Raw genomic sequence first — 57,671 nt, 5'->3', positions numbered from 1 at the left:
CGCCTTCCTGCTGGTCGCGGCGATCAGCGCGGTCACCACCGCGACCCTGACCTACCGCGAGGCGCGGTCCGCGATCCTTCAGCAGGCGCAGGACACGGCGGTCGCCCAGTTCCGGGACCGGATCACCGCACAGGCGGTGTCCCTGCCGGTCGACGCGACCCGGCTCCGGACGATGTGCCAGACCCTCGCCCGCGAGGGCAAGCCGCACACCTGGATCGTCTTCGCCGAATACGCGGACCTGAAGGTCTCCTCCTCGGACCGGCCCGTCTCCAACGTGATCACACCCGAACTGCGCGATGCGGCCCGGAACACCGCGCACGCCTCGTTCCAGCGGGTCGTCAAGGACGGCAAACCCTGGCTGACGATCGGGATGCCCGTGATGTTCGACCGGGGCGAGGGGCGTCAGCCCACCGGGCTGGTCCTCTACGCCGTGATGCCGCTCCTCCCGGAGGAGGCCAACGTCAGTGCCATGGTCACCGCTGCCCGCGACGGCGCCGTGCCCGCCCTCCTCATCGCGCTGGTGCCCGCACTGCTCGCCGCCCGCAGTGTGTTGCGCCCGGTGCGTGATCTGCGGCGGGCCGCCGCCGGTATCGGTCGAGGCGAGCTCGACACGCGCATCGAGGTGAAGGGATCGGACGAACTCGCCGATCTGGCCTGGACGTTCAATGAGTCGTCCACCAAGCTCCAGCAGTCCGTGGAGGAGCTCCGGCAGGCGGAGGAACGGGCCAGACGCTTCGCCTCCGACGTCTCGCACGAGATGCGCACCCCGCTCGCCGGGATGCTCGCCGTCACCGAGGTCCTGGACGAGGACGCCGCGCACCTGAACGCCGACACCGCGGCAGCCGTGCGGCTGATCAGCGCGGAGACCGGGAAGCTGGCCACCCTGGTCGAGGACCTGATGGAGATCTCCCGCTTCGACGCGAAGGCAGCGGACCTCCATCCCGACGAGGTCGATGTCGCCGAGACGATCCGCAAGACCTTGCAGAGCAGACGGTGGGAGGACCGGGTTTTCACCGAACTCCCTGAAGGTGTGAGGGCGGTGCTCGACCCCCGCCGATTCGATGTGATCGTCGCCAACCTGGTCGGCAACGCGCTGCGGCACGGCGCCGAGCCCGTCTCCCTACGGCTGTGGACCGAGCGGCGGGACGGGAGGGACCGTCTGGTGACGGAGGTCGCGGACAGCGGTCCCGGGATCGACGCAGCCGTGCTGCCGCACATCTTCGACCGGTTCTACAAGGCCGACGCGGCACGAACCCGGTCGGCGGGCAGCGGACTCGGCCTGGCGATCACGCAGGAGAACGTACGGCTGCACGGTGGTACGGTCCGCGCCGCCAACGTCCCTTCCGGCGGTGCGGTGTTCACCGTCGAACTGCCACGGGAGGGGGTGTGAGGCGGCTGCGCGCCCTGGTCGCGCTGATGGCGTTCGCGCTACCGGTGACCGGGTGCGGCATCCGGGCCTCGGACGTGGTCGAGGTCGGCGATCCGGCGACCGTGGACGTGGCGGCGGGGAGCCGGGACGGCACACTGCTGTACTTCGTCTCCTCGTCCTCCCCGGGCACGCTGCTGCCCGTCGTACGACAGATCGACATGTCGACGGCGTCCTCGGGTACGGGGGATCTGAAGGGCTCGTCGGGCAAGGCGCTCGTCCTGCTCTTCGAGGGGCCCTCCAGAACGGAGCGAGATGCCGGAATGTCCACGGAACTCCCGCGGAGCCATGTCGGGTTGAGCATGGCTGTGTCTCGGAACGGGGTGCTGGTCCGGCTGGGCGGCCCTGTCACCGGACTTTCCGGACTCGCCCAGCAGCAGCTGATCTGCACGGCGGTCCACTCCGGCGTGCCCGATCCGGGTGCGGCGGTGACGCTGTCCGGCACCGATGGCTCCGTCGGGCCCGCCCACTGCACCGTCTGACCGCTCCCGGACGGACTCCGGACGAGGTCGTCCGGCCGGCTGCGACCCGGCCGGGGCCGGAGTGCCGTCCGGGCGCTCGAAGCCGATCACGCTGATCCGGGTGTTGTTCCGGCGCGGTGGGCCGGTGACCTTCGACGGCGGGTTCCACCAGGTGTCGGCGCCTATCCGCCCCCGGTGCGGGCGGCGCCGGTCGGGCCTACGCCGCAGCGGATCAGCTCGCCGCGCGGTGCGAGGTCCGCGGCGCGGGTACGGGCGTCTGCGCCGCCCGTGTCACGTCCGCGACCAGTTCCACCACATCGGGCCCGTACGCCTGTGAGTTGACCACCTTCAGCAGCAGGCAGAACGTGTTGGTGCCGTGCTTGCGCGACAGCTTCTCGTAATTGCGGGCCAGGTAGCGTGACGCGGCCTGATTGGTGATCGCCTGCTGTCCGCAGAACAGGAATACCGGGCGGGCGTCCTGACCGGCCGTCAGTCGGGCGAGCACGACGTACTCGGCGACGCCCTTCTCCACCCGGTAGCGCTCCGAGCCGATCTGGAAGGCGCCGCGGTCCGGACCCGGTTCCGGATCCGTGTTCACCTTCACGCCCGGCAGCAGCGAATGGAGATGGGCGGCCATCCGGCGGTTGGAGACCGGACCGCCGACGCAGAACTCGGTGCGCTCGCCGAAGCCCTGCTGGGTGACGTCGTGCGAGAGGATCTGCGCGTGCGCCGAGCAATCCTTGATCAGTGCGGAGAGTTCGAGCAGGGCGAAGACGTCGTGGCGGTGGACGGCGCCGTCACCGCCCGCGTCGCGGTTGACGACCAGCAGGCACTCGGAGTTCCCGGGCAGTCCGAAGAAGGCCTGCTTGCGGCGGAGCTTGCGGCGCCAGAGGTAGGTTCGGGCGCACCAGCCGAGGGCGGCGCTGATGCCGGCGGCTATCACGCCGAGCACGATGTTGCGTACGTCGTCAGTCATGGGCGGGCATGTTATCGGTGATTCGGATCCATGTTCACTGCGGTCCTGACGAGACGTAGGAGGCGGAGTTACCCTGCGCGGACGATCCTTCACTGGAGGTGCGCATGCGACGTTCAGTCGCGCGGAATGTGTCGTTCTTGGGTGTTCTCGCCGCTGTCGTCTCGGTCGGGGCGGCCGCACCGCCCTCGTCCGCAGCGTCGATATCGCCACCCCCCAAGTCGCCCGTCGCCGTGGGTTACGGCGGCGCCGTGTCCAGCGTCGACGCGGACGCCACGGCCGCCGGGATCGAGGTGCTCCGTAACGGCGGCAACGCCGTGGACGCCGCGGTGGCGACCGCGGCCGCGCTCGGCGTGACGGAGCCCTACTCCGCGGGCCTGGGCGGAGGCGGCTACTTCGTCTACTACAACGCCAAGAAGCACACCGTGGAGACCATCGACGGCCGCGAGACCGCGCCGCGCAGCGCGGACTCCTCCCTCTTCCTGGAGGACGGCAAGCCTCTCGCCTTCGCGGACGCCGTCACCAGTGGTCTGGGCGTCGGCACGCCCGGCACCCCCGCCACCTGGGCCACCGCGCTCGACGCCTGGGGCAGCAAGCCATTGAGCGGGCTGCTGAAGCCGGCCGAGCGGCTCGCCAGGGACGGCTTCGTCGTCGACTCCACATTCCGTTCGCAGACCGAGGGGAACCAGGCCCGGTTCGCCGACTTCCCGGACACCGCGAAGCTCTTCCTGCCGGGCGGGCAACTGCCCGTGGTCGGCTCCGTCTTCAAGAACCCCGACCTTGCGCGTACGTACGAGAAGGTGGGCCGCGACGGCATCGACGAGCTGTACCGCGGCGATCTGGCCGACGACGTCGTCCGGACCGTCCGCAACCCGCCCGTCGACCCGAAGGCGAGCCGGGTCGTGCGCCCCGGTGATCTCACGGCGAAGGACCTGCGCTCCTACCGTGCACTGCGGCAGGCCCCGACGAAGGTCGGCTACCGGGGGCTCGACGTGTACGGCATGGCGCCGTCCTCGTCCGGGGGCACGAGCGTGGGAGAGGCGCTCAACATCCTCGAGAACACCGACCTTTCGCGGGCGAGCGAGGCCCAGTATCTGCACCGCTACATCGAGGCGAGCCGGATCGCGTTCGCGGACCGCGGGCGGTGGGTCGGCGACCCGGCGTTCGAGGACGTGCCGACGCGCGGACTGCTGAGTCAGCGGTTCGCCGATTCGAGGGAGTGCCTGATCAAGGACGACGCGGTGCTGACCAGCCCCCTCGCCCCCGGCGACCCGCGCCATCCGGCCAAGTGTGCGAACCGTGGAACGGCCGCCCCGACGACCTACGAGGGGGAGAACACCACGCATCTGACGGCCGCCGACAAGTGGGGGAACGTCGTCGCGTACACCCTGACCATCGAGCAGACCGGCGGCAGTGCCATCACGGTTCCGGGGCGTGGCTATCTGCTCAACAACGAGCTGACGGACTTCTCGTTCGCGCCCGCCAACCCGGCGGTGCACGACCCGAACCTGCCGGGCCCGGGCAAGCGGCCGCGGTCGTCGATCTCGCCGACGATCGTGCTGAAGCATGGGCAGCCGGTACTGGCCCTGGGCTCGCCGGGCGGCGCGACGATCATCACCACGGTGCTGCAGTCGCTCATCGGCACGGTCGACCGCGGTCTTCCGCTCGTCGATGCGATCGCGGCGCCACGCGCCAGTCAGCGCAACTCGCCGACGACCGAGCTCGAACCCGCGCTGTGGAACAGTCCGCTGCGGCCGGAACTGGAGTCGCTCGGCCATGCCTTCAAGCTGAACCCGGAGATCGGGGCGGCCACCGGTGTGCAGCGGCTGCCGGACGGGCGGTGGCTCGCGGCGGCGGAGAAGGTGCGGCGGGGCGGCGGATCCGCGATGGTCGTGACACCGAGCGACTGAAAGTGATCATGCATCAATAAGGGCAGACATGGGGCTGGTTCGTGGCCGGCATGCGGCCATGGGCCGGCCCCGTGGCCGTGACGGAGACCTGGGGCCGGGTGGTTCAGAGGGCGGTGAGGACGCGGGGCCCCGCGTCCGTGATCGCTATCGTGTGCTCGGCGTGCGCCGCCCGGCTGCCGTCGGAGGTGCGCAGCGTCCAGCCGTCCCGGTCCGGATGGAGCGCGTCATGCCCGCCACCGATCAGCATCGGCTCGATCGCCAGCACCATTCCGTGTCGCAACGGCATGCCGCGGCCCGGTCGCCCCTCGTTGGGGACGGCCGGGTCCTCGTGCATGGAGCGGCCCACGCCGTGGCCGCCGAACCCTTCGGGAATGCCGTATCCGGCGGTCCGGCAGACCGCTCCGATCGCGTGCGCGATGTCCCCGATCCGGTTGCCGACGACTGCCGCCGCGATCCCCGCGTCCAGTGCGGCGAACGCCGTGTCGATCAGTCGGGTGTCCGCCGGCCGGGCGCGGCCGACCGTGAAGCTGACGGCCGAGTCGCCGACCCAGCCGTCGAGCGTCGCGCCCGCGTCGATGCTCACCAGATCGCCGTCGCGCAGCCGCTGGTCGGTCGGGATGCCGTGCACGATCGCGTCATTGACGGACGTGCAGATCACCGCGGGGAAGGGGGTGGGTGCGAAGTGTGGCCGGTAGTTCAGGAACGGCGACCCGGCGCCCGCGTCGCGCAGTACCTCGCGCGCCACCTCGTCGAGTTCGCGCAGCGACACATCGACCGTCGCCGCTTTCCGTACGGCTGTCAGGATCTGGGCCACGACCCGCCCGGCCTCGCGCATCGCCTCTATGGATGTATCCGTCTTGAGCTGCACCATGCCAATTACTATACCGATCGGAGCGGTATGAGAATAACGGCGGTATGAGAATAACGCGCGCATTAGAATGGCTGGCATGGTACGAACGCCTCTCACCCCGGAAGAGCGCCTTCGCGGCGAACGGCTCGGCAGCCTGCTCCGCGAGGCGCGCGGCGCGCGCAGCATGGTCGAGATCGCCGCGAGCGCAGGAATCTCCGCCGAGACGCTGCGCAAGATCGAGACCGGTCGCGCCCCGACCCCCGCGTTCTTCACCGTCGCGGCGCTGGCCGGCGCACTCGGCCTCTCCATGGACGATCTGCTGATCCGCTGCGCCGAGGAACCTGACACGGCCGTCCCGCTGGCCGGGTAGCGCCGGGTAGCGCGTGGCGGCCCCGGGCGGCGCGGATCCGTGTGGGCCCCGCTCAGTCGGCGACCGCCGGCCGAATGCGGTGGCGGCCCGGTGCGGCGATCCCGCCGAGCGGCGCGATCGCCGGGTCCGGCGCCGGCCCGCTCCCCCTGCTCGGCCCGGCCTGCGCAGGGACCCGGGAGCATCTTCCGGAGCCGGTGAGCGTGCACGAGGCCTACGCGCCCCGTCGACGGGGCGCGTAGGGTCACGCCCGTGACTCCTCAGACACTCCAGGACTTCGATCGCAGCGAGTACGTGAGCCTGACCACGTACCGGAAGGACGGCACGCCCGTCGCCACGCCCGTGTGGGCGGCGGCCGACGGCGAGGAGCTGTTCATCTGGACCCGGAGCGACTCGTGGAAGGTGAAGAGGATCCGGAACAACGGCCGGGTCACGGTGACCGTCTGCGACGTGCGCGGCCGGATCGCCGACGGTGCGCCGAGCGCCGAGGGCACGGCGCGGCTGCTCGACGAGGCGGGGACGCGTGCCGTACGCGGTGTGCTGGCCCGCAAGTACACCTGGAAGTTCTGGCTGGTCGACTGGCCCGCCATGGTCGTACGCCTCGGGAAGCGGCCGCACACCGGGATCGCCGTCACCTTCTGAACGGCGGCTGCGGGGGCGTGCGCGCTTCCGGCCGTGCGCCGACCGCACCCCAGTGGAAAAGCGGACGTAGCCGCCCCGTAACATGCCTGCGGTCGAATGCCTGCGGACTGGAACGCTCCAGTCGACGGTGGGTGAGGGCGACGATGACGGAACATCAACGGGCTGAGGAAGTAACCGAGTTCGCGACGTATCTGCGGAGTCTCACGGCTCTGCTCGACCCCGGGCGCGGTTGGTACGGGGTGTTCTGCCGGCGCGACCCCGAGGGCATGCGGGCCTGCCTCGACGGGGCGGAGATCCCGCCGTGGGACGTGGTGGAGTCGTTGCTCCAAGACCTGGCCGCAGAACGCGGCAAGGGCTTCGCGGAACGTGAGTCGGTACGCGCCGCCGCCCTGTACTCCGCATCGGCCGCCGCCCACGACCGGCGGCCGGGCGGACGACAGGCACTCGTGGAGCGGCTGGAGCTGATGCTCAAGGAGCAGGCCTACGCGGCCCGGCGGTTGCGCGCGGCCGGGCCGCACGGCACACCGGCGCCGGACGAGCAGGTGCTGGCATGGGCCCAGGACGACCACGCGCGCGCCTCTGCCCGCTGCACGGAGCTGCGAAAGCGGCTGGCGGCCGTGACGGTGCCGCAGGGCTGGTTCCGGGCGGAGGGATCGCGAGGAGCGGCGGAGCGGCCCGAGTCGCCCCGTGTGCCCGGACCCCGCAGCGCCCCCGATCCCGCCCCCGCCTCCCGGGACCAGCAGCTTCCGTCGCCTGCCCCCGCTCCGCCGCCCGCCCGCAAACGCAAGAAGCCGCGCGGCGCCCGCTTCGCCGGACTGGACGTGGACGACGACACCGGCCTCGACGTCCCCATGACCGCACCTGTCCTGCCCGTCCCGCCGGTCACCGCCGCCGGGCCGCGCGGCGCGCGCTTCGGCGGCGCACCGGCCGGGGAATACGTCGATGCCCGCGCCCGTAAGCCGCCCCGGGCCGCACCCGACCCGGCCGCGCGCCGCGCCGCCGCCGAGGCCGTCGAGACGCTTGTCCGGCTGCGTACCGAGGGCCGCGGCGGCGAGGCCCATGTCGTCCTCTGCGAGGCGGCGGGCTGGCCCGCGGACCGGCTGCCGTTGCTCGCCGATGAGCTGCACCGGTCGGGTCTTGCGGCCGACTGGGCAACTCTGCTCTGGGAGGTCGCCTTGCTTCCTCCCGTCGAACTCGCCGCCGCGGCGGGCGCGCTGGCCGCGGCGGGGCGCACCGACGACTGCGGGCAGCTGCTGCGTCAAGGGGTGGCTCGGCCCGCGGCGGAGATCGCCGACGCGGTGCTGGCCCTGGACCGGGCGGGTCTCGAACCGGAGGCGCAGGCGCTGATGGGCGCCTTTGTCCGTGTGCACACCCCGGAGGACGCGGCCCGGATCGCGGAGGGCGATCCCCGTCAGCTCGTACCGCAACTGCTCGCCGCCGCACGCGCGGTGTCCCGGGACCGGGAGTGGGACCTGGTGCACGCACTGCGGGTCGCGGGCATCGCGGGCACTCCCGGCTGACCCGCGGAAACCTCGGACGATCACCGGTCCGGCCGTGGCCCGCGGCGCGTCGAGGCGGCGCCGGCGGGGACCGGGGCGGCGGCGACGGCGGGCAGGGAGCCGGCCTTGAACGCCGCCGCGGCGAGCGCCGGGGGCACGGTGCAGGAGCCGATCACCCGTGCCTGCTTCCGTGCCGGACGGGTCCGTCGGCGTGGCATCTGCTCTCCCCTGGGGAAGGAGGAGAGAGTGTGAACCGCACGGGTGCGAAACATGATCGACTCGGCCGGTTCACGGCGATGGTCTTGCCCCACCGTGTGGCGGGGCTTACGTTCTCCTCCTGTGCACCGAATCTACGTGCGTAGAAAACGCGTAGAGGCTCTCTGACGCCGCGTCGAAGGAGCAGCTCATGTCCCACGTCGTACGCGCCGCACTCGTCCAGGCGACCTGGACCGGCGACACCGAATCCATGATCGCCAAGCATGAGGAACATGCTCGCGAGGCCGCCCGGCAGGGGGCGAAGATCATCGGCTTCCAGGAGGTGTTCAACGCCCCCTACTTCTGCCAGGTGCAGGAGCCCGAGCACTACCGCTGGGCCGAGGCCGTCCCGGACGGGCCGACCGTCCGGCGGATGCAGGAGCTCGCTCGCGAGACCGGCATGGTGATCGTCGTGCCGGTCTTCGAGATCGAGCAGTCCGGCTTCTACTTCAACACCGCCGCGGTGATCGACGCCGACGGCTCGTACCTCGGCAAGTACCGCAAGCACCACATCCCGCAGGTCAAGGGGTTCTGGGAGAAGTACTACTTCAAGCCCGGGAACGTCGGCTGGCCGGTCTTCGACACCGCCGTCGGCAAGGTCGGCGTCTATATCTGCTACGACCGTCACTTCCCCGAGGGCTGGCGTCAACTCGGACTCAACGGAGCCCAGTTGGTGTACAACCCGTCCGCGACCTCGCGCGGCCTCTCCAGCTACCTCTGGCAGCTGGAACAACCCGCGTCCGCCGTGGCCAACGAGTACTTCGTCGCCGCGATCAACCGCGTCGGCCAGGAGGAGTACGGCGACAACGACTTCTACGGCACCAGTTACTTCGTCGACCCGCGCGGCCAGTTCGTCGGGGAGGTGGCCAGCGACAAGGAGGAGGAACTCCTCGTCCGGGACCTCGACTTCGGCCTCATCGAGGAAGTGCGCCAGCAGTGGGCGTTCTACCGGGACCGTCGCCCCGACGCGTACGAGGGACTGGTGGAGCCGTGAGCAGTCTCCACCACCGTCACCTCGCCGTCAGCCCCGAATGGCTCGCGCTCTACTACCGGCATCCGCTGGAGATCACCCACGGTGAGGGCCGCCATGTCTGGGACGCGGACGGCAAGCGCTACCTCGACTTCTTCGGCGGCATCCTCACCACGATGACCGCTCACGCGCTGCCCGAAGTGACTAAGGCGGTCACCGAGCAGGCCGGGCGGATCATCCACACCTCGACGCTGTACCTCAACCGGCCGATGGTCGAACTCGCCGAGCGCATCGCCACGCTCTCCGGCATCCCCGACGCCCGGGTCTTCTTCACCACCTCGGGCACCGAGGCCAATGACACGGCGCTGCTGCTCGCCACCACGTACCGCAGGTCCAACCAGATCCTGGCGATGCGCAACAGCTACCACGGCAGGTCGTTCTCGGCCGTCGGCATCACCGGCAACAGGGCCTGGTCGCCGACGAGTCTGTCCCCGCTGCAGACGCTGTACGTGCACGGCGGGGTCCGGACCCGGGGCCCGTACGCGGAACTCAGCGACGCACAGTTCATCAAGGCGTGCGTGGCCGACCTGGAGGACCTGCTCGGGCACACCCGTGACGCCGCCGCGCTGATCGCCGAACCCATCCAGGGCGTCGGCGGGTTCACCTCCCCGCCCGACGGCCTGTTCGCGGCGTTCCGCGAAGTGCTGAGCCGGCACGGCATCCTGTGGATCTCCGACGAGGTGCAGACCGGCTGGGGCCGTACCGGCGACCACTTCTGGGGCTGGCAGGCGCACGACCGGAACGGCCCGCCGGACATCCTCACCTTCGCCAAGGGCATTGGCAACGGCATGTCGATCGGCGGCGTCGTGGCCCGCGCCGAGGTCATGAACTGCCTGGACGCCAACTCCATTTCGACGTTCGGCGGCTCGCCGGTCACCATGGCGGCAGGCCTCGCCAACCTCTCGTACCTCCTGGAGCACGACCTCCAGCGCAACGCGCGACGCGTCGGCGGACTGCTCATCGAGCGGCTGCGGGCGATCGTCGCGGGCTCGGAGTGCGTGCGGGAGGTGCGCGGCCGGGGCCTGATGATCGGCATCGAGCTGGTGAAGCCCGGCACCGACGAGGCCGACCCGGAGGCGGCAACCGCTGTGCTCGAAGCGGCACGCGAGGGCGGGCTGCTCATCGGCAAGGGGGGCGGACACAACACCAGCGCGCTCCGGATCGCCCCGCCGCTGTCGCTGTCCATCGCCGAGGCGGAGGAGGGCGCGGAGATCCTGGCGGAGGCTCTTCGATCGGTGGAATGAGCAGCGGCGCATGAGCGACAGGGGTGTGGGTGGCGGCCGGTGCGCGGCTGTGTAGCGTGGCCGCCACCCGCACCGCGGCGTCGCCATGACACCCTCGTGTCGCCGTCACGCCCACGTGCCGCCATCGCCCCCGTGTCCGCTCAGGAGCACCGCCATGCCCGAGAACACCCGCCCTCTCCCGTCCACCGCCAGGCCCGGCGCATCGGTGACCGACGCCGACGCGGTCTGGGCCGTCCTCACCGGAATGTACGAGGCGTACGAGGCCGGCGACCGGACGAGGATCGACCGGGCGCTCGACCCCGAGGCGACCGTCTGGGACTCCGCAGCCGACCCGCTCCTGCTCGGCAAGCCCGACCTCGACCGGATCCGTGACGCCCGCCCGGCAGCCGGTGCGGGACCGGTGGAGACCGGCCTCACCGCGTACGACCGCACCGTCGACGTCTTCGGAGACATCGCCGTCCTGCGCTTCTGGCTGCGCGTTGACTTCGAACCCGCCGCGGACGGTGGCGCGAACAGCCCCGAACTCATCCGGAACACCGTGATCCTGCACCGGGCCGGGGAAAGCTGGCGGATCGTCCACCTCCACGAGGACGTGCGGCAGCCCGGCCCGGCCGGCTGACTCAGCAGGAACCCGGCGCTGCGCACAGGCGGACGTCGTGCGCCGTGCGCAGCGCACAGCCGCCCGAAGCACCCCGTCGATAACGTCACGCCATTCCCCTGAGAAAGCCGGGAGGCGGCATGACTTACCGGGTGGCCATGGACATCGGCGGCACATTCACCGATGTCGTCGCGTACGACGAGACGCGCGGCACCTTCGACGCGGCGAAGACCCCCACCACGCCGGGAGACCTCGCCGAGGGCGTCTTCTCCTCGCTGGGCCGGGCGGTCGACGACCCCGCCGACATCTCCTTCTTCGTCCACGGCACCACCCAGGGCCTCAACGCCCTGCTGGAGCGGAAGGGCGCCCGCGTCCTGCTGCTCGCCTCGGCCGGGCTGCGCGACGTCTACCAGATCGCCCGCGGCAACCGGGACCGCATGTTCGACCTGCACTACCGCAAGCCGGTGCCGCTCGTGGACCGGTACGCCACCGCCGAGGCGGGAGGCCGGTTCGACTCTCGCGGCACCGAGCTGGTCCCGCTCGACGAGGACGCCGTGCGGGCCGCGGCCCGCCGCGCGCGCGACGAGAGCTTCGACGCCGTCGCCGTCGCGCTGCTCTTCTCCTACGCCAACCCGGCCCATGAGGTGCGGGCCGGCGAGATCCTCGCCGAGGAGCTCGGCGACGACGTGATGATCGTGCTCTCCCACCGGGTGGCGCGCGAATGGCGGGAGTACGAACGCACCTCCTCCGCCGTACTGGAGGCGTACACAGGTCCGGTCGTACGCCGCTACCTCGGCCGGATCGAGGACCGCTTCGCCGCACACGGGCTGACCGTTCCCGTCCAGGTCATGCAGTCCTCCGGCGGCGTCGTCAACGCCTCCTTCGCCCGCCGCCACCCCCTCCAGACCCTGCTGTCCGGACCGGTCGGCGGCACCATGGGCGGGGTCGCGGCGTCCGCGCTGCTGGGGCGGCCGAACGCGATCTGTGTCGACATGGGCGGCACCTCGTTCGATGTGTCGCTCGTCCTCGGCGGGCGGCCCAATGTCTCCAACGAGGGCGCAGCCGACGGCTTCCCCGTCCTCATGCCGCTCGTCGACCTGCACACCATCGGTGCGGGCGGTGGCTCCCTCGCCTACGCCGAGGCGGGTGGACTGCGCGTCGGCCCCGAATCGGCGGGCGCGGTACCCGGCCCCGCCTGTTACGGGCGTGGCGGCACCCGGGCCACCGTCACCGATGCCAACGCCGTCCTCGGTCGCGTCGACCCCGACTGGTTCGCCGGCGGGCACATGACCCTGGACACCGGAGCGGCCCACCGCGCCGTCGCGGAACTCGCCGACACGCTCGGTCTCGACCCCATCGATCTGGCCGGCGGCATCTGCGACGTCGCCAACGCCAAGATGGCTCAGGCGATCCGTACCCTCACCGTCGAGCACGGCCTGGAACCCCGCGAGTTCGCGCTTCTCGCCTTCGGCGGCGCCGGACCCATGCACGCGGTGGAGATCGCCCGCGAACTCGGCATCGAGGAGGTCGTCGTCCCGCGCTTTCCCGGCGCGTTCTCCGCATGGGGCATGCTCGGAACCGAGGTCCGCCGCGACCTCACGCTGCAGTTCTTCACCCCGGGCGCCGACCTCGACGGCGCGGCCATGGCGGACGCCCTCGCCGGACTGCAGGCCGAAGGCTTCGAGGCCCTCGCCGAGCAGGGCGTACCGGCGGCCCGGCACCGTATCGAGCATGCCGTCGACATGCGGTACGAAGGCCAGGACTACACCCTGACCGTGCCGCTCTCCGGCCCCGCCGAGCCGGCCGCCGCAGGCTTCCTCGCCTCGGTCGCCGAACGCTTCGCCCGGCTTCACGAACGCCGTTACGGCCATGCGACTCCCGAGGCGCCCGTCGAGTTCGTCACTTTGCGTACCACCGCGCTCGGCGGACTCCCCGAACTCGCCGCCGTCCCGTACGCGGCAGCAGCCGGCGAAGCCCCCGAGGCCCCCGTCAAGCCGGTCGTCTTCGGCGGCGTCGCGCACGACACCCCGGTGCTGCGCCGCGAGCACCTCGCCCCCGGGCAGCACATCCCCGGCCCCGCCGTCATCGTCGAGGCCACCTCCACCACCGTCGTCCCGCCGGACGCCACGGTCACCGTGGACGACAACGGATTCCTCGTCATCAAGCTCGGAGGCGTCGCATGACCAGTACGGCCCAGGTCGCCGTCGACCCGATCACCCCGGTCGCCGTCGATCCCGTCACCACGGAGATCATCCGCTGCGCGCTGCTCCAGGCCGCGGAGGACATGAACACCACGCTGATCCGTTCCTCCTACACCCCGACCATCTACGAGGCCAAGGACTGCGCCGTCGCGCTTCTGGACCGCGACCACCATGTTCTCGGCCAGTCCTCCGGCCTGCCGATCTTCCTGGGCAACCTGGAGGAGTGCACCCGGGCCACGGAGCAGATGTACGGCGCCGGGATCTGGCGGCCCGGCGACGTCTGGGTGCTCAACGACTCGTACATCGGCGGCACGCATCTCAACGACGTCACCGTCTACGCCCCGATCTTCGTCGACGCCGAACTCGTCGGCTTCGCCGCCTCGCGCGCGCACTGGATCGACATGGGATCCAAGGACCCCGGCGGCTCCATGGATTCCACGACGATCCATCAGGAGGGTCTGCGCATGGGCCCGTTGAAGATCTATGAGAACGGCGAACCCTGCGAACTGGTCCATGATCTGATCTCACGTCAGGTCCGCTTCCCGCACCCCACCCTCGGCGACATGCGTGCCCAGGTGGCCTGTGCCCGCACCGGTGCACGACGGCTCGCGGAGATCGTGGGACGGTGGGGCCTGGAGACCGTGCTCGCAGCCCGTGACGCGATCTTCGCCCAGACCGAGCGGCTGGAGCGCCAGGAGATCTCCGCGATCCCCGACGGTGTGTACGAGGCCACGGGGCATCTCGACAACGACGGCATCGACCTCGGCACACCCCTGCATGTCACCGTCCGTGTCACCATCGACGGCGACCGCATGACGATGGACGTCACCGACTGCGCCGACCAGGCCACCGGACCCGTCAACTGCGGTGCCGCGCAGACCGTCGCAGCCTGCCGGGTCGGCTACAAGCTGCTCGTGAGCGGTGAAGTCCCGCTCAACGGCGGATCGTTCAGGCCGCTCGACGTGCTCACCCGGCCCGGCACCATGCTCGCCGCCGTGGAACCGGCCGCCTGCCAGTACTACTACTCGCACCTCGGTCTGGTCATCGACCTGGTCGTCCGGGCACTCGCCCCGGCCGTCCCGGACCGCGCCGCCGCGGCAAGCTACGGCGACTCGATGATCGTCCAGTTCACCGGCACCGACCCGCGCAGCGGAAAGCTCTTCGTCTCCCAGGAGGCGACGGTCGGCGGCTGGGGCGCCTGGGAGACGTCCGACGGCGAGTCCTGCCTGATCAACAACGTCAACGGCTCGCTGCGCGACATGCCGGTCGAGGTGCTGGAGACCCTCTTCCCGGTGCGCGTCGAGGAGTACGCGATACGCCCTGACTCCGCCGGTGCGGGCCGCACGCGCGGGGGCAACGGCGTGGTGCGCCAGTACCGGTTCGCCGCCGACCAGCAGCTCTCCCTCTGGTGGGAACGGTCGGTCACCCCGGCCTGGGGCGTCTTCGGCGGCACGGCGGGTGCGGCCCCGCGGGTGACACTCAACCCGGGGTGTGACGGCGAGCGTTCACTGCTGAAGACCAATGCGCTGACCGTGCGCCAGGGCGATGTGCTGCGCTGCGAGAGCGGGGGTGGCGGCGGGTTCGGCCCGGCGGGGGAGCGGGCGGCCGAGGCGGTGGCCGAGGATGTGCGGCAGGGGCTGCTGACCGCGGCGCACGCGGCGGCCGTCTACGGAGCCTGACCGGCGGACCGGCCCCGCACCGGGGCCGGTCGCACCGGGGCCCGCCGGCCCAGCTGCGCGGCGCCGGCCTGCTCACCCGGCCCCGGTGTCCGCGGCAGTGCTCGCGGACGCGGAGACGCGGCGTGCGACCGACGGCGAGCCGGCCGAGGACCGGGAGCGGCCGGCTCGGGACATTCCGTGCCGCACCGGCAACTCCCGCGGAAACGGCGACGGTGAGCCGCTCAGCATTCGCCGTCCCCGGACAGCAGCACCCGGCAGGCCAGATGAAGCGCCAGCCGTTGTGACGCATCGTCAGGATCGAAACCCAGTGAGCGGATACGATCCAGCCGGGCCGTCACCGTGTTGCGGTGCACCCCGAGCACCTCGGCCGCCGCCGTCGGCGCGGCGCCCGCGTCGAGGACGACCGCCAGCGTACGCAGCAGGGTGCCGTCCCGGTCCGCTGCGAGGAGCGGGGCGAGCACCACCTCTGCCGGTCCGCGCAGCAACTCCGTCGGTACGGCGGACAGGAGTTGGGCCGCGCCCATCCGGTCCCCGCGCACCACGCTCCCCGGATCACCCGCGGCCGCGACACCGGCCGCCGCGCACGCGTCGGCGAGGACCGGACCGAGGGACGGCAGCGATTCCGCCGTTCCCGCCACCCCGCCCGCGACCGGCACATAGGCGGCCAGGGCCGCGAGGGCGTCGGCCAGATGCCGGGTCGCGTCGTCGAGCGGGTCCGCTCCTTCCGCCGGGGTCACCGACTGCCAGGCCACCCAGCAACCCTCGTATGCGACCAGCGGCCCTCCCGGTCCGACCGCCGCCCACACCGCGCGCAGCGCAGGGCCGGGATCGGGGCCCTCCCGGCCCGCGACCGGGCGCAGTGCGTATGCGACGAGCGGGCCACGGGCGGGCCAGCCCAGCGCCGCCGCCTCGGCACGCTCCTCCTCACCCGGGCCCGCCCCGGGCCCGTCGTCGCCCAAGGCTCGGGCATCGGCCTTCAACAGTCGGCGAAGCAACAACTCCGCTCGGTGGCCGGTCCGTTCGTCGTCCAGACGGCGCAGCGCGCACCACGCGGTGAGCGGAGCGACCGCGAGCGAGAGCACGTCCCGCACCGTCTCCTCCCACCCGGCGACCCGCGAGCCCGACCGGGCGACCAGGGTGCCCAGCGAGCCGCCGTCGCCGTCCGGGACCTCCACCCGGACCGTGAGCGCCCCGCCCTCCACCGAGAGCGCGGCCCGTCGGCCCGCCAGCACCTCACCGGCCGTCCCGGTCAGCGCCACCGCCGTGGACGGCAGTACCGCGTGCAGCGCGGAGAGCACCCGTCCGGCGTGCGGTCCGGCGTCGGCGAGCGCCCGGGCCGCCTGGGCCACCAGCGCGGTCCGTCCGGCGTCCGGGCGGGCGACCGCCGATGCGATACGGACCGCAGCGTCCAGCGGGTCCTCGTCGATCACCAGCAGGGGTACCCCGAGCCGGTCGGCGAGCGCCCCCACCGAACCCGGCCGCCCCGCCGACTCGGTGACCACGACACAGGCCGCGGCATGCTCCCACGCCTTGCGCAGCGCCATCTCCACGGTCCAGCCCGCGGCAGCCACCCTGCCGGTCAGTACGACCGCCGTGTGCGGTTCGAGGGTGTCGAGGGCCGCCGTACGGTCCACGATGCGCACCGATCGCACCTCGGTGCCGCGGCCGCTCGCCCCGGACATCCGGACCCCGGCGAGCCGCCCCTGCTGGACGAGTTCGGCGACGGTGAGCGCGCCCTCGCGGACCGGGCGGCCGGTCGGCCTGTTCACCACGAGTCCTCCTGTGTGTCCTGCGGACCGACCGCGCCGGCCCGGGCCAGCCGTCGGCCCTCGGGCGTGTGCCAGGCCGGCGCGGCGGGGATGACCACCACCTCGACCTCCACGCCGGGCACCGCCCGTTCCACATCCAGCACGCGCCGGTCGGCTGAGGCCGACAGGATCAGGATCTGGTCGGGCGCGGCGGCGACGGGCGCCCCGTCCGCCAGCGCCAGCAGCACCTCGTTGTGTGCCTCCAGACGGAAGTGACGGCCGAGCCCCTCCGTCTCGGCGACCAGCACACTCGTCGGGCGCGACGGCAGGGCGGGCCACGGGTGGGTGTCCTGGCCGCCGACCCGCTCGTACGGTTCCGGCGCCGCGTAGCCGTGCTCGTCCGCCGGGTGCTCCACCGCCGTGATCCGGCCCCGGCACAGCCGCCGCAGCGACCAGGGCGCGAACAGATCGCGGGGCGTCGCCGTGCCCGAGCGGATCGCCCTGCTGACGGTGCCCGGCACCACGGAACCCGCCAGGACCCCGCCCGGCATGGCATAGCAGACGGCCACCGCCCAGCCACCCGCCGCCGGAACCAGCGGCCGCACCAGATCCTCCACCCGCCCGCCGGCGGACTCCACCACGACCACATCGCCCGACGGGGTCGCCAGCGCGAGCGGCGCCGCTGCCACCCCGGCCAGCGTGAACGTCGACTGCTCCAGCAGCGGAAGCACTCGTCCGCAGCCGTCGCCGTCGACCAGCGGAAGCCCGCAGTCCGCCGCGGCGGCCACCGACAGCAGGGCGTTCTCCCCAGCCGTGTTCAGCGTGACGACCGCGTCCGCCCGGGTGCCCAGCAGCCGTTCCAGGGCACGCACCGCCCGTACCGTCTCCGCACCGGTCGGCAGCTGCTCGGCGAGCGCAGCCGATGAGCCGACCAGCGTGACCGTCACACACAGACGCAGGTCGTTCAGCTCGTCGGGGGCCAGCAGCCGCACCGGCCCGTGCGCGGCCACAGACGCCCGTGCCCAGTCCAGTGCCACCCGGAACGCCGACTCCGCCGCGCCCGCCGCCAGCACGAGCGACCCGGTCGCCAGGTGTTCCAGCACGGCTGCGTCCACCCGGAGCGGGGCCCCGCTCATGAGGTGGCTCCTGCGGGTGGGCCCACGGCCCGGACCCTGATGCGGTGGACCCCGCCCGGCAGATACGAGACGGGCGTGTGGACCGTTCGTGCCACCCGGGCCCCGCCCGGCGCCGCACCCGCCGACACGACCCGGGCCAGTGCCTGATCGCGGGCCAGCCCGATGAGCCGGTCCAGTTCCGCCCGGCCCGGCGCGACCACCACCTGCTCCAGCTCCACTCGGGTGTCCGCGCGCGCCGCGCCGTACGCCGCCGCCGAGATCGCCTCACGGTCACCACCGAAGTGCGGGGCCGCGCCGCCTGCGTACAGCACCGTGCTGCCCGGCGCGCGCTCCAGCACTCCGGCGACCAGGGCGTCGACCCGGGGCCGTGCGTCGGTGGGCAGGTCCTCGCCGCCGAACGGCAGGGTGTTCAGGCGCGGCCTGCCCACATCCATCCAGAGCCCGCCGGGCCCCGGGCCCGCGTCCCCGGCCTCCAGTTCGCCGTCCGTGACGGCTGAGCAGCGGACCGCGGAACCGGCGGCGTCCACCACGACCACCCGCTCGGCGCCCGCCCGCAGTGCGGCGCCGCGCAGCGCGCAGGCCGTGGCGGAGACCGTGGCGATCACCGGGTAGCGGCGTACGTATTCGGCGGAGACGAGACCGGCGTCGTCCCGTGCGAAGAACAGCGGGGCGGTGATGCCACGGGCCCGCAGTGCTCGTTCGGCCGTGGTGGTGAGGTGCTCGGCCCAGCGGCCGAGCGCGGCGTTGGCTGCGGCGGCGTTCTCGCGCTCGCGCAGACCGGGGGAGCCGATCTCGTGCGAGAGGGTGATGTGCGCACCGGGAAGGTGGCGGGCGATCACGGAGGCCGCGGCCAGCTCCGGTTCCGGGCGGGCGGGCGAACCGGCCGCGCAGAGCGCGAACGAGGTGATCGAGGCGGCCGCCGCGTCCCGGGCGAACGCCGCGACCCCGGCCCGGTCCAGCGGCGCCAGCGTCCGGCCGGTGAGCGAGGACCCGCCCGCGACGACGCGGGTGAGCCCGCCCGGATGCGGGGACGGGCCGAGCGCGGGATGGCTGGGAGGTGAGATGCGCAGCACGGCGACGGGCGACGGGTCGTGGGGCGTACGGTCGAGGTCGGTCGTGAGACAGACGACCTCGACGCGCTCGTACGGGACGTTCATGAGGGGGCCCAGTGCGTCCAGGACATCGCGCAGCGAACGGTCGAGGGAGGCCGACGAGTCGACCACGGCGTGTGCCGATGTCGTGCCGTCGGGGCCGACGAGAACGGCCACCGTCGTCGCACGCCCCACGTCCACACCGAGTCTCACCTGCATCATCCTGCCATCAGGCCCTGGGGCGCGCGCCGTGGGAACCGGCCGCCGGCCGGTGGGGGAGACGGCCGGCGGGCGGAATTCGTCGCGGCCGTTACTCCAGGTCCTGGCCCTCGGTCTCCGGGAGCGGAGAGGCGAAGAGCAGCGCCACCACCAGGAAGGAGGTGATGAACAGGATCGTCGTCGAGAAGCCGGTCGCCTGCGCCAGGAGGAAGCCGACCACCGAGGGGGCGAGGGAGGTCGCGACCAGCTGGGCCGCGGTGGCCCAGGAGTACCCCGTACCGCGCAGGGCGGTGGGGAAGAACTCACCGTTCCAGGTGTTCCATACGCCCCAGGCGCCGAGGCTGAAGAAGGACAGCGCGAAGTTCGCGATGTACAGCTCGGTCATCGAGCCGGAGTAGGCGAAGAGGATTCCACTGACCGCGGCGAGTGCGACGTACGGCAGAAAGACCTTCTTGCGGCCGAAGCGCCCGGTCAGCAGGGACGCGGACACATAGCCGGGGATCATGAACAGGGCGCTGAGGGCGACGAAGCCCAGGCTCGCCGACATGCTCAGGCCCTTGTCCTGGAGCAGCGTCGGCAGCCAGGTCTGCAGACCCCAGTATCCCCAGTTGAAGGTGAAGTTCACGACGAGCATCTGCAGCGTGATCCGCAGCAGCCTGCCGCGCAGCAGCTCCACCGGACGCCCGGCCCGCTCGGGGGCGACGACCTCGAAGCGGGTGCCGGCGGGGACATCGGCACCCAGCCTGCGCAGCACGGCAGCCGCGTCGTCGTGCCGGTTCTGCCCGGCCAGCCAGTAAGGGGACTCCGGCACCCAGGCGCGGATCGCGAACACCCACAGACCGGCAAGGGCCGAGGCGATGGCCACCACATGCCAGCCCAGGCCGGCCAGCAGCTGCGTCACACCGACCGCGGCCAGCACACCGATCGGCCAGCCGATCGACAGATAGACCGCGGCCCGGCCACGCGTCCGGGACGGCAGCAGCTCCAGGAAGTACGGGAAGGTGACCGTGTAGATTCCGGCGAGCGCCAGCCCCGACAGCACCCGGGTGACCAGCAGCACCGTGAAGTTCGGCGAGAAGGCGCCGGCCAGGGCGATGGCTCCGTACACGGACAGGCTCCACAGACATACCGCGCGCCGGCCGATCCGGTCCGACACCGGACCCCAGACCAGCGCACCCGGGATCATGCCGAGAGCGACGGCGGAGAGCACCCAGCCGATCCGGCCCGCGTCGATGGAGAACGCGTCGCCGAGATCACCGGAGACGTAGACGAGGGCGAGCTGCTCCCACGACTCGATGACGAAGGCCATGAAGAGGGCCAGCGCCGCCAGAAGATGGGCGCGGCCGAACGGCATGGCCTCGAAGTAGGCGCCGACGGGGCGGAGCCCGGCGGATCCGGCCTTGTCCGGCCCCGTCTCCAGGGGTTCTCCGGTTGCACCGGAACGTGCAGTTGTCGCGCTCACCGGCTGTCCTCCAGGCATTCGTACTGACCGACTCACCCCTCAGCGGGTGGGGATGGCGGCACAGTAGACAGGCCCGGGGGCGGGAACCTGTGCGCAGCGCACAGTGGCGCGGGGGGCCGCTGTGCTGTGTGCCCCGGCGGCCTGTGGAGGGCCGCACCGGCGGGAACTGCCACGGTAACCCGGCGCGGGACCGGCGCGGCCGGGGCCGTTGTCCGGCGTGTGCGCGACGGGGCCGGGCCCCGGTGGGTGTCTCCGGGGCCCGGCCGGTCGGTCAGCCGCGGTGGCCGGTGGGGCGGGTGAGGACCAGGGAGCGGACCGCGTCGAGTTCGCCGTAGTACGCGAGGTGCTGGTAGCGCACGTCGGTGACGGTGAGGGTGGCCTCGGCGTTGCCCTGCTGCACGGTCGCCCCGAAGCGGACGGAGCCGTCCGTCCTCGTCGTGCCGGTCAGCTTCTGCACCTGGTTGCCGTACCGCAGTTCGGCGACCACCTTCGCGCCCCGCACCGGAGCGCCCTGCGCGGTCTTGACCACGCCGTCCGCGGTGACCTTCCACGCGGCGTCGGAGCCGGGCCGGCCGAGCAGCTCGGTGTCGGCCTTCAGGGAGGCGACGGCGAGCTGCGACGGCGGGTTGGGCTGGCCGAACGCCACCTGGTCGACGGTCCAGAAGGCACTGTTGGTGCCGGTGTAGCGGAAGCTCAGCTTCGCCGACTGTGCGCCCGCCGGAACGTTCAGCTGCAGGTGCTCGACCGTGTTGGTGTTCGCCCGGTACGACTTCACGAGCTGAGGTGCGCCACCGTCGTACGAGACGTAGACGTCACCGGTCTGCGGGCCGTCGATGAGGTAGTTCGTGGCGTACGAGACGTTCGCCGTGGCCGCACCGTTCAACGGGAAGGCGGGGCTGACGAGCGTGGAGTCGAACTGCCCGGCGTCGTGCGCCTTGTCGTCCCACTCGTCGGAGTCGGCGACCGCGAACACATTGCGGGCGCGGACGTTCGTCTCGCGGCCCTGGCCGCGCTCGGCGTTGGTCCAGAACTCGTCGGTGGCGAAGGACCAGCCGCGCCACTCGGTGACGCCACCGGCGGGCATCTTCGAGTTGTCGATGGTCCAGCCGTCGGGGGCCGTGTTCGTCCACCCCTTGGTGTCGGCGGGGAGCTTGGTCTCGTCGACGGGGGTCCGGAGCGTGTCGCGCAGCGTGTCGAAGGCGTCCGGTTTCAGGGCGGAGAGCGCGGTGCCGTCGAGGTTCCACGAGGGGTCGATGGCGACGCCCTCGTGGTGCAGAACGGTCGGCGCGATGTCGGTGATCTTGACATCGTCGCGTACCGAACCGGGCTCGATGCCCCGGCCGCGGGCGATCACGAAGGTGCCGCGCTCCAGCGGGGTGTTGCCGCCGTGGCCACCGGTCGGGGTGTGGCCGTGGTCGGCGGTGATGACGACGAGCCAGTTCTCCTGGGCGTACGTCGGCCGGGAGGCGACGGCGTCGAGCAGCCGTCCGACCTGTCCGTCCACGGTGTTGAGCGCCTTGAGGTAGGCGTCGCTCGCGCTGCCGGAGGCGTGCCCGGCGCCGTCGACCTCGTCGAGGTGGACGAAGGTGGAGTCGGGATTGCCATGGGCGAGATAGTCCGTGGCCTTCGCGGTGGTGCCCTCGTCGTTGCCGCCGGCGATCCGCAGATCCGTTGTCGAGCCGAAGATGATCTGGGGGACCGGGCTCCAGGTGCCGACGACCAGGGTGGACGTGGTCGGGTCGGCGGCCTCCAACCGGGTCGCGTAGTCCGGGTACTGGCCGTAGTTCGGGGCGGTGAAGTTGTTGTCCTTCACGTTGTGCTTGTCGGGCCAGACACCCGTGGCGATGGACGACCAGCCGGCGCCGGAGACGGTCGGGGCCATCGGGTTCGCGTACAGGTTGCTGCGCGCGGTCAGCCCCTCGGACATCAGCTGCTTGAGGTGCGGTACGTCAGCGCGGGCGAAGGCGTCGAACGTGGCGCCGTCGATGCCGATGACGAGCGTCTTCGCCTGCTTGCTGCCGGACGGCAGGCCGGCGTACGGGGCCGCGGCGGCGGCCCGGGACTCGTCGGCCTGGGCGACCGACAGCGGAAGGGCGGCGGCGACGACGGTGGCGGCGGCCAGCACGGTACGCGCGGAGCGCGATATGGGCACGTGATCCTCCGGGATCGAAAGCGGGGAAACCGGACAACGGGTGTTCGGTGACGCGCCACAGACTCGCCGTCCGTGGTGATCGCCTCACGCCCGAAACGGGACGAGCGCGTGAACCGTACCCAACATTTGGACCAGACCCGTAACCGTTACGTTATTTTTGACTCGGTTGTTATCGTCCGTGGGTCGACGGTGCCGAGCCGAGTGATCCGAGGTGAACTCATCGGGTTTCGGGCGGCGTTGGCCGGAGATTGAGCAGTCGGGGGTGCGGCGCGGTGTTCACGGACGGCCGGCGTTGTGCAACGCGGAGCCGAACGGTCCGTACCGCGGCCCGCCCGGCGGACTTCCGGACGCGGCCGCCGCGCCCGGCGCACACCGCGAAGGACTGCCCGGCGGCGTGACCGTACTGTGCGAAGCTCGCCCGGAAGTCGCCGGCGTGACGGTACGCCGGCGCGACCGGACCGGTGTGACCGGGCAGTCGTGATCAGCCGCATGACGGCGATGCGACCACGGCTACGACAACGACTGAGTCGCCTCGCGCTGGTGGGGGATCGCGACCGGCGCCGCTCCCGGCTGCACGGTCACGGTGCGCGTCGGAGCGGGGACCGTGATGCCCTCGGCCCGGAATCGCTCGTGCAGGCGCTTGATGAACTCGTGCTTGATCCGGTACTGGTCGCTGAACTCGCCGACCCCCAGAATGACCGTGAAGTTGATCCTGGAGTCCCCGAACGTATGGAACCGGACGGCCGGTTCGTGGTCGGGGACGGCGCCGGTGATGTCGGTCATCACGTTCTCGACGACTTCGGTCGTGACGCGCTCGACGTGTTCGAGGTCGCAGTCGTAGCCGACACCCACTTGGACCATGATCGAAAGTTGCTGTTCCGGCCGGCTGAAGTTGATCATGTTGGTGCCGGCGAGCTTTGCGTTCGGGATGATCACGAGGTTGTTCGACAGCTGACGCACCACGGTGTTCCGCCAGTTGATGTCGACGACATAGCCCTCCTCGCCGCTGCTGAGCCGGATGTAGTCGCCTGGCTGCACCGTCTTCGAAGCGAGGATGTGCACGCCCGCGAACAGATTGGCCAGCGTGTCCTGCAACGCCAGAGCGACCGCCAGACCGCCCACGCCCAGCGCGGTGAGCAGAGGCGCGATGGAGACGCCCAGCGTCTCGAGCATGACGAGGAAGCCCATCGCCAGCACCACGACGCGCGTGATGTTGACGAAGATCGTGGCCGATCCGGCCACCCCCGACCTGGACTGCGCCACGGACCGCACCAGACCGGTGATCACCCGGGCCGCCGTGAGCGTCGCGGCCAGGATGAGCAAAGCGGTCAGCGTCATGGTGACGTGGTGCCCGACCCTGGAGGTCAGCGGAAGCGCCGTGGCCGCCGCAGCCGCACCGGCGGCTGTCGCCGCCCAGGGGACCAGTGTCCGCAAGGCGTCGACGATGATGTCGTCACCGCTCCAACGCGTCCTGCTGGCTCGTTCTCCCAGCCATCGCAGAGTCACGCGCAGCAGGAGGCCCGCCGCGATGCCGGCAGCCACCGCTGTACCGGCGACGACCAAGTCGTGCAGAGTGAGGCCCCGGTTCACCGCTGCCTCCCCGCTGTCCGGGGAACACGACTGATGGGGGGAACCGCCGCCGCTTCCGGGCGCCGGACGGGATGCTTCGTCACCGTTTTACCTGTTCGATTCTCGGGTGTGCGGTTCGCGCCGGGAGGCACGGATGTGCGGACCGGGGTCCGACGCGATCGCCCATCCTGCCGTACGCGTTCGAAGGCGCCGCGGCTGACCCTGCGTCGGCTCACGCAGGGCGGAAGTGCTGATGGCAGCTCAGAATGCGAGAGGGCGGGGGCCTGCCCACGATCGGCGACGTTCATGGGTTTCGTGGTCCTCCCCGGGCATCGTTCCTGGCGTCACCTCGGCGATGGACAGTTCAAGAGCTGCGGAGGGTGCGGTTCCCGAGGGCCGCCCGTGTTCAGGTGCCGGTCGGTTCCGGCAGGAGCTGTCGAGACCGGTCCTCCGGCGTCGCCCGACCGTCCGCGGAGCGGCCGAACAGCCCCCTGGAGAGCTGGGGCAAGTCCGCCCGGCGGTATACGACGAGACCCGGCGTCGGCTTTGGGCCGACGGTGTACGCCATGCCCGGAAACGGAAACGTCTTCAGCGGTTAGCCGCAGCGGTATTGCCACAGTGGGTAACCCACTTCTACGTTCTTCACCACGCACCCTATCTACGTGCGTAGACCCATTCCGCCACAGTGAGGAGGGGTACATGAGCCGCACCGTCATCCACGGCGGCCTCGTCGTCACCGCGTCCGACGAAATCCACGCCGACGTACTCATCGAGGGCGGCCGCATCGCCGCGCTCGCCGCGCACGGCACCGAAGCGGCCACGAGCTGGACCGCCGACCGGACCATCGACGCCTCCGGCAAGTACGTCATCCCGGGCGGTGTCGACGCGCACACGCACATGGAGATGCCGTTCGGCGGCACCTACGCCGCCGACACCTTCGAGACCGGCACCCGGGCGGCCGCCTGGGGCGGCACCACCACGATCGTCGACTTCGCCATCCAGACCGTGGGGCGCGCGGTCCGGGAAGGACTCGACGCCTGGTACGCGAAGGCCGACGGCAACTGCGCCATCGACTACGCCTTCCACATGATCCTCTCCGATGTGAACGAGTCCTCGCTCAAGGAGATGGACCTCCTCGTCTCGGAGGGAGTCACCTCCTTCAAGCTGTTCATGGCGTACCCCGGTGTCTTCTACAGCGATGACGGCCAGATCCTGCGCGCCATGCAACGGGCCGCGGGGAACGGCGGGCTGATCATGATGCACGCCGAGAACGGCATCGCGATCGACGTCCTCGTCGAACAGGCGCTGGCCGCTGGCCGCACCGACCCGCGTTACCACGGCGACGTCCGCAAGGTGGCGCTGGAGGCCGAGGCCACCCACCGTGCCATCCAGCTCGCCCGTGTCGCCGGATCCCCGCTGTACGTCGTGCATGTCTCCGCCGACGAGGCCGTCGCCGAGCTGGCGGCCGCCCGCCACAAGGGACTTCCGGTCTTCGGCGAGACCTGCCCGCAGTACCTCTTCCTCTCCACCGACAACCTCGCCGAGCCGGACTTCGAGGGCGCGAAGTACGTCTGCTCCACCCCGCTGCGGCCCAAGGAGCACCAGGAGGCGCTCTGGCGCGGCCTCCGGAACAACGAGCTCCAGGTCGTCTCCACCGACCACTGCCCGTTCTGCTTCTCCGGCCAGAAGGAGATGGGCCGCGGTGACTTCTCGAAGATCCCGAACGGCATGCCCGGCGTGGAGAACCGGATGGACCTCCTCCATCAGGCGGTCGTGGACGGTCACATCTCCCGCCGCCGCTGGATCGAGATCGCTTGCGCCTCCCCGGCCCGGATGTTCGGCCTCTACCCGAAGAAGGGCACCATCGCCCCGGGCGCCGACGCCGATGTCGTCATCTACGACCCGCACGCCGAGCAGACCCTCTCCGCCGAGACGCACCACATGAACGTCGACTACTCGGCGTACGAGGGAAAGCGGATCACCGGACAGGTCGAGACCGTCCTCTCGCGTGGCGAAGTCGTCATCGACCGGAGGAAGTTCACCGGGCGCGCCGGCCACGGCATGTACACCCCGCGCGCCACCAGTCAGTACCTGGACTAGGAGCACCTGCCATGGACTTCGGACTCGTCCTCCAGACCGACCCGCCCGCCTCGGCCGTCGTGGGCCTGATGCGGCGCGCCGAACGCAACGGTTTCCGCTACGGCTGGACCTTCGACTCGGCGGTGCTCTGGCAGGAACCGTTCGTCATCTACAGCCGGATTCTCGAGCACACCGAACGCCTCGTCGTCGGCCCCATGGTCACGAACCCGGGCACCCGCACCTGGGAGGTCACCGCCTCCACCTTCGCCACCCTCAACGACATGTACGGCAACCGCACCGTCTGCGGCATCGGCCGCGGCGACTCCGCGATGCGCGTCGCCGGACGCAAGCCCAACACCCTGGCCCGACTCAGCGAGGCCATCGACGTCATCCGCGATCTCGCCGAGGGCCGGGAGGCGACCGTCGATGGGCAGCCGGTCCAGATCCCTTGGGTCAAGGACGGCAGACTGCCTGTCTGGATGGCCGCGTACGGTCCGAAGGCGCTCGCCCTCGCCGGACAGAAGGCCGACGGATTCATCCTGCAGCTCGCCGACCCGTTCCTCACCGAGTGGATGATCAAGGCTGTACGGGACGCGGCGGCGGAGGCGGGCCGCGACCCGGACTCCGTGACCATCTGCGTCGCCGCCCCCGCCTACGTGGGCGACGACCTCGACCACGCCCGCGAGCAGTGCCGCTGGTTCGGCGGCATGGTCGGCAACCACGTCGCGGACCTGGTGTCCCGGTACGGCGAACACTCCGGCCTCGTACCCGAGGCACTGACCGAGTACATCGCCGGGCGTGCCGGATACGACTACAGCCACCACGGGCGCGCCGGCAATCCGGACACCGCCTTCGTCCCCGACGAGATCGTCGACCGGTTCTGCCTCCTCGGCCCCGCCGAGGCACACATCGAGAAACTCCGGGCGCTGCGCGACCTGGGCGTCGACCAGTTCGCCGTCTACAACATGCACGATGCGCGCGAAGCGACGATCGACGCGTACGGCTCCGAGATCATCCCCGCACTGTCCGCCTGACCCGCGCCTCCCCCCACGGCTGTACGCGCCCCTCTCCCCAGCCCGCACGGCACCGCTCCCGAGCGAAGGGTCCAGCCGCCATGACATCGACCGTCCCACCCACTCCACCGATCCCACCGCAGGACCGCATATCCGCGCCGCCGGACCGGGTGGAACTCGCCCCCGGAGCCGTCCCCGCCGACAACCGTTTCATCAATGAGGACCTGCTGCCCGTTCCCCTGGAGCGGCGCACCTGGACCACGTACAACTTCGCCGCCCTCTGGGTCGGGATGGCCCACAACATCCCTTCGTGGCTGCTCGCCTCCGGTCTCGTCGCCCTCGGCATGGACTGGAAGCAGGCCGTCCTCACCATCGCGCTGGCCAACCTGATCGTGCTCGGCCCGATGCTGCTGACCGGCCACGCCGGACCCAAGTACGGCATCCCGTTTCCCGTGCTGGCCCGCGCCTCCTTCGGTCTGCGCGGCGCCAACCTGCCCGCGCTGATCCGGGCCGCGGTGGCCTGCGCCTGGTTCGGCATCCAGACCTGGATCGGCGGCGTCGGCATCTTCACCCTGCTCGGGAAGATCTTCGGTGGCTGGGCGAGCGCCTCCGAGATCGGCGGGCAGCCCTGGACGCTCTGGCTCTGCTTCGCCCTCTTCTGGGCGGTCGAACTCGCCATCATCTACCGGGGGATGGACACCCTGCGGCGGTTCGAGAACTGGGCGGCGCCGTTCGTCATCGTCGGCGCCCTGGTGCTGCTCGTCTGGGTCGCCGTCAAGGCCGGCGGCTTCGGCCCGCTGCTCGACCAGCCCTCGAAGCTCGGCTGGGGCGCGGACTTCTGGCCGGTCTTCTTCCCGTCCCTGATGGGCATGATCGCTTTCTGGGCCACGCTCTCCCTGAACATCCCCGACTTCACCCGGTTCGGCGCCGGCCAGCGCGCCCAGATCTGGGGCCAGACGCTGGGCCTGCCGACCACGATGACGCTCTTCGCGCTCCTCTCGGTCCTGGTCACCTCCGGCTCGCAGGCCGTCTATGGAGAGGCGATCTGGGATCCGGTCGAGCTCGTCGCCAGGACCGACAACGTCTTCGGACTGCTCTACGCCCTGGTGACCGTGCTGATCGCGACGATCTCCGTGAACATCGCGGCGAATGTGGTGTCACCCGCGTACGACTTGGCCAATCTCGCACCCAAGCTCATCAACTTCCGTACGGGCGCGCTGATCACGGGCGTCGTCGGTGTGCTGATCATGCCGTGGAAGCTCACCGAGACCCCGGAGCTGTACATCTTCACCTGGCTCGGTCTGGTCGGCGGTCTGCTCGGTACGGTGGCCGGCATCCTGATCGCCGACTACTGGATCGTCCGACGCACCGTGCTCGACCTCGCCGACCTCTATCGCCCCGGCGGCCGCTACTGGTACACGGACGGCTGGAACTGGCGCGCCGTCGGTGCCTTCGGGGTCGGCGGCGTCCTGGCCGTCGGCGGTTCCCATTCCGCCCCCGGCAAAGGCCCGTTCCCGGCCGACGGCCTGATCCCGTTCCTCAAACCGCTCGCGGACTACGGCTGGGCGGTCGGCCTGGCCTCCTCGCTGCTGCTGTACGTGCTGCTCAGCGGCCGGTCCGGGGTCACAGCGGCTGCTGGGAACGGCTCAGCAGCGCGCTGATGTCGAGGGTCTCGGCCGGCGGTGGCGCCGTCGTCCGTGAGCCCGAGCACGATCACATCGCCGGGCCGACGTCCGAGTGCCGGAGCGATGACCGGTCACGTCGCCTCCCACGGAAGGAGATGCCGGGCCCGGTCCGGTGCCGGCGCCCGGCCATGTGGGTGTCCGCCCGGGCCGGAACGGCCGCCCACCCGCGTACACAGGGTGAGGTCCAGCCCAGTTTTCCGTCACGGACGGTGGGGGACGGTGTCGGGGCACCGAGTCCGTCACCAGGAAGAGGAAATGCGAACGATGAAGCTGTGCATGGGGAGTCCGTCCGGGGCCGTGCTGCGGGGCGCCGTTGTCGCGGGAATGACTGCGGCACTCGCCGCACCCGCGACGGCCGCCACCGCCGTGACACCCATGGCGACGCCACCCGGCCTCTCCTGCGACACGGGAAAGCACGAGATCGACGACTACACGGGCTACGCGCTGTGCCGGAACAACGGCACCACGGCGCAGACCTTCTGGGTGCACCTGGTCTGCGGCTGGTCGCCGGACGTGGACGGTGAACACGTCACCCTCGACCCCGGCCAGTCCGGCCAGTCCACCGCACACTGCGCGGGCATCGGCACCGGGATCGGCGAGATCAGCGTCCAGCCCTGAGGGCTGTCCGCCGGAGCCGGCGTGAGTGCGCGCGGTGGTGGTGTCGACCGTCCTCGGCCGACCGGGTCCGTCACCGCGCGTCCGTCCGTTCCAACCACCCGTATGACGGGGAAGCCCACGGCCCGCAGTTCGGCCGAACGGAGCAGGGCGGCGGCCCGCCGCTCGGTGAGGGTGCCGCGCCCGGTCTCGGTCAGCATGGGCCGGTCGGGCATGGCGCCGCGGTCCAGGACGATGCGGGTGAGCTTCAGCCCGATCCGTGCCGCCCGGTGTTCCAGGCGTGCACTCGCGTCCATGGCGCCTGCCGCGGTGCCGAGGCGCACCGTCAGGTGTGTCTCGAACTCTCCCGTGAACTCTGTTTCCGCAGGCCCCACCCCACCTGTTCGGTTCTGTCCACTCCTGCCGGAGAAATTGGCAAGCGGTACTGACACTCCATGCCGAGCGGTTGAGCGGACCGGCCGCTACTCGTTACCCTCCAGTAAGTTCGCGTGGGCGGACAGATGCGGAAGGCGCGGGCACGCGTCGAAATCCGGGAGGCGTACAGCCCATGTCCTCAGCAGAGTTCACGGAGTCGACCGGACTGGCGGACAGCGCACGCGAGCTGGCCGACGGCCGGACCACCTCGACCGAGCAGGTGTCCGCCGCCCTCGAACGCATCGAAGCGAGCCGGAGCACTCTCAACGCCTTCCGGCACCTCCGTGCCACCGAAGCGCTCGCCGAGGCCGCCGAAGCCGACCGGCGCCTCGCCGCGGGGGAGCGGCTGCCGCTGCTCGGGGTGCCGGTCGCCGTCAAGGACGACACCGATGTCGCCGGAATGCCCACCTACTTCGGCTGCCGCGGCGACCTGCCCGCGGCCACCGCCGACGGCGAGGCCGTCCGCCGGCTGCGCGCCGCAGGGGCCGTGATCGTCGGGAAGACCAATTCCTGCGAGCTCGGGCAGTGGCCCTTCACCGAAGGACCCGCCTTCGGTGCCACCCGCAACCCCTGGAACACCGGCCACACCCCCGGCGGCTCGTCCGGCGGTTCGGCCGCGGCCGTGGCCGCCGGGCTGGTGCCCGCCGCGCTCGGGTCGGACGGCGCCGGGTCCATCCGCATCCCCGCTGCCTGGACCCATCTCGTCGGCATCAAACCGCAGCGCGGCCGGATCTCCGTCCACCCGCACCACGACGCCTTCCAGGGCCTCACCGTCAACGGGCCGCTGGCCCGTACCGTCGCCGATGCCGCCCTGCTGCTCGACGCGGTCGCCGGGCCGCACCCCGGCGACCCGCACCGGCCCCCGCCCGTCGCGGCCTCCGCCGCGGCGGGCCGCGACCCCGGCCGGCTCCGTATCGCCCTCGCCTGGCGGCCCCCGCTCACCCTCACCGGTGCCGCCCCCCACCCCGACGTACGACGGGCTGTCACCGCACTCGCCGAGGCGCTCGCCCGGCTCGGCCATCAGGTCGAGGAGGCCAGGCCCCGTTACGGGCTGATCGGTCTGGGCTTCGTCCCCCGTGCCACGGCCGGGATCGCCGAACTTGCCGCCCTCCACCCCGAACCCGCCCTCCTCGACCCCCGCACCCGCAGCGCCCTGCGCACCGGCACCCGGCTCGGGGGCAGGGTGGTGCGGGCGGCCCGGGCCCGGGAGGTGCGCCAGCAGCGCAGGATCGGTGCGCTCTTCCACACGCCCCGGGTGGGAGCCCGGTTCGACGTACTGCTCACCCCGACGACCGCCGCGCCCCCACCCCGGATCGGCACATTCGACGGCCTGAGCGCCTGGCGCACCGATGTGGCGATCACCGAGGCGTGCCCGTACGCCTGGCCGTGGAACGTGCTGGGCTGGCCCGGCATCAATGTCCCGGCCGGGTTCACCTCCGACGGGCTCCCCGTCGGCGCCCAGCTGCTCGGCCCCTCCCGAAGCGAGGAGCTGCTGATCTCCCTCGCCGCACAGCTGGAGGCCGATCAGCGCTGGTACGAGCACCGGCCGCCTGTTCCCACGGGCTACTGACGCACCACCGGTCGGAGCGGGCGGCGGGCGTCGACCACCCACACCCCCGCCCGCAGCAGTACGCCCTCCGCAGTCTCGTACGGCAGCAGGCTGTCCGCCATCGAGGCCCGGGTGGCGTCGGAGACGGTGAGACCCGGCGTACGGGAGACGAAGAAGTCCACCGCGTCCGTAGCGTCCCGTCCCCAGCAGGTCGTGGCCGTCACGGGGGCGATGCCGATCTCCTCGAAGCCCGCCGCGCCCAGTACCTTCCGGACGCGCTCCGGGTCCGAGAGCGAGGCCATGGCCACCGCCACCGCGTTCTCCACCGGGTGCTCCTGTCCCAGCAGGGAAGCCATCTGCCCGAGCGCCTCGCGCTCCTCGCCGTCCGGCAGCGGGGGCCGCGGGCAGACGAACGCCAGCCGGCCGCCGGGGCGCAGGGCGCCCGCGATATTGGTGAACGCCGCGATGTGGTCGGCGAAGAACATCACGCCGCCCCGGCTGATCGCCACGTCATAGCCGCCCGGCTTGAAGGGATGAACCTGTGCGTCCCCCAACTCATAGGAGACGGAGGGGAATTCCTGAGGGTCGGTGAGAGCCCTGGCGCGTTCGATGAGCGGCACGGAGACATCGACGCCGGTGACCCGGCCCCGCGGGGCGCGCCGGGCGGCGATCCGGGTCGAGGGCCCGCTGCCGCAGCCGATGTCGACGACCCGGTCCTCCGCGCCGATCGCCGCGGCTTCGAACAGCGGCTCGTCGAAGCGGGCCAGCATGGCGTTGTAGCGGTCGGGATGGTCGGCCCAGTGCAGGCCGATCGGCCCGTTCCACGCGTCGGTGACAGTCATGCGTGCTCCTCGGTCCTTGTGGTCAGGGTGGCCTCGATGCGCTCGACGGCGCAGATCGCGCCGAACGCGATCAGATGAACCAGGCAGTGATCGGTGAACGGCGGCGCCAGCCAGGCCGCCACGTCCTCGTCCGTGATCCGGTACGGGGCACGCGCCGCGAGCAGCGCAAGCCGTGCGCCCGGCCGCTCCGTCCGGGCCGGCAGTTCCTCGCCGTGCAGGGGAAGCGGTGCGACGCCGTCCCAGGCCGCCACCGACGCCCGTACCAGCGCCGCGTCCTCGTCGCCGAGCAGCTCCGCACCCAGGTGCGCCGCCGCGCGCAGCGCGCCGAACGCGGTGCCGATCGGCGTGTCCGCCGCCCAGGCGGGCGCCGCCCCCTCGGTCTCCAGCAGGGCCAGGCTCTCGCCGGGAACCAGTTCGCGGCGGACCGTACGGGCCAGCGAGCGGCCCGCCACGCTCCGTACCAGGCGGTACTTCTCGGCGCCCCCGGGCAGCATCTCCTCGGTCAGCAGGGACGACACGATCCGGTTGATGAAGTGGAAGGTGAGCGCCGTCCCGATGTACTCCGGTGCCTCCTCGGCCGGGAACGGCTGCGGGGTGCTCATGTCCTCGCCCCACGCCAGCAGTTGGCGGTGTCGGGAGTTCTCGGGCTGTTCGCCGCGGGCGATTCTCTCGGCCAGGGCGTGGTCGCCGGTGGCATGCAGGAGCACGGTGTGCGCGGTGACGCAGAACGGGCACCGGTTGGCGAGCGACACCCCGGCCGCCACCACCTCCTTTCCGGTGCGCGATGCCTGCCCGGCCAGCAGGGACTCCCGCATGACGGCCCAGGTGCCGGCCAGCAGCGGCGGCGCGGCGGACAGGACGACGAAGGTCACGGCGCGGTCGATGCCGAAGTCGGTGGCCAGCTGTGCGTAGACGTCGGCGACCACTCCGGTCGCCGATTTCGGCGGTTCGGGTGAGGTGTATCGAAAGGGTCCGGTCATGGCGACGATGCTCACCCGTCGGACGGTGCCCGGTCGTCGTACGGCCGAAGGCAGTTGAGGACGGTCCCGGCCGACCGGCGGTGGCCGTGACTACTGCCCCGGGAGTAGTGCGGGGTCCGTCCCGCAGGATGATGACCACGCCGTTGTACGGGAGTTAGGGTGCCGCTCATGCAGGGTGACATCGACCGGCGGACTCACCTGCTGGACACCGCACTCGCCGTCGCGATCGGCGCGGCGGTTCTCGCCGCGGCCTACGCCGCCTCGGGTCCGGACACCCTCGACCTGCTGCTTGTCGCAGTCGGTGGTCTGGCTCTCGCCGGGCACCGGAAGGCGCCGCGCGCCGTGCTCGCCGTCACCACCGTCTCCATGCTGGGGTACGTCGTGCACGCGCACCCCGGAACCTGGGCGGCGTTCCCCGTGCTGGCCGCCGTGCATGCGGCGGCGCGCAGCGGACACCGCGTGTGGGGCATCGCCGCGGGCGCCCTCTTTCTCACCGGGTACTTCATGGTCCTGATCGTCGCCGCACCCGGCGCGCAGGACACCGTCGAGCGGACCGTGCTGCTGCTCGGCTGGTTCCTCTGCGCCGGCGTCACCGGACTCATCGACAAGAACTGGCAGGCGTATCTCCGCCAGACCGAGCAGCGGGCGCTCGACGCCGAGCGCAGCCGCGACGAGACGGCGCTGCGCCGGGCCGGGGAGGAGCGGCTGCGGATCGCCCGGGAGTTGCACGACTCACTGACCCACTCCATCTCGATCGTCAAGCTTCAGGCGGGAGTTGCCGTTCACCTGGCCCGCAAGCGCGGCAGTGAGGTGGAGCCCGCGCTGCTCGCGATCCAGGAGGCGAGCGGCGAAGCGATGCGGGAGCTGCGCGCGACCCTGGAGGTACTGCGCACCGATGTGGTGGAGCCGGGCACGGGGCTGGACCGCATCGACGAGCTGGCCGAGCGAGCCCGTACCGCGGGCATCGCACTGTCCGTCACCGTCACCGGCGTCGAACGCACCCTGCCGTCGGACGTCGACAGGGCCGCCTACCGCATCGTGCAGGAAGCACTCACCAATGTGGCCCGGCACGCGGACCGTGCCCGGACGACCGTCGAAATCGTCTACGGGAGGCATGCGTTGACCGTCAGCGTCGACGATCAGGGTCCTTGCGCCCCCGGCGATGCCGTCACCGCGGGCACCGGCCTCACCGGCATGGGCGAGCGTGTCAGGGCCCTCGGTGGCACTCTCGCCGCCGCACCGCGCCCGGGCGGCGGCTTCTCCGTACGCGCCGAACTGCCACTGCGGACAACGGGAACCGCTGTATGAACCGCCAGGAAGTTGTCCGGGTGCTGATCGTCGACGACCAGGCCCTGATGCGCGCCGGATTCCGCGCCCTGCTGGACGCCGAGGACGGCATCGAAGTGATCGGCGAGGCAGCCGACGGCCGTCAGGGGTTGGAACTCGCCCGCCACCACACCCCGGACGTCGCCCTCGTCGATGTACAGATGCCCGTGATGGGCGGCATCGAGGCCACCCGCGAGATCGCCGCCGACCCGCTGCTGGCCGGTGTCCACGTCGTCATCCTCACGAACTACGGGCTCGACGAGTACGTCTTCGACGCGCTGCGCGCCGGGGCCGCCGGGTTCCTCCTCAAGGACACCGAGCCCGCCGAACTCCTCCAGGCCATCCGCGTCGCGGCCCGCGGCGACGCGCTGCTGTCGCCTGCCATCACCCGCCGCCTGATCGGCGAGTTCGTCTCCCGGCCGCCCGACCGGACCACGGCCCCCGGCTTCGAGACACTGACCCGTCGCGAGCGCGAGGTGAGTGCGCTGGCCGCACGTGGGCTGACCAACGAGGAGATCGCCGCGCACATGGTGATCAGCCCGTTCACCGCAAAGACCCATGTCAGCCGGGCGATGACGAAGCTGGGCGCCCGGGACCGGGCCCAACTCGTCGTCTTCGCGTACGAGTCGGGTCTCGTCACGCCGCGCGACCCGCTTCCCTGAGACGTTCCGGGGCCCACGGAATCATCGGCCCGGAAGCTCCTGCGGCCAGCGGCCGATCTCACGGAGCAGTCCCATGAACGCGCGCTCCGCCGGGGACAGCACCCGGTCGCGCCGCCGCACCAGACTGATGGGGCGGGACCGGGGCTGCGGAGTCACCGGGAGGACGGCGAGCGATCCGGCGCGCACATCGTCCACCACGGCGTGTTCCGAGATCAGCGACACCCCGAGCCCCGCCGCCACGCACTGCTTGACGGCCTCGGGGCCCCAGATGTCTCCGTGCGGAACCTCCGTCATCTCCCACTCCGCCAGGACCTGTTCCTGCAGCTCCCGGGTCTGGGATCCGGGCTCCCGCAGCAGGAACCGTGACTGCGACAGGTCCTGCGGCCGGACCTCGCCCGCGTCCGCCAGCGGATGGCCGGGCGCGGCGATCAGCACCAGCCGCTCGTCGAGAACGGTCTCCGGCACCAGCTGCGCGGCGGTCGGCGCGCCCGCCACCACCGCGATCCCGATGGCACCCGACAACAACCGCTCCAGCACAGCCTCGTTGTTGCCGACGAAAATGTCGCACTCGATGCCCGGATGCCGCTCCTGGTACCGGGCGAGCAGCGGCGGCAGCAGGTACGTGCCGACCGTCGTCGTGCCGCCCACCAGCAGCCGCCCGGACGTCAGCCCACTCACCTGCTGCACGGCGGCGACCGCCTCGTCGGCGAGGAGGAAGACCCGCCGCCCGTACTCGGCGAGCACCTCGCCCTCGGCCGTCGGCCTGATCCTGGCCCCCGACCGGTCGATCAGCGTGACGCGCAAGGACTGTTCGAACCGGCGCACCTGATTGGAGACCGACGGCTGGCTCATGTACAGCTTGTGCGCGGCCGCCGAGAATCCCTGGTGCTCGACCACCTGCATAAAGATCCACAACCGGTGGAGGTTGAGTTCCACACGCCTCCCTAAGTTGATCGTCGGCGCGGAGCCTAGCCCCGATCCGGCCTGGTGGGGAGGGGGCGCGGCAGGGCGGATGCGGCTATGACGGCTATAGCAATCCCGGTGGTTCTGCCCGCCCCGCGCCGGGTGCTACCCATGAGCTGTGAGGCGGCAACCACCGCCTCGGTACTTCGACCTCAGGGGTGGATCCGTACATGAAGGAATCTGTTGCCGATCAGTTCGAGGTCAACGGGCGCGGCTATGCCTGGCCCCGGCGGCCCGTCGTCGTGGTCTGCATCGACGGCAGTGAGGACGCCTACCACGAGCGGGCGATCGCGGACGGCAGGATGCCCTTCCTCGAACGGATGCTGGAACGGGGCAGCGATCTGCGGGCCGACTGCACCATGCCGTCCTTCACCAATCCCAACAACATCTCCATCGCCACGGGTGCGCCGCCCGCCGTGCACGGCATCTGCGGCAACTACTTCTACGACACCACGTCCGGCACCGAGATCATGATGAATGCCCCGGAGCTGCTCCGGGTGCCGACCCTGTTCGCCGCGTTCTCGCAGGCAGGCGCCAAGGTCGCGGTCATCACCGCCAAGGACAAGCTGCGCCGGCTGCTCGGCCGCGACCTCTCCGACGGCATCTGCTTCTCCGCCGAGAAGGCCGACCAGCTGACCGACGAGTCCCACGGGATCAGCAAGGTCCTCGAACGCGTCGGCATGGAACTGCCCTCGGTCTACAGCGCCGAGCTCAGCGAGCTCGTGATGGCCGCGGGCACCGACATCCTGGCCAAGGACCGCCCCGACCTGATGTACCTCTCCCTGACGGACTACATCCAGCACAAGCATGCGCCGGGATCGCCCGTCGCCAACGACTTCTACGCCATGCTCGACAGCTACTTCGAGCAGATCGACGCACTCGGAGCGGTCCTCGTCATCACCGCCGATCACGGCATGAACGCCAAGAGCGACGCCGACGGCACGGCCCAGGTCGTCTTCCTCCAGGACCTGCTCGACACCCGGCTCGGCGCCGGAGCCGCCCGCGTCATCCTGCCCATCACCGACCCGTACACCGTCCACCACGGGGCGCTCGGTTCGTACGCCACCGTGCACCTGCCGGACGGCGCCGACCGGGCCGGTCTGCTCGCCGAACTCGCCGCCCTGGAGGGCGTGGACACCGTCCTCACCCGCGAGGAGGCCTGCGAGCGCTTCGAACTCCCCGGCGACCGCATCGGCGACCTCGTCGTCATCGCCACCCGCAACACGGCGCTCGGCACCACGCCCGCCCGGCACGACATCTCCGGCTTCAAGGAGCCGCTGCGCTCGCACGGCGGTCTCACCGAACAACGCGTGCCGTTCCTCGTGAACGCGCCGACCGGCCCGCTCCCCGACGGACACCGGCTGCGCAACTTCGACGCCTACTGGGTCGGCAACGCCCTGGCCGCCGGACGGCCGCTCACCTCCTGACCGAGCCGCCGTACCACCCCGAGGACCCGGCCCCGGCGCGCTGCCGAGGCACGCGCCGGGGCCGTGCCATGCCCTTGTCACGCCTGCGGACCGCCCCCACCGAACCGCTCATCTCCCCAACCGCGCACATCGAGGACAGGACCCTGCCATGGCCGACCTCGTACCACAGAAACAAGGATCACCCGTCACCACCCGCGACGCACTGGACCGGATCTCACCGATCCTGCGGAGCGCCCGCGCCGCCCGCTGGCGCCGGCAGATCTTCGCGATCACCTGGATCGCCTACGCAGGCTTCTACTTCGTACGGCAGGCATTCTCCGTCGCGAAACTCGGCATCCTCGACGATCCCGCAGTCAACACCGTGCTCACCGAGCGTGCGCTGGGCGTCATCGACGCCGTCTACCTCGCGGCCTACGCGGCCGGGCAGTTCCTGTGGGGCATGTGGGCCGACCGGTTCGGCCCCCGCGTCGTCGTCATCGGCGGCATGATCGGGGCCGTCGCCGCCGCCTGCATCATGGGCGTGAGCAGCGCACTTCTGGTGTTCGGCGGTGCGATGGTCCTGCAGGGACTGTCGCAGTCGGCCGGGTGGGCGCCGCTCTGCAAGAACATGGGCAACTTCTTCACCGTGGCCGAACGCGGCCGGATCCTGGGGCTGTGGTCCACCAACTACGCGTTCGGGGGCCTGGCCGCACCACCGTTCCTCGGCTGGGTCGCGTACTCGGTCTTCGACAGCTGGCACGCGGCGTTCCTGGCCGGCGCGGCCACACTCGCCGCCGTGCTGCTGCTCTTCGTGCTCTTCCAGCGGAACACGCCGCAGGACGTCGGTCTGGTCGAGCCCACCGAGGAGAGGGACCCCGAATCCGGCGCGACGCCCGAACCCGTCCCGACCGAGCCCTCCCTCAACGGCCTCGCCCTCTACCGGGAGACGCTGCGCGACCGCATGGTGCTCACACTGGGACTCTCGTACTTCCTGCTCAAGCCCGCGCGGTACGCCATCCTGCTCTGGGGACCGGTGATCGTCAGCCGTCGACTGCCCGAGATCGACAAGGTCGGCGCCACCCTCATCCCCGTCGCCTTCGGCGTCGCGGGCATCCTCGCCCCGATTCTCGTCGGCTGGGTCTCCGACCGGTTCTTCCAGTCCCGGCGGGCACCCGCCTGCGTCATCGCGCTCGGTGTACTGACCGCCGCGCTCGCTCTGTTCATGCCGCTCACCGCCGCCGGCAGCGCCGAGGTGATGATCGCGGTGCTTGCGGTGATCGGTCTCTCCGTGTACGCGGCCGACGCCATGATCTCGTGCGTCGCAGCGGTCGACTTCGGCAGCGCCAAGGGCGCGGGGACGGCCGCCGGACTGGTCAACGGCTGCGGTTCGCTCGGTGCGATCCTCGGCGGCCTGCTGCCGGGATTCCTCTCCGGCGGCGTCCTGTTCACCGGCTTCGCCGGGGCGGCGCTGCTCGCCGGGCTGCTGATGCTGCCCCACTGGAACCGGCTTCCGCGCACCGCGTGAGCACGCCACGGGCCGTACGCCGTCGGCCGGTATGCCGAGCCCCGTACGCCACCGGTCCGCGCACCCTCATTCCGTACGCCTTGAGAAGGGGATCACCATGACTGTGAACCGAGCCGACACCGCTGTCGTCGGCGGCGGAATCGTCGGCCTCGCCCACGCGCTGGCCGCCGCCCGCCGCGGCGACCGGGTCGTCCTGTTCGAGCGCGACGACTACGCCGTGGGCGCCTCCATCCGGAACTTCGGCATGATCTGGTCCATCGGCCAGCAGCGCGGCGCGACGTACGAGCGGGCGCTGCGCAGCCGTGAGATCTGGCTGGAGACCGCCGCCAAGACCGGCCTGTGGGCCGCCGAGACCGGATCACTGCACCTGGCCCACCACCCCGACGAGGTGGACGTGCTCGAAGAGTTTCTCGCGACCACGCCGGCCGCCCGGGAACGGGGCGTCAGGATGATCACGCCGCGGGAGACGCTGGAGCGCTCCGGCACGACCCGCGCCGACGGGCTCCTCGCCGCGATGTGGAGCCCGACCGAGCTCAACGTCGACCCGCGCCGGGCCATCCCGGCACTCGCCTCGCATCTGGTCGCCGAGTACGGCGTCGACATCAGGTTCGGGGCGACGGTCCGGGGCATCGATCTGCCGACCGTGGAGACGACCGACGGCGACTGGTCGGTCGACCGGGCCTACGTCTGCAGCGGCAACGACTTCGAGACCCTGTACCCCGACGTCTTCGCCGAGAGCGGCCTGGTGCGCTGCAAGCTCCAGATGATGCGGACGGGCCCCCAGCCGGACGGCTGGGAGCTCGGCCCGATGCTCTGCGGCGGGCTGACCCTGCTGCACTACGCGGCGTTCGACGAGTGCACGTCCAAGGCCCGGCTCGCCGAGCGGATGGGACTCGAACTGCCCTTCCACCGGGAGAACGGCATTCATGTGCTGCTCTCCCAGACGGCCGACGGCCGTCTGACGATCGGTGACAGCCACGCGTACGCCAAGACGCTCGACCCCTTCGAGGACGAGGCGATCAACCAGGCGGTCCTCGACTACCTCGATACGTTCGCCGTGCTGCCCGACCCGCGGATCACCGAGCGCTGGGTGGGCTACTACCCGTCGCTGCGGGACGGCCGGACCGAACTGGTCGTCGAGCCGGAACCGGGTGTCACCGTGGTCAACGGGGTCGGCGGGGCGGGGATGACGCTCTCGTTCGGACTGGCGGAGGACATCATCAACACCTGACCTCACGCCGATGCCCCTCATCTGCCGGGCAGATGAGGGGCATCGGCATGTTCCGGGCCGTGCGGAGGCTCAGTAGGCGATGCAGGCCGAGTGCCACTCGGTGTAGAAGTCCCACACCTCGGGGGAGCACTCCGGCGGTCCGTACTGGGAGGCCTTCGAACCGACATGCGGCAGATGGGCGTAGGCCCCGACACCGGGACGGTTCACATGGAGCATCCCCGCCTCGAACCGGTCGATCGCCTCGAACGCCCGCGACTGGGACGCGGTGAAGACGGTTCCCGACATCCCGTACTTCACCGAGTTGGCTATCGTCATGGCCTCGTCGAACCCGTCCGCGTCGACGACGGCCAGCACCGGTCCGAACACCTCCTCCTGGGCCAGCTCGCTGTCCCACGGCACGTCACGGATGACGGTCGGCTGTACGTAGCAGCCCTCGGGCAGGTCGTCACGCCGCTCCCGCCCACCTCCGCACAGCACCTTGCCACCGTCGCGCTGCGCGCCGGCGACGGCCGCCAACGCCGCTTCCGTGCGTGCGGTGTTGACCACCGGGCAGATCCGGGACGCGGGATCGTCCCCGGGGCCCACCCGCAGCCCCGCGACCTGCCCGACGAGCCGGTCGAGGAACTCCTCCCGTACCCGTACGTCGACCACCACCCGGCTCGTCGCCGAGCAGCGCTGCCCCGCCTGACCGAAGGCACCGTGCACCACGGCGTCCACGGCCCTGGCGAGATCGGCGTCGTCGCACACGATCAGCGCGTTCTTGCCGCCGAGTTCGAGCTGGGTGCGGAGCAGCCGATGCGCACCCCCGGCGTGGATGGCGGTGCCGACCGGCAGCGATCCGGTGAAACTGATGCCCGCGACGGCCGGGTTGGCGACCAGTGCCTCGCCCGCCGCCACATCGCCCTGCACCAGATTCAGCACTCCGCCGGGGAGACCCGCCTGCTGGAATATCTCCACCAGAAGCGCGGAGGTCAGCGGGGTGAGCGGGGACGGCTTGAGCACCGCCGTGCATCCGGACAGCAGCGCGGGTGCCACCTTCCACATCGGGATCGCGAGGGGGAAGTTCCACGGCGACACCAGCCCCACGACCCCGATGGGCTTCCTGAAGGTGTACGCGAAGGTGCGCTCCTCCTCCGCGGGGGCAGTCACCCCACCGAGCAGTCGCGCCTGACCGGCGGTGAATTCCAGCACGGCCCGCGCCCGGTTCACCTCGCCGCGCGCCTCGCTCAGCAGCTTGCCCTGTTCGCGGGTGATCACGGCGGCGACCTCCGCGGCCCGTTCGCCGAGGATGCGGCCGGCCGCGGTCAGATACGCGGCCCGTTCGATCGGGCCACGGCCGCGCCAGGACGGAAGTGCGGCGGCGGCCGCGTCGACCGCCTGGTCGACGTCGACACCGCCGGATTCGGTGAACTCACCGATCACATCGGCGAAATCGGCAGGGTTGACGTTCTCCCGGACCTGCCCCGACTCCGCGGGGACCCACTGTCCGTCGATGAAGTTGAGCCGAAGGTGCTGTGACATGCCCTCCCCTTCATTTGGACCCACCGGCAGCAGTGCCGGACCAGGTCAGGCTGGCGCAGGAGAAGGGCTGTCACAATGCGCGATTGGCGAATGCCCCCGATAGCCGCGACCTATCGGGGGTCCGGAGCGGCGGGGCGGAACCCTGGGGCACGCGTGCGGTCCACTCCTCGGTACCGGTGCCAAGGTCCACGCACTCCACTGCTTCAGGACCTGCACCGGCGCGAACTCCGCCGGCCAGACGTCGATCCTGATCCGTTCCATCGTCTCCTCGGACTCGTCCGCTGCGATACCCGCCTCCACAGCCCGCGCCAGGTTCTGCTGGTGCACGGCCCGACGGCACTTCGAGGCCGGCCTCCGGAGCGTGGTCCAAGGACGACACGTCGAGCGTGGGCGGCTCCGTGGCGACGTGCGCCTGCGCATTCACGTCGACGTTCGCCTCGGTCCGGATCCCGCGGCGCTCCCCGCGGCGGCACGCTACCTGCCACTCGGGTGTGGAAGCATGCCGTCCATGTCCACCAATCCCATAGACGCGGCCGCTGTGGCACACACGGCCCGCCTCGTTGCCGCGGTCCCCACCCCCCTCGGCGCCGCGGACGCCGACGCTCCGCGCATCCAGTACGGGCCCGGCCACAGGCTGCTCGTCCAGCGCGGGGACGACGAGCTCGCCGTGGTCGGGCTCGGCCCGACAGGGCAGGAGCACGGCGCCGAGTTCCGCTTCCCCGCCCCCTGGCCTCGGCCCTTCGGCGATGTCACCGTCTCTCCCACGGGCGACCTCGCCGTGTTCAGCGGCGTGCACGCCGTACGGGCCGTGGACCGGACAGGCAAGGTCCACTGGGAGCTCCCGCACGGGTGCTGGTCCGCCGCCAAGTGCACGGCGGCCCATGCCTCGTTCGAGGAGTACGCGGACGACCCGCGGCATCGGCGCGCAGGCCGCGGTTCCGCCGCGTTCAGCCCGGACGGCAAGCTGGTGTGGGCCCATGTGCGGCACGCACAGGACTGGCCGCACGAGGAGTGGCTGGTCCTCGACGCGGCCGACGGGTCGGTGCTCGGCCGGACCCGGACCTCGACCGTGGGTTCGGCGTCCGCCCACTTCCCGCATCCCGACGGCTCGTACATGGGACTGACCGTCGGTGAGGGGCATGAGGACTCCCCTTCCCTGTGGGGGCATTGGGACGGTACCGACCTGGGCTTCGAACGCATCGAAGGGGTACTGCTGCAGGACGTCAGTCCGTCCGGTGGGCACTTCCTGTGCACGGATCCCGGCCAGTGGGCGCTGTATCTGCACGAGTCCCCCGGCGCGCAGGAGGCCGGACGCCTCAACGCCAGGGATGTCGTGCCACCCGCGCCGGGTGAGGACATGGCGCGCTGGGATTACGAGGGCGCCTACCCCTACGAGGACGGTGCCGTCGTCAGCACCGATGGGCACACCGCCGAGCCCCGTCACTGGCTCGTGGACCCGAGCACACTCGCCCTGCGCGGGCGGATCGTCTACTCCCTGCCGGTCTCGGGCAGCCCATTGCCGGCCGGCCCCGGCCTGTGGGCCACCCTCGCCGAGGACCGCACGGCCGTGCACCTGTGGAGTCTGGCCGACGCGAGCTGAGCGCGTCCCGCGACGCGAACGCCCGGCCGGGGAAGCTCTCCGGCCGGGCGTCCTGCTTGCGTGTCCGGCGGCGCCACTGGAGGTGGCGCCGGTGTCTCCTAGCGCCTCAAGCGCCAGAACGTCCTGAAGTCGGTCTTGTCGGACGCTCCGCCGAACACCTCACCGTCGAGCTTCATCTTGCTCTGCTCGACGAGTGGTGCGCAGATGTCGGAGCACACGTTCTTCGACGCGCCGCCGTACAGAACCTCGTAGTCCGGGTTCTCCTCGAGCCACCTGAACACCGATTCCTCGGCGTGCTCGTAGGCGGGATTGCCCTTCTTGGTCACACGTCCGGGCACCAGGTTGCCGGGCACGAACGACTGGCCTTCGGCGAGGTCCAGAAGGTCGCCCTTCTGACCGGAGCTCATGCCCACCTTCTCGACGATGTCCTTGGTGCCCTTCTTCCGGACCCCGATGACCGCGACGGTCACCATGGACTCCTTGAAGAAGTGGAGCTGACCGGCGAGTTCCTGGGCGCTCTGCTGCGCCCTGACCGCCTCGTCCTTGTAGCCACAGTTGTGGACCAGGACCGCGGCGGTACCCGACCCCACGTAGTACGTGTGGACGCCCTCGACCGACAGGTTGTAGACCTTGGCCGAGCGGTGGGCGGTGTCGACCGCACTGATCTGGACCCAGGTACCGGCCGAGGTCTGCAGCCACATACCGGACTTGAGGTCCTTGGCCGGGACCCACTTGCCGAAGTCCGGCAGCCAGTACAGGTGCGCGGCCGTCGAGGTCAGCTTGAGCGACTTGCCCTTGCCGCCGGAGTCGACGGTCAGGGTGACGAGGTCCTTGGTGCCCTCGTGATCACGCGTCTCGGTGACCTCCCGGGCCCGGGTGTCCCCGGTCTCCGGGTCGGTGGCCACGACCAGGTCGCCGACCTCCAGCTTCTCGATGGCCCGGGTGGTGCCGTCCGCGAGGACGACCTGGGTGCCCGGCAGGAAGCTGTTCACCTTGCAGGCGGGTGCCTGCGGACTGTCCGGCGACTTCGTCGTCGGGGCGTCCACGCCGTCCGCCTTGCGGACGTCGCTCGCGGCGTTCGCCGCGTCACCGGCCTTGTCCACCGCCTTGCGCACGTCGTTGGCGGAGTCCACCGCCTCGACACCCTTCTCGACGTAGCGGCCGGCCTTGACGGCGGTGGCCGCGTACCCCGCGAGCGGGATCGCCGAGGTCAACGACAGTGCGGCGTCGACATAGTTGCCCTCGGCCGCGTACCAGATGCCGTTGGCGACGTCGGCGACCTCACCGACGACGGGGACCAGGCCGACCACGTCGAGCGTGGCATGGCCGATGTCCGAGAGCGACAGACCGAACAGGTGCCCGTCGAGCTCGACGAAGCTGATCGGGTTGCCGCCGGCGAACGCGTACCGGTTGCCGGTGAACGGGTCGGTGGCCAGGGACATGTCGGCCAGGGCGCCGCTGTACGAGTCCCGGGTGAGGAAGCGGTTCAGCCCCGGGTCGTAGTTGCGGAAGCCCATGTCGTACGTGCCCGAGGCGCCGTCCCAGCGCGAGGAGTTGAAGCGGAACGCGTTGTAGTCACTCTTGCCCTCGGTGCCGCTGCCCGGCTTGTCCGCACCGGTCATCTGGGACGAGTCGTCCGAACCGTAGGCCGTGTAGCCGTACGTGGAACGGGTCTTGCCGTCCTCCTTCGTGATCGCCTCGACGTCGCCGCGCGGACTCGTGACGTACTGCGAGACCTCCTTGCTGCCGTCGTCCTTGTGCTTGATCTGCGTGGCGCGCTGACCACCGGCTATGTACTGGTAGTCCTTGTCCGCCTTGCCGTCGACCGTCTCGCGCAGGAGCGTCTTGTCCATGGCGAGGTAGGTGAACGCCGTGGTCTTGCCCTGGTCGCCCGAGGTGGTCTGGGAGACCGTCCGGTCGAACGGGTCGTAGACGTACGAGGTGGTCACCGCGGTGGCGCCCACGCCCTGCCGGACCTTCGCCTCACGGTCGAAGCCGTCGTAGTAGTGCTTCTCGACGGTCTGACCGCCGGTGCTGACAGTGTCGAGCCGGCCCAGCGGGTCGTAGTTGTAGGTGGACGTGACCCCGCCCGAACTCGCCGACAACAGGCGGTTGCGGTCGTAGCGCTGGGTCGTGGTGACGTCTTCCACCGTCTGCTCGACGATGTTGCTGTTGCGGTCGTAGCGGTAGGACTCGGTGGACGCGTCGTCGCCGCTCTTGGTGACCTTGGTGATGCGGTCCTGCGGGTCGTAGTCGAAGGTGTACGTGTTGTTGATGTAGGCCGAGTTGTCATCGGCGTTCATCAGCTTCAGGACGTCCTTGGAGCGGTGCCCGTTGGGCGAGTACTCCAGGTCGTGCTGCGCCACCACGGTGTCGCCCGAGGTCTTCTCGAGCGACTGCTCCACCGACCCGTCGGGGTAGTAGCGCATATCGAGCGTGTTGCCGTTGGGCTTGGTCTGCTTCAGGAGCTGGCCGCGCCCGGTGTAGGTCATCGTGGTGATCTGCTGATCGCCCGCGGTGGGCGAATCGGCGTTGGTCACCTTTTTGACCATGTCGCGCTCGTCGTATTCGATCTTCGTCCAGGTCAGATCGTGCGTGGACGTGACGGGGTTGCCGTTTTCGTCGTAGGTCAGCGAGGTGGTGTTCTTCACCGTGCCGCCCGCGGACTCGTCCACCTTGGTGATGTGGTTGAGGCCGTCGTACGAGATCTTGTACGTGTCGATCTTCGCGCCCGGCGAGAGGTCACGGACCTCGGTCATGTTGCCGTTCGCGTTGTAGCTGTAGGTGAAGTCCTTCTTCTCGTTGTCCGTTTCACCGGAGTTCGAGCGGACCAGCTTCACCGCGTCCGCGAGCACCGTGCCATTGGCGGCGTCGGTCAGCGTGACCTTCTGCGGACCGTCCTCCACGAACGCGTAGGACCCGAGTGAGACCCACGCGCCGGTGTTCGCGGTCTGGTCGACGGTCTTGGTGGTGCTGCCGCCGTCGTGGTCGACCTTGAACTTGGCGTCCGAGGCGGCACCCGTCAGCTTCGGGTAGCGGACGAACACCTCGTAGGTGCCGTTCTGCGGGATGTTCAACTGCCAGGACAGCGACGAGGTGCCGGTACCCGCGGGGTGCGAGTACGTGTCGTAGCCGTACTGCTGCTCGGCCTGCGTCCGCGACCAGTTGCCCTGGGTCGCGGTGTTGTTGAAGTCCGAGCTGTCCACCAGGACGACCTGGTTGCCGACCGGCACACCGTCGTCCGAGCGGGCCTTCTTGTTGCCCGACGGGTAGTAGTCCCAGGTCATGGTGCGCTGCTGGGAGCCGCCCGCCGAGGTCAGCGTGTTCTTCGTCTGCTGGCCGAGCTTGTTGTACTCGTAGGCCGTGGTGATGTCCCACGGGTCCTTGGCCGTACGTGTCCAGCCGTTGTCCAAGTACGAGTACTCGGTGACGTTGCGGACCGTCTGGCCATCCGACGGGGGAGCCGAGACCGACTTCAGGTTGCCGACGGAGTCGTACTCGTAGAACACCGAGTCCGGTGAGGAGTAGACCGCTTCGTCCTTGTCGTAGGGCGAGCGCTCCTCCTTGACCCGGTTCAGCTCGTCGTAGACCGTCTCCGACATGAAGTCCGCGTCGTCGTCACCCGTGGCGACACCGCGCGGGGTGGTGGTCTTCGTACGGTTGCCGACCTGGTCGTACGCGTACTTGGTCGTGCGGTAGGTGATGTTGCCGGAGGTGTCCTCCTTGACCGGCACCTTGGACTCCACGAGCGCGCCGCGTTCGTCGTACGTCGCGAGCGACTCGTTGCCCTCCGCGTCGGTCTGCGCGATCTGGAGGCCGTCCTTGTCGTAGCGGACCGAGGTGGCCCACTCCAGGGCGTCGACCGTGCGCTCGACCCGGTGGTTCAGGTCGTATTCATAGCGCGTGGTGTAGTCGTCGGCGTTCGCGGTGGCGTTCTTGCGCGCGTCCACGACCTTGACGACGTTGCCGACGTTGTCGTACTCCACCGTCGCCTTGTTGCCCTCGGCGTCCACCATCTCGATCGGCTGGTAGATCGCGTCGAACTCGGTGGTTGCGGTGTAGTCGCCCTCGGTCGCCGTCAGGTTGCCCTGTGCGCCGGTACCGGAGACGAGGTTGCCGACCTTGTCGTAGACGGAGGTGGACTTGCGCACCGGACCGCCGGGCTCGTCGGACGGCTTGACCGACTCGATCCGCTGGTCCGCCTTGTCGAACACCGCCGTGGTCTCGGTCCCGTTGGGGGCGAAGGCCTCGGTGATGTTGTCGTTGGCGTCATAGACCGGCTCCGGCGTGACGATGAACTCGCCTGCCTTCTGGTCCTTGGGCTCGCGCTTCTCCCGCGGTCTGCCGAACGCGTCATAGGCCTGGGTGACCTCGGCGCCCTGGGCGTTGGTCACCTTGGTGACGTTGCCTCGCACGTCGTAGACGAAGTGCGATGGGTTGCCGGCCGCGTCCGTGATGGTCTTCGGGTAGCCGACCGGCTCGAACTCGCCGTACTGTGTGGCGTGCCCGTTGGCGTCGGTCTCCTTGATGACCTGGCCCAGCGCGTCGTACTCCGTGCGAGAGGTGTAGTCGCCCTCGGTGGCGGATGCGACGCCCTTGGGGTCGGTGACCGAGGTCAGGTTGCCCCTGGTGTCATAGCCGAACCGGTAGGTGCGGCCCTCCGGGGACTTCTTCTCGAAGAGGTCCGCGATATGGCCGCCGAGCCCGTAGGAGTATGTGAGGGTCTGCGCCGCGGTGCCGTTCTTGTTGGCCTCGGCGTCCTTCATTTCCAGCGGATAGCCGGTGCTGGTGTCGTACTTCCACGTGGTGACCGCGCCGTTGGCCTCCTCCAGGCGCGTCACATTGTTGTCGGTGTCCCAGGCCGTCCTGGTGGTCTCGGACTTGGCGTTGGTCATCTGGGTGGCGCGGCCGTACCCGTCGAGCACGTACTGCGTGTCGTGGTTCTCGGCGTCCGTCACCTTGGTGTTGACGACCGAGCCCGCCGTGCCGTCCGGATCGGTGTACACATAGCCGGTGGTCCCGCCCAGGCGGTCCGTCAGCGTCTGCGTGTTCCAGTGGAACTTCGGGTCGTCGCCCTCGCTGGGGTAGTAGTAGTCCAGCGAGGTCGAGTTGCCGCGCGGGTCGGTGACCTTGACCAGCTTGGCGTTCTTGTTGCCCTGCTCCATGTCGTACGTGAAGCGGAACGCCTTGGGCTGCGCGCTGCCCGCACCGTCGGTGAGGGTGGTGAGCAGGCCCTGGTCGGAGTACTCGAAGGTGACCTTCCGGCCCGAGATGTCGGTCATCGACTTGACGTGGTCGATGATCTTCGGGCTCTTGGTGTCGGCCTTCGTGTAGTAGTCGACCGTGAGCGACTGACGCGCGGCCGGGTCCTCGATGTAGGTGAGGAACTTGACCGGCTTGTTGTTCGACTTGCGCTCGGCGTAGGTGTACGTCTGCGTGTTGCCGTTCTTGTCGACGATCGACGTCAGGTAGCCGTCGCAGTCGAAGAAGAACTGGGTGCGGTCCGGGCGGGTCAGCGACCAGGCCTTCGGGTCGCCGTCCTTGTTCGGGGTGCAGTCCACGCCGCTGCCCTGCCGCAGCAGATAGTGCACGCCCGCCGGGGCCCGCCAACTGCCGTCGTCCTGCTTGCGGAAGATGTGCGTGGTGCCGTCACCGTCGGGGAGGGTGACCTGGGTCGGGTCGGGGTTGGGGTGGAAGTCCAGCGCGGCGCCCAGGCGCAGCGGCATCGCGGCCTGAGCCGACCAGCCGTGGCCGAGGACCGTGTCGGAGGTGTCCTGGGAGTTGTACGCGAACCGGGCGAAGGTGGTGATCCCGCGGCCCGGGTTGGAGAACGCGTTGTACTGCCAGACGCTGTTGCCCGCGTACAGGTTGGTCATCAGCGACGAGCCCGCACCGGTGTTCTTGCCCGCGTAGGAGTAGAACTTCTCCAGACCGAGCTGGTTGGAGGTCGGGTCCTCGGTGCGGACGTTCTGCGCCAGCGGGGCAATGCCCTCGCTGTCGGACAGCCAGATGCCGGTCGTGGTGTTCTTCAGGTCCCACTTCAGCACGTAGTCCAGGCGCTTGTTGCCGGAGTCCGAGTTGATCGGGGCCTTCAGCTTGGCCGGGACGGTGACCGAGTCGCCGGGCAGGACCTCGGCGGGCAGCGCCGTCTGCAACTGGTTGCCGCCGGTGGTGGCGTCGGTGCCGTCCGGGAGCGACCAGGTGTAGGAGAGCGCGTAGTTGCCCGCCTTCCAGGTGCTGGTGGTGGTGTTGGTGAGGGTGACGTCGACGGTGTACTCGTCGCCCGGGGTCATCCGGGACGGCGTGTACGGGGCGTGGTACGTCGTCTCCGTCGACTTCGTCAGATAGGTGACGACCAGCTGCGGGCGCAGCTGCGCCTCCTCGGCCTCGGAGGAGAGGAACAGCGTCCGCTCTTGTGGGCCGGCCGTCGACTCGTCCCTCAGCTTGACCGCGACGCCGTGGTTGCTGGACGGGTCCGAGATCCAGCCCTGTGCCAGCGAGGTGAGGTACCACGACTGCCGTGCCGGGTCGTTGGCGACCGTGCCGACGGTGTCGGAGACGGCGGCGTCCATGTCACCGCCGGCCGTGGTCCACGACGTGGTGGGGTTCGCCTTCGTCCAGGACGCGGTCGCCTCGTCGAAGTCACGGGTGAGACCGTGGGCTTCGTAGATCGCGCCGTTCGAGTCTGTCGTGGTCTGGAAGCCCCACATGTCCAGCTTCGCCTCGAGGACCCGGGCGTTGCCCGGGATCTCGCTGACGGTGGGGAACTTCAGCAGGGCACGGGTGTTGCCGTACGTGGCCGAGTTGTTGCCCACCGACAGCCACGGGTGGGTGACACCCGCGTCGGTGAGCGCGTCGTGACCGGTGGACGGCTGCGCCGAGGAGAGTGTGGTGTCGCTCTGCCCGGACTGCAGCACCACCGTGGTGCGGCCGGCCTTCGGCAGCCGTACCAGCTCCGTGGTGGACGGGAGGATCCTTCCGTCGCGGGTCTTCACCGCGACCATGTAGTAGTACGCGTCGCCGAACTCCTCGGCGGAGTCGGCCGCGGTGGGCCGGGCCGAGGTGTCCGTGTAGGCGCGGGTGTCCTTGGCGACCGGGGAGACCAGGGTCTGCGAGGAGGGCGTGAAGTGCTGGAAGACGCTGCGGTGGACCTGGTACTCGACGATGTCGTCGCCCGGCGAGGTCGACGGGTCGGTATACGCGGGCCAGCTCAGCTCGGCACCGGTCGAGTGGATGACCTCCGGCGGGTTGACGTCGACGCCCTGGCTGCCCCAGGTGAGGACCAGCTTCGGGTAGTTGGCGGCCTCGCCCTTGTAGGCGTACTCGGAGGCCTCGTACCGCGGGCCGCCCTTGGGGGCGTTCGCGGACTCGTCGGCGGCCTTCACTACGAAGCCGTGGTTCTCGTACGTGCCGTCGAGCCACTGCTGGACGGTCTTGGTCACCGGGAAGGAGTGCCAGGTGTTGACCTCCTGCGGCTGCTTGGTGACCACACCGCCCTTGGTGAAGCGCACCGCGTCCGCCTGGACGGTCGTCGTCGTCGAGGCGGGCCCGTCCCCGAGGACGACCTGCCCGGTGGTGCCGGCCTTGAACGGGTGCTTGCCGAGCGGTTTCCACACGCCCTCGGTGCCGGCCTGCTGGTTGACCTCGTACGTCTTGCTGCCGCCGGCGTACGTCACCGTGTAGGGCGCGTTGCTGGCGCGGTCGAAGGCCGGGACGTAGTGCACGTCGACCTGGTAGTCGCCGTCCTCGGGCAGGCTCGGCCGCCAGGTGTATGTGTCACCGGGCGTGGCGTCCTTGTTGTAGCGGTAGTCCTGGCCGATCGCGTACTGGGTGTACGCGGTGTTGGTGGACGCGGGCCAGGCGCCCTGGGCGGCGGTGGTGCCGGGGTCCCCGTCGTCGACGAGGACCGAGGTGCCGGACAGCTCACCGGTGATGCCCTTGGCGTTGTTCCAGGTGGCGCCCGTCTCGGTCCAGGGAGTGGTGGCCCGGTGGGCCTCCAGCTGGACCTCGGTGGCGCCGTTGGTGTGGGTCTGGTCGTAGTACAGCTTCAGTTCGGCCGAATCCAGCCGGGTGTCGGCGGGTATGCCGGACAGGCCGAACCGCAGCAGCGCACGCGAGCTGCCGGTGCTGGTGTTGCCGACCGAAAGACGCCAGAGGTCCGCGTAGTTGGCGCCCGGGTCGTCCGAGGAGATCATCACGTTCGCGGCCTGCGACGGTGTCGGCGCGATCGTCACCGTCGGGTCGACCGTCACCGGGTACTGGCGCTCCGGCGCCGCCAGCCACCTGGCGTCCGGCTTCAGGCTGATGCCGTACGACCCGTCCCTGCCGGACAGGACCTGGCGGACGGCGTCGGTGCCGGTGGTGCCGTACGCCGAGGCGGCGTCCTTCTTCGCGTCCGTCATGAACGGCGCGGGGATCACCAACGCGGGGACGCCGACGGGGGAGTTCTCGCCGTACAGCGAGATGGTCCCGTTCTTCTCCGGCTTCGGGGTCAGGCCGCCCGTGGTGAGCGTGAACTCGAAGGAAGGCGTGCCCTTCGGACGCTCGTTGAGGACGATGTCCTCCTTCACGCTGCCGTTGCCGACGGTGTAGGAGAGATCGGTCCCCTGGCCCAGGGCGTTCTTGTAGGTGACCTTGTTGCCGTCGACTGCCGGGGTCAGCTTCGCGGCACCGGCGTTCTTCAGGCCGATGGCGACCCAGTGGCCCTTGTCGAGCTCGAAGCGGACCAGCTCACCGGGGCGTGAACCGAAGTAGGTGCGGGCGAGGTTGGTGGTGTTCGCCTTCTCGAAGCCCTTGCGGTCGGTGTCGGTGACCGCGGTGTCGATCGCCTTCCACTCGGCGTCCTCGCCCTTGCCCTTCTCGTACGAGGTGGGCATGGCCGAGACCTCGGACTGGACCCGCCCGTCCGACATGCGCCAGTGACGGGAGTAGGGCGTCCGCTGGTCCGTCAGCTCTTTGACGCGCTTGGCCTTCGGCGCGTTCTTTGCCTTGGCGAGCTTGTCGTTGGCCGGGACATCGGTGTCGGGGAGCTCTGGCGGATCAGCAGGTTCGGTGTCCCCGTCGGTGAAGAGACCGCGGAGGCTGTCGGCGAGTCGTCCCGTGTCGGGTGGTGCCGCGAATGCCGGTGTCATCGGTGCGACGGTCGCGAGGACCGCCAGCGCCGCACTCGAGGCCAAGAGCCTTACGGCCCGTGGTCTGTACATCGGTTTCCCTTCGAAGGAACCAAGTGCCATCTGCCGGACGACAGTTGGCAGCCAAGACTCCTAACAAAGGACACCCTGTCCATGTCAACTACATAGACCATCTGCACAACTCACCTAAAAGCCATGGTCGTTGGCATATGAGCTGCTGTTTTCCTTCTTTTTCACAGGATCTTCCCGCGCGTGATGCGTTGACATCAGGCCAATCCTGACCGGGGACCAGGACCCCTTGACAGGCGCCTCCCCACGCCTTTTGGATCGGGCGGGGCCCGTCCGGGCCTGCGGCCGAGGGGAGTTTGGATGAGCAGCGAGACGCGCGAGGCGGGGCCCTCCACGTCGACCGTCGAGCACGCGGGGGCGGACGCGGACGCTCCCGAAACGACCGAGACGGCTGACGCCGGGGCCGGAAGCGACGGACACGGCGGGACTCCCCCGGTCGACACCGAGGACGGCGGCCACAAGACCCACTCCGACCGCCCCGTGCTGATCGCGGCCGTCGGCTTCCTCGTGCTCTGTCTCGGCTTCGTGCTGTTCGGTATGGTGCGCGGCGGCGACGAGGGCAAGGCCGAGCCTGAGATCCCCACCGCGCCGGTGACGTACGAGGTGACCGGCGAGGGGACCGCCGACCTCAGCTACCAGGGGGCGAGCGAGCAGGGCACGGCGGAGACCGTCTCCGGCGCCCGACTGCCCTGGAAGAAGACGGTCGAGGTGCCTCTCGGTCAGAACCCTGTCATCAGCATCACTCTGGGCGAGCAGGGCGGTCAGGCCCGCTGCGCGGTCGCCGTGCGCGGGCGGCACGTGCAGAGCGCCACGGCCAGCGGTGGGTTCGGCCGGGCGACCTGCTCGGCGCCCCTGCCCGCGCCGGCACCCGAGGCGTCCGACTGACCTTTTCTGGTGTTGATGAGTTCGGGTTCTGGTCCAACTTCTGTGGTGTGCCTACTCCCTGTGACCGTTGGCCTTGCTGGTAGGTCTCGCGAGATCGTCTAGAAACTGCCGGTGCCAACCGCGTTCGGCCTGCTGGCCTGGGCTGTGCGCGAGGTACTGCTCCGGCTGGAAGAGCTGCTCTTCCTGGCGGATCCGGGGATCAGGGTGGAGTCGGTGGAGGATGACGGCGAGGTGATCCGAGTCGGTGTCAGATGCCGGACGGCCGGGGCTCGGTGTCCATGCTGCGGAAGCTGGTCGGGGCGGGTGCACGGCTCTTACCTGCGGTTTCCCGCTGACCTCCCCGTGGCGGGACGTCTGACCTGCGAGTATTTGGTTGGAGCGGCGCAGGCTCGGAGGGAGTCAGCAGAGGCTATGGCACTCGTGCTGTCCACTCGGCTGTGCCGAACTTGGTGTGTACGAGTTCTTCCGCCTGTGCCAGCTCTTCAGCGGTCACTGCGCCCTGGGTGAGACCGTGGCGGTTGCGGAAGGAGTCGATCATGTTGTCGATGACGGCTTCGCGTGGCAGGCCTGTCTGTCGGCGGAGGGGGTCGACGCGCTTCTTGGCGCTCTTGGTGCCCTTGTCGGACATCTTTTCCTTGCCGATGCGCAGGACGTCGAGCATTTTGTCGGCGTCGATGTCGTAGGACATCGTGACGTGATGCAGCACGGCGCCGGGCCCGCCGCCGGGGCCCACGATGCGCTTCTGGGCTGCTCCGGCGATTTTCCCGATGTCGGTCGCGATGTCGTTGAGCGGCTGGTACCAGGCCTTGATGCCCATGTCGCCGAGCGCCTCGAGCACCCAGTCGTCCAGATAGGCGTAACTGTCGGCGAAGGAGAGACCGGAGACCAGAGAATCGGGGACGGAGAGCGAGTACGTGATGGTGTTGCCCGGTTCCACGAACATGGCCCCGCCACCGGAGATGCGACGCACCACCGTGATGCCGTGGCGCTCGGCGCCTGCCGGGTCCACCTCGTTGCGCAGCGACTGGAAGCTGCCGATGATCACTGCGGGGGAGGCCCACTCCCAGACCCGCAGCGTCGGCGGGCGGCGGCCCGCCGCCACCTCGGCGGTGATGACCTCGTCGAGCGCCATGTGGAGGGCGGGGGACTGCGGGGCCTCATGGATGAGCTGCCAGTCGTAGTCGCTCCACTCGGTGGCGTGTGCGAGGGCGCGGCGTACGGCGACGGCCACGCCCTCCGAGGTGAGACCCAGCATCACGGTCGACGCGGGCAGCGCCGCGTCGATGCGGGCGGCGAGCCCTGCGGTGTCGGTGTGGGCCGGGGCGCCCTCCAGAGCCGCGTCGATGGCGAGGATGGCTTCGTCGGGTTCGAGGAAGAAGTCCCCGGCCACCCGTACGTTGCGCAGGGCGCCGCCCTCGACGTCCAGATCGACCACGACGAGCTTGCCGCCGGGGACCTTGTACTCACCGTGCACAGCCATGCCTCCCGTTCCGCCCGACTCTCGTCCGCGAGTCGGCTCCGATCAGCCATAACTCCGCCGCCGTACGGATTAATCCGCGCATTCGCCGTGATGAACCCGCTGTCCGGGATCACGGTGCCCGCGGTACGGACGTGTCGTCCGTGACGCATCATGCGACCCGGCCCAGCCCCGCATGCCCAACCTGTTCTGCGCCCGGCCTCCATCACCGGCATCTCCCTCCGGAGGAGGCAGTCGAGCACGACCTCCTCCGATCAAGGGGAAGGGTGCCCCGAGACATCACGGGGACGCAGCGTGGCAAAGCTCACGTGCTCCGGAAACAGTGCGGTGCGGTGCCCAGCCGCGCCTCCACGGCCGCCCGGTCGACCGTACGCACCCGTCCGACCGTGAAGCCGACATGCCTCATCCGTCGAGCGCCTCCAGGTCGGGGCGAATTTCCTTGTACGTTTCAGGATAGGCGCTCAGCATTCCTACAATCCTGGATCGAGTCACCGGAAGACTGTACCGATAGGCGCGCAATACAATATCCCGCCGCTCCAGAAATTGTTCGAAGACGCCGAAGACCATCGACTCCCGAAAATGATTGCTTTCGTTCGATGACAGCCCCTCGATGTAGCCGAAGCAGGCATCGATATCACCAGAAGAGGGCTCTCCGCTCCGCAGCAGAGGCAGGAGGATCGGCCTGCTGAAGGCCGTCAGTAGAAACTCCAGCAAGTCAGGAATTCGTCCCGCTTCCCATTCTGCAACGAGTTCGGGGTCGCTCGTTCTGATTTCTTCGAGCACATCACGGGATCGCGGTACCTGCTGCACATAAGCAGAAACGACGGAGTCCAGCCGGATGGCCTGCATGTAACCACCTGTAGAGAAGGGGGAGTCGTGGCAGATAGTAACATTCACCACGCTCGGTCATTAACGTGTCGAAGGGCGGGAGCCCGCCCGGCTGCACCGGACAGGCTCCCGCCCAATATTCGCTGTGCGACTAGGCCGTGACAGGCGGCGGATCGAACGCGTGGTGGAAACCAAATGGATCGATGGAATCCACGAATATCTCGGTCAGGCCGTCGACCACACCGTATTGCTCGATGTAGCTGGGCGCCTGCGCCACATTCAGCGCTCCGCCGACCAGACCGAACGCCTTGAAGCCACCGCGCAACCTCGGGGCGTCTCCCACCGGCGCCTGCTTTGCCAGCGGATGAAGATCGGCGAACTTCTGGCCGGTGAGATCTTCCAGGGCCTTCGTGCCGAGAATCGACTCCCTGTTGGTGTTGATCTCCTTGAGGATCTCTGCATTTCCTTGGACGTGCCGGGTGACTGCCCCGGTCGCATCGTTGGAATTGAGAGCGCTCCAGAGTTCCTTTGACTCGCGCTGGCCGATTTCCAGGTCCGCTTCGGACAGAATCGCATTCTTCAGCTTCTTGTCCCCGGCCCGACCCCTCCGGTCGTTCTCCAGGATCTTCGCCAGGCCGGCCATGGCGTTGGAAGCCTTCTTGATGTGGAATTCACCCATCGGCTTGCCCGAGTTGTATTCGTCCAGCAGCGCCGTGGTGGTCTTTCCGTCACCCATGAGGTCGCCGTCCTTGACGAAGTCCCTCGCGTAGAGCTGATTCAGCGCTCCGTCGAGATCCTTGTTCGCCACGACGGGCTTTCGCGCACGCGGCGCCGTCTTGCCCGGGTTCGGGTTGGTGAGGCACAGGAAGCAGGAGCTGCCTGCCGGCAGGCCACAGACGTCCTTGATTCCGTCGACGCACGGCGCGTGCCCGTCCAGCCGCCAAGCTCCCCTGGAAGAAGTCTGTCCGGGTTCCGTTCGGCAAGGCACCCAGCGTCAACATCACCCTCGACGGCAAGGGAGGCCAGGCCCTCTGCGCCCTCGCCGTCCGCGGCAGGCACGTCCAGAGCGCTACCGCCTCAGGTACCTACGGTCGCGCCACCTGCACCGGCGAACTCCCCGCCCCCACCGTCACCGAGAACAGCGGCGGCTGAGATCCGGGCGGCCCAGAGGTCGCGCGACCGCGCTCACTCGGCGAAGCCTTCCCTCTGCCCGGCCCGGCCTGCGGACGCAGGCCCGTACCCCTCACGGGTCAGTACACCTAACCTCGCCGTTTCACTTGAGTACGGCTGGCTTGGGGGCGGAAACGCGAAAGTGCCTTCCTGACCTGGGACGATGAACCTTGCTGAGGGGTTCTGTC

At 70.3% G+C, this 57,671-nt stretch carries 40 protein-coding genes (1 of these 40 running past the window's edge); 23 read left to right on the top strand and 17 right to left on the bottom strand.

Annotation, left to right across the window (positions count from 1 at the left end):
- Both ACFU6I_RS12130 and ACFU6I_RS12125 read left to right on the top strand, forming a co-directional pair.
- Positions 1 to 1,390, top strand: the 3' portion of a protein-coding gene (locus tag ACFU6I_RS12130; protein ID WP_384364288.1) for an ATP-binding protein. 47 nt of this gene lie to the left of the window's left edge; the window shows 1,390 of its 1,437 coding nt (coding positions 48–1,437); its start codon lies off the left edge, out of view; it ends in the stop codon at positions 1,388 to 1,390.
- On the top strand, positions 1,387 to 1,908 hold the full coding sequence (locus tag ACFU6I_RS12125; RefSeq protein ID WP_384364286.1) for a hypothetical protein: 522 nt from the start codon (positions 1,387 to 1,389) through the stop codon (positions 1,906 to 1,908). Before ACFU6I_RS12130 ends, ACFU6I_RS12125 begins: the two co-directional genes overlap by 4 nt.
- Before the next feature lie 211 nt (positions 1,909 to 2,119).
- Here the strand turns inward: ACFU6I_RS12125 and ACFU6I_RS12120 are convergent, their stop codons facing one another.
- Positions 2,120 to 2,863 carry a hypothetical protein gene (locus tag ACFU6I_RS12120; protein ID WP_384364284.1) on the bottom strand — a complete coding sequence of 248 codons (744 nt, stop codon included), beginning with the start codon at positions 2,861 to 2,863 and terminating at the stop codon, positions 2,120 to 2,122.
- Positions 2,864 to 2,967: 104 nt separating this feature from the next.
- Here ACFU6I_RS12120 and ggt point away from each other — a divergent pair, with 104 nt between their 5' ends.
- Complete coding sequence (ggt, locus tag ACFU6I_RS12115; protein ID WP_384364282.1) at positions 2,968 to 4,770, top strand: gamma-glutamyltransferase; 1,803 nt, start codon at positions 2,968 to 2,970, stop codon at positions 4,768 to 4,770.
- A gap of 103 nt (positions 4,771 to 4,873) precedes the next feature.
- On the opposite strand, the gene map is transcribed toward ggt, so the two are convergent.
- Complete coding sequence (gene map / locus ACFU6I_RS12110) at positions 4,874 to 5,641, bottom strand: type I methionyl aminopeptidase (protein ID WP_384364280.1); 768 nt, start codon at positions 5,639 to 5,641, stop codon at positions 4,874 to 4,876.
- A gap of 76 nt (positions 5,642 to 5,717) precedes the next feature.
- Between map and ACFU6I_RS12105 the strand changes: the two genes are divergently transcribed.
- The 3 genes from ACFU6I_RS12105 (at position 5,718) to ACFU6I_RS12095 (ending at position 8,149) form a co-directional block, all read left to right on the top strand.
- A complete protein-coding gene (locus ACFU6I_RS12105; RefSeq protein ID WP_384043469.1) occupies positions 5,718 to 5,990 on the top strand; it encodes a helix-turn-helix domain-containing protein in 273 nt (90 codons plus the stop codon).
- A gap of 249 nt (positions 5,991 to 6,239) precedes the next feature.
- The gene (locus ACFU6I_RS12100) at positions 6,240 to 6,629 is read left to right on the top strand and encodes a PPOX class F420-dependent oxidoreductase (RefSeq protein WP_384364278.1); all 390 of its coding nucleotides are present in this window, start codon (positions 6,240 to 6,242) and stop codon (positions 6,627 to 6,629) included.
- 143 nt (positions 6,630 to 6,772) lie between these two features.
- Positions 6,773 to 8,149: a hypothetical protein gene (locus ACFU6I_RS12095; protein ID WP_384364276.1), complete on the top strand. Its 1,377-nt coding sequence runs from the start codon at positions 6,773 to 6,775 to the stop codon at positions 8,147 to 8,149.
- Between the two features lie 20 nt (positions 8,150 to 8,169).
- On the opposite strand, the gene ACFU6I_RS12090 is transcribed toward ACFU6I_RS12095, so the two are convergent.
- A complete protein-coding gene (locus tag ACFU6I_RS12090) occupies positions 8,170 to 8,346 on the bottom strand; it encodes a hypothetical protein (RefSeq protein WP_384364274.1) in 177 nt (58 codons plus the stop codon).
- A 188-nt stretch (positions 8,347 to 8,534) separates the two neighbouring features.
- Between ACFU6I_RS12090 and ACFU6I_RS12085 the strand changes: the two genes are divergently transcribed.
- The 5 genes from ACFU6I_RS12085 (at position 8,535) to ACFU6I_RS12065 (ending at position 15,135) form a co-directional block, all read left to right on the top strand.
- Positions 8,535 to 9,377, top strand: a complete 843-nt coding sequence (locus ACFU6I_RS12085; RefSeq protein WP_327243505.1) for a nitrilase-related carbon-nitrogen hydrolase — start codon at positions 8,535 to 8,537, stop codon at positions 9,375 to 9,377.
- Positions 9,374 to 10,657, top strand: coding sequence for an aspartate aminotransferase family protein (locus ACFU6I_RS12080; protein WP_384364272.1), 1,284 nt, complete (start codon positions 9,374 to 9,376; stop codon positions 10,655 to 10,657). Before ACFU6I_RS12085 ends, ACFU6I_RS12080 begins: the two co-directional genes overlap by 4 nt.
- Before the next feature lie 154 nt (positions 10,658 to 10,811).
- Positions 10,812 to 11,276, top strand: coding sequence for a nuclear transport factor 2 family protein (locus ACFU6I_RS12075; protein ID WP_384364270.1), 465 nt, complete (start codon positions 10,812 to 10,814; stop codon positions 11,274 to 11,276).
- 119 nt (positions 11,277 to 11,395) lie between these two features.
- Positions 11,396 to 13,438, top strand: a complete 2,043-nt coding sequence (locus tag ACFU6I_RS12070; protein ID WP_384364267.1) for a hydantoinase/oxoprolinase family protein — start codon at positions 11,396 to 11,398, stop codon at positions 13,436 to 13,438.
- Positions 13,435 to 15,135, top strand: coding sequence for a hydantoinase B/oxoprolinase family protein (locus tag ACFU6I_RS12065; protein WP_384364265.1), 1,701 nt, complete (start codon positions 13,435 to 13,437; stop codon positions 15,133 to 15,135). Before ACFU6I_RS12070 ends, ACFU6I_RS12065 begins: the two co-directional genes overlap by 4 nt.
- A 221-nt stretch (positions 15,136 to 15,356) precedes the next feature.
- On the opposite strand, the gene ACFU6I_RS12060 is transcribed toward ACFU6I_RS12065, so the two are convergent.
- From ACFU6I_RS12060 to ACFU6I_RS12035, 6 genes are all read right to left on the bottom strand, one after another.
- Entirely contained in the window at positions 15,357 to 16,904 is a 1,548-nt protein-coding gene (locus tag ACFU6I_RS12060) for a helix-turn-helix domain-containing protein (protein WP_384364263.1), read from the bottom strand.
- Positions 16,901 to 18,019, bottom strand: a complete 1,119-nt coding sequence (locus tag ACFU6I_RS12055) for a DUF917 domain-containing protein (RefSeq protein ID WP_384364261.1) — start codon at positions 18,017 to 18,019, stop codon at positions 16,901 to 16,903. The genes ACFU6I_RS12060 and ACFU6I_RS12055 overlap by 4 nt, the downstream gene beginning before the upstream one ends.
- Complete coding sequence (locus tag ACFU6I_RS12050) at positions 18,016 to 19,323, bottom strand: hypothetical protein (RefSeq protein ID WP_384364259.1); 1,308 nt, start codon at positions 19,321 to 19,323, stop codon at positions 18,016 to 18,018. The genes ACFU6I_RS12055 and ACFU6I_RS12050 overlap by 4 nt, the downstream gene beginning before the upstream one ends.
- A 97-nt stretch (positions 19,324 to 19,420) precedes the next feature.
- Positions 19,421 to 20,791: an MFS transporter gene (locus tag ACFU6I_RS12045; protein ID WP_384364257.1), complete on the bottom strand. Its 1,371-nt coding sequence runs from the start codon at positions 20,789 to 20,791 to the stop codon at positions 19,421 to 19,423.
- Between the two features lie 271 nt (positions 20,792 to 21,062).
- Positions 21,063 to 22,943: an alkaline phosphatase family protein gene (locus ACFU6I_RS12040; RefSeq protein ID WP_384364255.1), complete on the bottom strand. Its 1,881-nt coding sequence runs from the start codon at positions 22,941 to 22,943 to the stop codon at positions 21,063 to 21,065.
- 510 nt (positions 22,944 to 23,453) lie between these two features.
- Positions 23,454 to 24,533, bottom strand: coding sequence for a mechanosensitive ion channel family protein (locus ACFU6I_RS12035; RefSeq protein WP_384364254.1), 1,080 nt, complete (start codon positions 24,531 to 24,533; stop codon positions 23,454 to 23,456).
- Positions 24,534 to 25,211: 678 nt separating this feature from the next.
- On the opposite strand from ACFU6I_RS12035, the gene hydA reads away from it, so the two are divergent.
- The 5 genes from hydA (at position 25,212) to ACFU6I_RS12010 (ending at position 31,888) form a co-directional block, all read left to right on the top strand.
- The gene (hydA, locus tag ACFU6I_RS12030) at positions 25,212 to 26,612 is read left to right on the top strand and encodes a dihydropyrimidinase (RefSeq protein ID WP_384364252.1); all 1,401 of its coding nucleotides are present in this window, start codon (positions 25,212 to 25,214) and stop codon (positions 26,610 to 26,612) included.
- A gap of 11 nt (positions 26,613 to 26,623) precedes the next feature.
- The gene (locus ACFU6I_RS12025) at positions 26,624 to 27,625 is read left to right on the top strand and encodes a TIGR03842 family LLM class F420-dependent oxidoreductase (RefSeq protein WP_384364250.1); all 1,002 of its coding nucleotides are present in this window, start codon (positions 26,624 to 26,626) and stop codon (positions 27,623 to 27,625) included.
- An 80-nt stretch (positions 27,626 to 27,705) separates the two neighbouring features.
- Positions 27,706 to 29,265, top strand: coding sequence for an NCS1 family nucleobase:cation symporter-1 (locus ACFU6I_RS12020; RefSeq protein WP_384364248.1), 1,560 nt, complete (start codon positions 27,706 to 27,708; stop codon positions 29,263 to 29,265).
- A gap of 288 nt (positions 29,266 to 29,553) precedes the next feature.
- Positions 29,554 to 29,907, top strand: coding sequence for a hypothetical protein (locus ACFU6I_RS12015; RefSeq protein ID WP_384364363.1), 354 nt, complete (start codon positions 29,554 to 29,556; stop codon positions 29,905 to 29,907).
- Positions 29,908 to 30,451: 544 nt separating this feature from the next.
- Positions 30,452 to 31,888 (top strand): amidase, encoded by a 1,437-nt coding sequence (locus ACFU6I_RS12010; protein WP_384364246.1) that lies wholly within the window; start codon positions 30,452 to 30,454, stop codon positions 31,886 to 31,888.
- On the opposite strand, the gene ACFU6I_RS12005 is transcribed toward ACFU6I_RS12010, so the two are convergent.
- The gene (locus ACFU6I_RS12005) at positions 31,882 to 32,709 is read right to left on the bottom strand and encodes a class I SAM-dependent methyltransferase (protein ID WP_384364244.1); all 828 of its coding nucleotides are present in this window, start codon (positions 32,707 to 32,709) and stop codon (positions 31,882 to 31,884) included. The two genes, ACFU6I_RS12010 and ACFU6I_RS12005, sit on opposite strands and share 7 nt — an antisense overlap.
- Complete coding sequence (locus ACFU6I_RS12000) at positions 32,706 to 33,689, bottom strand: carboxymuconolactone decarboxylase family protein (protein WP_384364242.1); 984 nt, start codon at positions 33,687 to 33,689, stop codon at positions 32,706 to 32,708. Before ACFU6I_RS12000 ends, ACFU6I_RS12005 begins: the two co-directional genes overlap by 4 nt.
- 168 nt (positions 33,690 to 33,857) lie before the next feature.
- Between ACFU6I_RS12000 and ACFU6I_RS11995 the strand changes: the two genes are divergently transcribed.
- Positions 33,858 to 34,997, top strand: a complete 1,140-nt coding sequence (locus ACFU6I_RS11995) for a sensor histidine kinase (RefSeq protein ID WP_384364240.1) — start codon at positions 33,858 to 33,860, stop codon at positions 34,995 to 34,997.
- Positions 34,994 to 35,677, top strand: a complete 684-nt coding sequence (locus ACFU6I_RS11990; RefSeq protein WP_384364238.1) for a response regulator — start codon at positions 34,994 to 34,996, stop codon at positions 35,675 to 35,677. The genes ACFU6I_RS11995 and ACFU6I_RS11990 overlap by 4 nt, the downstream gene beginning before the upstream one ends.
- 21 nt (positions 35,678 to 35,698) lie before the next feature.
- Here ACFU6I_RS11990 and ACFU6I_RS11985 read toward each other — a convergent pair whose 3' ends face one another.
- Positions 35,699 to 36,613 (bottom strand): LysR family transcriptional regulator, encoded by a 915-nt coding sequence (locus ACFU6I_RS11985; protein ID WP_384364236.1) that lies wholly within the window; start codon positions 36,611 to 36,613, stop codon positions 35,699 to 35,701.
- A 197-nt stretch (positions 36,614 to 36,810) separates the two neighbouring features.
- Between ACFU6I_RS11985 and phnA the strand changes: the two genes are divergently transcribed.
- The 3 genes from phnA to ACFU6I_RS11970 all read left to right on the top strand — a co-directional run bounded on the left by phnA (position 36,811) and on the right by ACFU6I_RS11970 (position 40,802).
- Positions 36,811 to 38,067, top strand: a complete 1,257-nt coding sequence (gene phnA, locus ACFU6I_RS11980; protein ID WP_384364234.1) for a phosphonoacetate hydrolase — start codon at positions 36,811 to 36,813, stop codon at positions 38,065 to 38,067.
- Between the two features lie 148 nt (positions 38,068 to 38,215).
- Positions 38,216 to 39,571, top strand: coding sequence for an MFS transporter (locus tag ACFU6I_RS11975; protein WP_384364232.1), 1,356 nt, complete (start codon positions 38,216 to 38,218; stop codon positions 39,569 to 39,571).
- Between the two features lie 97 nt (positions 39,572 to 39,668).
- Entirely contained in the window at positions 39,669 to 40,802 is a 1,134-nt protein-coding gene (locus tag ACFU6I_RS11970; RefSeq protein ID WP_384364230.1) for a TIGR03364 family FAD-dependent oxidoreductase, read from the top strand.
- A gap of 69 nt (positions 40,803 to 40,871) precedes the next feature.
- Here ACFU6I_RS11970 and ACFU6I_RS11965 read toward each other — a convergent pair whose 3' ends face one another.
- The gene (locus ACFU6I_RS11965; protein WP_384364228.1) at positions 40,872 to 42,323 is read right to left on the bottom strand and encodes an aldehyde dehydrogenase family protein; all 1,452 of its coding nucleotides are present in this window, start codon (positions 42,321 to 42,323) and stop codon (positions 40,872 to 40,874) included.
- Positions 42,324 to 42,831: 508 nt separating this feature from the next.
- Between ACFU6I_RS11965 and ACFU6I_RS11960 the strand changes: the two genes are divergently transcribed.
- Positions 42,832 to 43,923, top strand: a complete 1,092-nt coding sequence (locus ACFU6I_RS11960) for a hypothetical protein (RefSeq protein WP_384364226.1) — start codon at positions 42,832 to 42,834, stop codon at positions 43,921 to 43,923.
- A 98-nt stretch (positions 43,924 to 44,021) separates the two neighbouring features.
- Here ACFU6I_RS11960 and ACFU6I_RS11955 read toward each other — a convergent pair whose 3' ends face one another.
- Positions 44,022 to 53,054: a DNRLRE domain-containing protein gene (locus tag ACFU6I_RS11955; protein WP_384364224.1), complete on the bottom strand. Its 9,033-nt coding sequence runs from the start codon at positions 53,052 to 53,054 to the stop codon at positions 44,022 to 44,024.
- Between the two features lie 369 nt (positions 53,055 to 53,423).
- On the opposite strand from ACFU6I_RS11955, the gene ACFU6I_RS11950 reads away from it, so the two are divergent.
- Positions 53,424 to 54,008, top strand: coding sequence for a hypothetical protein (locus ACFU6I_RS11950; RefSeq protein ID WP_384364222.1), 585 nt, complete (start codon positions 53,424 to 53,426; stop codon positions 54,006 to 54,008).
- A 409-nt stretch (positions 54,009 to 54,417) separates the two neighbouring features.
- Here ACFU6I_RS11950 and ACFU6I_RS11945 read toward each other — a convergent pair whose 3' ends face one another.
- From ACFU6I_RS11945 to ACFU6I_RS11935, 3 genes are all read right to left on the bottom strand, one after another.
- Complete coding sequence (locus ACFU6I_RS11945; protein ID WP_384364361.1) at positions 54,418 to 55,482, bottom strand: biotin/lipoate A/B protein ligase family protein; 1,065 nt, start codon at positions 55,480 to 55,482, stop codon at positions 54,418 to 54,420.
- A 405-nt stretch (positions 55,483 to 55,887) separates the two neighbouring features.
- Positions 55,888 to 56,334 (bottom strand): hypothetical protein, encoded by a 447-nt coding sequence (locus ACFU6I_RS11940; protein ID WP_384364220.1) that lies wholly within the window; start codon positions 56,332 to 56,334, stop codon positions 55,888 to 55,890.
- A gap of 130 nt (positions 56,335 to 56,464) precedes the next feature.
- On the bottom strand, positions 56,465 to 57,121 hold the full coding sequence (locus tag ACFU6I_RS11935; protein ID WP_384364218.1) for a hypothetical protein: 657 nt from the start codon (positions 57,119 to 57,121) through the stop codon (positions 56,465 to 56,467).
- Between the last annotated feature and the right edge of the window lie 550 nt (positions 57,122 to 57,671).

The organism is Streptomyces sp. NPDC057486, from assembly GCF_042802415.1.
GTDB lineage: Bacteria > Actinomycetota > Actinomycetes > Streptomycetales > Streptomycetaceae > Streptomyces > Streptomyces yanii.
This window is presented reverse-complemented; position numbering and strand designations above follow the sequence as displayed.

Bases quoted from the DNA above. Each gene is read 5' to 3' on its own strand.
- ACFU6I_RS12120 (WP_384364284.1), bottom strand. From the start codon at position 2,863: ATGACTGACGACGTACGCAACATCGTGCTCGGCGTGATAGCCGCCGGC.
- ggt (WP_384364282.1), top strand. From the start codon at position 2,968: ATGCGACGTTCAGTCGCGCGGAATGTGTCGTTCTTGGGTGTTCTCGCC.
- map (WP_384364280.1), bottom strand. From the start codon at position 5,641: ATGGTGCAGCTCAAGACGGATACATCCATAGAGGCGATGCGCGAGGCC.
- ACFU6I_RS12105 (WP_384043469.1), top strand. From the start codon at position 5,718: ATGGTACGAACGCCTCTCACCCCGGAAGAGCGCCTTCGCGGCGAACGG.
- ACFU6I_RS12095 (WP_384364276.1), top strand. From the start codon at position 6,773: ATGACGGAACATCAACGGGCTGAGGAAGTAACCGAGTTCGCGACGTAT.
- ACFU6I_RS12090 (WP_384364274.1), bottom strand. From the start codon at position 8,346: ATGCCACGCCGACGGACCCGTCCGGCACGGAAGCAGGCACGGGTGATC.
- ACFU6I_RS12085 (WP_327243505.1), top strand. From the start codon at position 8,535: ATGTCCCACGTCGTACGCGCCGCACTCGTCCAGGCGACCTGGACCGGC.
- ACFU6I_RS12075 (WP_384364270.1), top strand. From the start codon at position 10,812: ATGCCCGAGAACACCCGCCCTCTCCCGTCCACCGCCAGGCCCGGCGCA.
- ACFU6I_RS12070 (WP_384364267.1), top strand. From the start codon at position 11,396: ATGACTTACCGGGTGGCCATGGACATCGGCGGCACATTCACCGATGTC.
- ACFU6I_RS12065 (WP_384364265.1), top strand. From the start codon at position 13,435: ATGACCAGTACGGCCCAGGTCGCCGTCGACCCGATCACCCCGGTCGCC.
- ACFU6I_RS12055 (WP_384364261.1), bottom strand. From the start codon at position 18,019: ATGAGCGGGGCCCCGCTCCGGGTGGACGCAGCCGTGCTGGAACACCTG.
- hydA (WP_384364252.1), top strand. From the start codon at position 25,212: ATGAGCCGCACCGTCATCCACGGCGGCCTCGTCGTCACCGCGTCCGAC.
- ACFU6I_RS12025 (WP_384364250.1), top strand. From the start codon at position 26,624: ATGGACTTCGGACTCGTCCTCCAGACCGACCCGCCCGCCTCGGCCGTC.
- ACFU6I_RS12020 (WP_384364248.1), top strand. From the start codon at position 27,706: ATGACATCGACCGTCCCACCCACTCCACCGATCCCACCGCAGGACCGC.
- ACFU6I_RS12015 (WP_384364363.1), top strand. From the start codon at position 29,554: ATGAAGCTGTGCATGGGGAGTCCGTCCGGGGCCGTGCTGCGGGGCGCC.
- ACFU6I_RS12010 (WP_384364246.1), top strand. From the start codon at position 30,452: ATGTCCTCAGCAGAGTTCACGGAGTCGACCGGACTGGCGGACAGCGCA.
- ACFU6I_RS12005 (WP_384364244.1), bottom strand. From the start codon at position 32,709: ATGACTGTCACCGACGCGTGGAACGGGCCGATCGGCCTGCACTGGGCC.
- ACFU6I_RS12000 (WP_384364242.1), bottom strand. From the start codon at position 33,689: ATGACCGGACCCTTTCGATACACCTCACCCGAACCGCCGAAATCGGCG.
- ACFU6I_RS11995 (WP_384364240.1), top strand. From the start codon at position 33,858: ATGCAGGGTGACATCGACCGGCGGACTCACCTGCTGGACACCGCACTC.
- ACFU6I_RS11990 (WP_384364238.1), top strand. From the start codon at position 34,994: ATGAACCGCCAGGAAGTTGTCCGGGTGCTGATCGTCGACGACCAGGCC.
- phnA (WP_384364234.1), top strand. From the start codon at position 36,811: ATGAAGGAATCTGTTGCCGATCAGTTCGAGGTCAACGGGCGCGGCTAT.
- ACFU6I_RS11975 (WP_384364232.1), top strand. From the start codon at position 38,216: ATGGCCGACCTCGTACCACAGAAACAAGGATCACCCGTCACCACCCGC.
- ACFU6I_RS11970 (WP_384364230.1), top strand. From the start codon at position 39,669: ATGACTGTGAACCGAGCCGACACCGCTGTCGTCGGCGGCGGAATCGTC.
- ACFU6I_RS11965 (WP_384364228.1), bottom strand. From the start codon at position 42,323: ATGTCACAGCACCTTCGGCTCAACTTCATCGACGGACAGTGGGTCCCC.
- ACFU6I_RS11960 (WP_384364226.1), top strand. From the start codon at position 42,832: ATGTCCACCAATCCCATAGACGCGGCCGCTGTGGCACACACGGCCCGC.
- ACFU6I_RS11955 (WP_384364224.1), bottom strand. From the start codon at position 53,054: ATGACACCGGCATTCGCGGCACCACCCGACACGGGACGACTCGCCGAC.
- ACFU6I_RS11950 (WP_384364222.1), top strand. From the start codon at position 53,424: ATGAGCAGCGAGACGCGCGAGGCGGGGCCCTCCACGTCGACCGTCGAG.
- ACFU6I_RS11940 (WP_384364220.1), bottom strand. From the start codon at position 56,334: ATGCAGGCCATCCGGCTGGACTCCGTCGTTTCTGCTTATGTGCAGCAG.